We start from the raw sequence: 57,671 nt of genomic DNA on the forward strand, positions 1-57,671 counted from the left end.
CAATTTTAGTTGCATAGTTTGTTCCACAAACAATAACTCACTGGCTGTGGAAGGTGCTCCCATTGTTATAGGATTCTTTTGGAAAAAATCCTGTAATTTCTCAATAAGTATTGCATTCATAACCGTTAATTATTACTTAGTATCCTTGTCGGTAGAGGTCTTCGGCATCGCTCGCTCGTGCATTTTGTAAGGTTGTAAGCAACTGAGGGGTAGGCGTAATAAGCTCTGCAAATACTTCCAAGGCTATGGATTGATAAGGATCCTTAGGATTGTGTTGGCTTACTTGAGTAGTTAGTTCCACATTGGCGTCCAACATATTAGCGATTATTATATTCTCATAAGCAGGAAGATACCCTAGCTTGTATTCTTGGTAATAAACCTCTACGGCAAAAGCATCATATATATTCTCTTTTTCATGCTTTAGAAGCAAAGTATCTCCTTCCTTTAGCAACTCTTTTACTCTACTATACTGGTAATATTGTACGCCACGAATGTAGTTGTCATAGATTTTTACCAAACTTTTCCCTAACAAATTTGTAGGCAAGATAAGCCCCGTAGAAGCTAATCCTAAAGATTTTATAAAGTCAATTCTATTCATAGAGTCTTATTGATAATCAGTTAATTAACAATTTTCTACTTAGCACATGGGCTAATTATGCTTATACACTTCCTCAAAAGGCAATCTAAACCTTTCACCCCAGATACCGCGCTCTTCACGAATTCCACAAGTGACGACCATACTCACCTCTGCTCCACAAGGCAGATGCAAAAGTTTTTTAATACGGCGGCTATCATACCCGCCTAAGGGACAAGTATCATACCCTTCCTCTGCCATTGCCAACATAAAAGTTTGCGCTACAAGCCCACAGCTTTTATGTACTTCCACACGTATATCACCTTCAGAGAGTTCTCGCACCATAGGGCGAAACCAACCGATTACCCCAGAGAGCTTGCGGAAAGCACCTAATAAGCCAAAAAAACGACTATACACAAACGGGATTAGTTTCTGGTAAAGCTTCTCTTTATCTTTAATGCGTTTGGCTTGCCTTTCAGGCGGACTGTTGCGCTGTATATTATCACGCTCAAATTCCAAGATAGCTTTGGCGTGCTGGCGGTGTTTGTCTTGTCGAGTCACGAAAACCACCATCTGTTGTGCCGTGGTTGCTGAAAGCTGCCCTAAGCAGGCTTTTGCTAATTTTTCTAACAAAGCCTTATCAGTAATATGATAGAACTCATACAGTTGCATATTGAAACCGCTAGGTGCTAGTGTAGCGAGCCTAAGGCATTCACGCACCTTTTCCTCACTAATGGACGTAGGAGCGTAATAACGCACCGCCCTGCGGAAGTGTAAAATATCTTTTAACATAGGGTTTATATTTTGTTATTAATAAATAGACGGATATGCTTAATCATCTTTAAAAGAAATGTAATGCCGAGAGGGTAAGTCCTCCTCCACACTGGGGACATTTCTTAGTGAAACCTCTTGTCTGTTCTTTTTTTTTTCACATTCTATATCAAAATGATAGGGGTATATTTGGTGCCCCACAACCAATGCTTTTCCTACAACTTGATTGCAATGAAAACACCATACCTTAGGAGTAAAATAAGCTTTTACAGAGTACTTAAAGTCAGCATCTTCATAAGTATCTGTCCGTACCTTTTCATCTATTTCATCAAGATCAGTAGGCTTAAGCCAATAGAGATAGTCAACCATATAACTCTCACTTTTAACTAATTTAAGTAGAGTAAATACTGGTCGGCATATTTTTAGTAGTTCTTCCTCAGGTATATAATCTCTTACATCACGCCCTCCGCCCAAATGTAAGTTATCACTTAGGGTGTAATCAAAACGATCACAATAAAACATAGGAGATTTTTCAGGAGTAATTAGTTTTTGCATTTTAATATGTTTCAAAAATTAATGATTTTTTATCACCACTCCATCAACGAAAGAGGTGTACATTCAGGCCCCACTCTGGGGCGTTAATGAAAAAACTCCATGCCAAGCCTGCTATCAGAAAGCCGTTATACAACCCCTGATTAGCGGCAAGTCCTTTGGTTTCAGTGAAGAGTTAAAAGCGAATAGTAAAAAATGAACGACAGAGGGCATTTTTCACTCTTCACTCTTCGTTTTTCACTTAATTTGCTCTTCATTTTTCACTTAATTCTTTACTTGCTGCCCTATCCTATTGGCAAGCCAACTCACATAAAAGAGTTGGAAGCTATGGTACAGCATGATAGGGAGCAAATAGAGTACTTTTTGGGTTTCGGGGATCCCTAAGACCATCACAAAAAGACTTCCATGTACCAGCGACTTCTTAGACCCACAAAAGGTGGTAGTGATGGTGTCTTCCCGATTGAATCCCAAGGCATGGGAAAGCCTTTTGAGGACTTCGTACACTATAAAAAACAAAGCTACTGAAGCCCCTGCAATGATTACAAAGACCATAGGAGATACCGAGAGGAATATCTGCTTGACAAAAGCATCAGAAAAGCTCTCATATACAATGAGTAAAATGATAAATCGGTCAAACTGCCCTATCCATTTGCTGTATTTATCTACCCATTTTTTCAAAAGTGGGTTCAAAAGGAGTCCCAGTACGATAGGTAGTAGTACCTTGAGTAATAGCTGCTGGATAATAGCCCCTTGATCCACCTCTGCTGAGGTGTTTTCTAAGAAAAATCCCATCAGCAAGGGGGTTGCTACAATCCCTATGAGTCCCGATATGGAGGCATTGAATATAGCCGAGGTAATATTGCCTTTGGCAATAGAAACCATCACTACCGAGGAGGATACGGTAGAGGGCAAGCTCGCTAAAAAGAAAATAGAGAGCCAGACCAACTGGTAGTCTGTGCCCTTGGCCAATGGGTAGAACAAGGCTACCAAGAGTGGAAAGAGAACAAAAGTGCCCAGCTGTACCAACAGGTGAAGTTTCCAGTTCTTTATATCCCGAAATACTTCTTTAATATTGAGTTTCAGTCCGTAAAGCAAGAAGATGATACAAATTCCCCAATCAATAAAGCGGTTTAGGTTAAAGGTCGAATTGTATTCATCTCGATAAGGGAGGATTCTTGCCAAGAGAATCATGCCCACTAAGACAAAAAGGAAGTTATTTTGTTTGTTAAATATCTTTTTCATTCTGAATATGGTTTATTTTTCTAATTCGGTTCAATAAGATAAATAATAGGGCGTAGCCTATACTTATACTCCCCCATATAAGCAAAGTTCTCAAAGGACGATAGGGAAAATGCTGTAATATTTCTAAAGAAAGTAATCCATAAGGTACAAAGAACAATCCTTTTTTCCATTGGAATAGTGAAAAGGCGAGCAGTAACCCTATAGAGTTAAAATAATAATATACATAATAGACAAACAATCCCCATGAAACTCCATGTATAGTGGTGTAAGTGAAGTATTTTTCATAGAAAACACTCACTAAGGTCTGTATTCCTATAGGTAAGAGCCAACATCCCACTAAGGCTAAAGTATAGAATAGATATTTTTTCATAAGAGGTTATTTCTACGGGACAAAGATAATAAATTTAGATAAAATTCCAGCAAACAAAAAGGCGATACTTTCGCATCACCTCTTTTTCTGGATTCTTATTTACTAAACTAATTAATTATTCAACTATTTTCACCGCAGTGCCATTATCTATATTGATCTGTCCACTGGTGATTACCTGATCGCCTGCTACAAGTCCTTCTAATATTTCTACCTTGTCACCGAAGTTACGACCACTCTTTACTGTAACCAATTCTGCCTTAGGTACAGCCTGTCCTTGGTCATCTTTTCCAGCAACTATCTTAAAGATTTTGTTCTGGCTTACACTCCCTACAAAAGCACTATGAGGCACGACAAGGGCGGTAGTAGCTTCTGTCTGTCCGGCAAACTGGGCACTGGCATACATACCTGCCTTGAGCTTCTTGTCCTTATTCGCTACTAAGATTTCCACAGGGAACTTAAGAGCACCATTGGATTTAGGGGCTATAAAAACAATCTTTCCCTCCACAGTTTCTGAGGAGGTACTGGGCTTTACCTCAATAGTCTGTCCTACTTTGAGCTTGCTTACTTGTGCCTCATCTACAGTGATTTTGAGCTTAAGGTTGTCTATATTCACTACATTGAAAAGAGGCTGTCCTGGATTAACGAGAGTACCTTCTTCTACCTCTTTGCTACTTACAATTCCACTGATTTTACTTCTGACAGAAGTATCGCCAGAGATGATGGCTGCTGAATTGTAATTAGCCTGTGCATTCTTAACTTGTAGTTGAGCTTGCTCCAATTGTCGTGCGGTAACGCCCCCTGTCTGGTAAGCACTTTCGAATCGTTTCAGATCGGACTTAGCGGTCTCAAGCACCGCCCTAGCATTGTCCAGTTGTACATTGGTACGATCTGCCTTAGTGGTAGCAAGTACTTGTCCTGCTTTTACATAATCTCCTTCTTTTACATAAATCTTCACGATCTGCCCCCCTGTCTCAGAAGAGACATTGAGGTCTTGTTCGGCTACAAAAGTCCCATTGGCGGTAAAGAGATCCGATACATTCTCTTGGGTTACCTTGGCGGCACGCACCGCCACTTGAGCTTCCTTCTGGGCTACAATAGCCACTTCTTGTGCATTCTTTTCCTTATTTGCATACAAGCGATATGCCATAAAACCTACTAAGGCAAGGATAATAACTGCGGTAAGTATTTTCTTCATCGTTCTAAATTTTATATTTAAGTGAACTCTTTAAGGATCTTAATTCCTTGTTTCAGGGCGCAAAGGTAAAACAAAAAACTTAATAAACAAAAAAAGTTTCCAACTTTTTTAAGCAGATAATTAAGTGAAAAAATCAAAAGCATAATCTGTGAGTCCTCACAGACCAATATAGGGCGAAAAGTAAAAAAATCTCTTGTCAATTTTCTTTACTTTTTGTACCTTTGCGCTTTAACCACTGACAATTCCCCTACTCCGCAAAGGGAAAGTACAGACAACTAACTCATGAGAATACTTATACCTCTTATCATTACCTTTATCTTTGTAGGCTGTCAAAAGGATAACTCCCCCAAGGTAGCACCTCCGCCTAAGAGTACCAATACTTTGATTGGTTATTGGCAGCGGGAGCACACTGCCTCCTGTGGAGAGGACGAAATTCTACTCTTTACAGAAGCCAGAATAGGTTGGGTTCCTTTGCAGGAGAACACTTGTACCTTAGCTTATCCAAAAATCATAGAATACACCTACACCCCAACAGAGGTTGGAAAACTCTCGGTGGAGGGAATGTCCTCTCCTTGGGAATATTCCTTTAGGAATGGACAACTTTCCTTGAAGAAAACAGCTACAGATGCCGCTTATTCCTACAGACGAATTACCGCCGAGGATTATGAGATATTTATCAAAGCCCACCAAAGAAAACCCTAATCTTTTTGGTATATGATTTCCGTTTATAAGCTAAAACCTAAATTCCAACAATTGTTACACCCTTTGTTGGTATGGCTACACCAAAAGAAAGTAACCGCTAACCTCATTACAGTGGTGGCTATAGTGTTCTCGTTTTGCATTGGAGTACTCTTCTGGGAAGCCTCTACTGTACCATTTTTCTTTTTGGCATTGCCAATAGGACTACTTATCAGGATGATACTCAACGCCCTCGATGGTATGATGGCACGCGAATTTGGGCAAACTTCTCGACTGGGAGAAGTTCTCAATGAACTGGGGGATGTCATCTCCGATGTATTTATTTTCTTCCCTTTGCTAAAATACCACCCCGAAAGTCTTTACTTAATAGTAGTTTTTATTGTACTGAGTGTTCTTAACGAATTTGCGGGTATCATGGGCAAGGTATTAGGTGGCCAAAGGCGTTATGACGGACCTATGGGCAAGAGTGACCGCGCTCTGCTGGTGGGTATCTATGGACTGCTCTCTTACTTTGGAGTAGGGATAACAGCTTATTCTCAGGTGATTTTCTCCATCATCATTGCGCTGTTGCTCCTGAGTACTTTTATCCGCTTAAAAAAAGGACTCTATGCCGATGCCCAATAGTAAATATGCCGATGTACCACTGCGTATCCGCAGCTGGGGGGTCATGATCTGTATCTTTGCCGTGGCTATCTCCCACCTCTATACCATGTACCTCTTTTGCTTATGGATGAGCTTCCAAGGGATGACCGAGCTGGGAAGGCTCTTTAGGTACGAGACTACCTACTGGTGTATAGCTGTCCCCTTATTACAAGGAATACTACTTATAAGCTGTCCAGCTTATCCTGACTATATGATAGGGGCTGGTATCTTTGTCTGTATAGGGCTTATCCTAAGTTGCTCCCTTAGGCAAATTCCCTTAGGACTCCCCATCTCCCTTCTGATTGTTTTAGTTGCTTACCCTCACTTGATTTTCTTGCGTATGGAACCCCAAGGGGTACTGTGGTTGATCTTCTTAGTGGTAGTCACCGAACTGAATGACATCCTCCAATACCTCACAGGCAAGGCCTTTGGCAAGCGGAAGATCCTACCCAAAATAAGCCCCAACAAAACCATAGCAGGATTCTTAGGCGGTCTACTGCTCTCCCCTATACTGAGTATGGCTATAGGCAGCTTGCTTGACCTACCTATATCACTCCTGAGCTTAGCGCTCATAGGATTCTTCCTTAGCTTCTGGGGGTTCTGGGGCGATGTGACCTTCTCCTACCTCAAGCGAAGAGCAGGGGTCAAAGACACAAGCACGCTTATCCCTGGACATGGCGGGCTCTTAGACCGTATAGATAGCCTATTGTTCAACTGTATTTGGTTTTACTTATGGATCCTTCGATAAGCCCCTTCTCCAGCTGTTTGCTCTTCTCAGGGGGTGGTACCCGCTTTGCCCTCTACAATGGTATGTATGCAGCTCTGTGTGAGATAGGCAAAGCACCTGATCTGTTGATTGCTTCTTGTGGAGGTGCCTTTGCTTCCTTGGTAATCAATGCTTTCCCTACCCACGAGGAGCGAAAAGCGTATTTGCAATCTCGGGAATTTTACCACTTTATACTAAGTCTTTCCCTTACCCCCTATAGTAAGTTGCATCGTTTGGGTTTTTTAGCACTGCAAAAGCGCTATGACAAGCGCCCCGCTCCCTTTGTAGAAGATGTATATCAGCGCTATTTAGTAGAAATGGCACAGGATCTTTCTGCCTTACTTCCTTCTTTGTCCAAGGTATCTTTTTCGGCTACCTTACCTACTATCATCATAGGAGCAAAGATGCTCTTCGCTCCCCATGAGTGTGGCTCGTCCCGAGGGAGAAGAAAGCTCTACCAAGAGGTACTCTTTACTGACCCTCAGACCGCCCAGAAGATCCCTCCTTCGGCGCTACAACATACCGAGCCCAACTATATTCATTCGGCAGTAGCTTCTAATATACTACTCAATACCGAAATGCCTATACTTAGAGCAGCTCGTATTTCGATCTCCGATATGTTCTATGTAGCACCTGTGGCTTATCAAGATTCCTATTATGCAGGCGGAGCTATTGACCTTGTCCCTATGGAACTGGCCTATACCCTTTCCGCAGAGGTGATAGCTGAGCGCAAACAGGCCTACTCCCCTACAGAAGAAGCCTTGGTGCGTGCCGTCTTAGGCTTTAGTGGCAATGAGCGGCTCTCTACAGTGGCCTCCTACCCTGCTCTATGGGTAGATACACGTAGAGCTACCTCTGTTCTAAAAGGATTTTATTCAGAGAAATATATAGATTGGAAGCGCCTAAGCATTGGTATTCGTTTTCCCAAGGACTACCCTACTTACTTTCAGCAAATAGAAAAACAATGGGACTATGGCTATCAAACTATTCTTAACACCTTTAGCTCATGAATGTATTTATCATAGGAGGCACCTCCGGCATAGGCCTTGCCTTAGCCTCCTTCTACCAACAAAAAGGCCATCGTGTAGGGGTCTGTGGCAGAGACCTTAGCAAGCTCTCTACAGAATTACCCTTTGAGAAATATGAGGCTGATGTCATAGACAAAGAACTATTAACCAGCGTAATACATCAATTTATCAACTCCTCTGCCCTATCCCTACTGATCAATTGTGCGGGTAGCTACGCCGAAGATGTGGTAGGAGAGATCTCCTATGACCAGGCGGTGGCGATGCTACAAACCAACATTATAGGGGCTATCAACACCTTGGAAATAGGACGAGAACTCATGAGGAATAGCGGCGGACAAATCGTTCTATTAGCCTCTATATCAGGGATTTTGGACTACCCTTCCTCCAGTCTCTATACCAAGACCAAGCGCAGTGTTCTGCAAATAGCCGAGGCCTATAGGCGTGCCCTGCGTCCCTTCGGTATCCATATCACAACCATTGCTCCTGGGTATGTAGCTACCCAAAAACTACACGACCTGAATCAAAACAACCTATCCAAAAAACCTTTTGTGGTAAGTGAGGCACAAGCCGTAGCGGAAATTAGCCATGCTATTGCCCAGAAGAAGCCTATACACCTATTCCCTACGCGTATGAAGTGGCTCATGTGCCTACTCTCTTTTCTACCCAAGCCTCTGCTATCGCTGATTATGTACAGAAAAGCTAAGTGGATGCAAGCTAACAACTAATTTTATCTAAAAATTAGGTGATTAGAAAATATTTATCTATTTTTGTCGCATCAAAATCATTATACCATGAACACAGGTTTTTTCAAAAGTCATGAAGGGGCTGAGATCTTCTTCTATGAGTGGAATTACAAACCAGGACAAAAGACCCTTATCGTAATCCATAGGGGACATGAGTATGGCGAGCGCCTGCAGGAGTTTGCCACACATCCTCTCTTTGCCTCTTACAATATCTTTGCTTTTGATATGCGCGGACACGGACATACCAAAGCCGGTGTATCACCAGTTTTCATGGACTCAGTAAGGGATCTGGACACCTTTGCCAAGTTCCTACAACAATCCTACGCAGTACGTGAGGAAGATATCTTTGTGGTAGCCAATAGTATTGGCGGGGTGATTACATCGGCTTGGGTGCATGATTTCGCCCCACGTATCGCGGGTATGGCGCTATTGGCGCCTGCCTTTGAGATTAATCTTATTGTTCCTCTGGCAAAACAAGCCATCGAACTAATGCTAAAGATCAATCCTAAGCTCATTGTCAAGAGTTATGTAAAGTCTAAGATGCTTACTCGAGACCCAGAGCAACAGCGCGCTTATGATAATGACCGCTTTATCACCCGCTCTATCAATGGAAAACTACTCATCGACCTTGCCAATGCCGGCAAGCGATTGGTCGAAGATGCTGCTGCGATCACTACCCCTACGCTGCTACTTTCTGCAGAAAAAGATTTTGTGGTGATTAACCGACAACAGAAACAGTTCTATGTAAACCTATCCTCCTATCTAAAAGAGTTTATCACCTTAGAAGGCTTCCACCATGGAATTCTCTTTGAGCAAGGCAGAGAGGAAGTGTACAAAATCCTACAACGCTTTATTCAAAAGGCTTTCCAGACACCCCTTGCTCCCCCTACACTGGCTCCAGACCTCTTTACCCAAAAAGAGTTTGAGACTATGCAATATGAGCTGATTCCCAATGGGGAACGATGGAGTTACCGCTTTCAGAAATGGGCATTGAGTAAGTTTGGACACTTGAGCGAAGGTATGACCGTCGGCCTCACTCACGGATTCGATTCTGGTGCTTCTATGGATTATGTATATAAGAATACACCCCAAGGCAAATGGGGTATAGGTCACTGGATGGACAAGAGCTATCTCAATGCCATAGGCTGGCGTGGAGTACGTATCCGCAAGGGACACCTATTAGAACAAGTAGAAAAAGCCATACAAGCACTACAAGCCCAAGGACGAAAGGTGAAAATATTGGACATCGCTGGGGGAGTGGGTAACTACCTCTTTGACATCAAGCAGCGCCACCCTGAGGTGGAGATTGTCATCAACGAATTCCTACCAGCCAACATACAAAAAGGCGAACAAATCATCAAAGAACGTGGCTACCAAGGCATGCGTTTTACCAATTATAACTGTTTTGAGGCTGATACTTACCGCAAACTGGATTATGCGCCCAATATCACCATTATCTCAGGTATTTTTGAGCTTTTTGGTGACAACGCCTTGGCTGCTGAGGCCATCAAAGGGGTAGTTTCTATCTCCGATAATGGCTATATAGTCTATACAGGTCAGCCTTGGCATCCTCAACTCAAAACTATCGCCTTTGTTCTCAAGAGCCACCAAGAGAAAGACTGGGTGATGCGTCGCCGTAGCCAACGAGAATTGGACGGGCTTTTCGCCCTCTATGGGGTAAAGAAAGAAAGCATGCTGATTGATGACTTTGGGATCTTTACCGTTAGCTTAGGGCAAGTGAAGAAATAGTCAGGTGAGAAAATATGAAAATAATTTATGCCTTTATAATAGCACTTATCCTCTCTGTACTCGCCTTTTTTCTTGCTATTAGAATCACTGATAGTGTAGGCGCAGGAATATTTTTACTCGGCATGTTGCCTGTCTCTTTTATTGTCATCATAGGATATACGAAACTATTAGAGACCTTCCATGTAAAAGCGTTTAAGTATGTTGTCTTATATACCTTTATAGCTTGCTATGTAATGGTTTTTATGACTGTTTTCCTTTTAGGATCAGATAGCCAGTGGGGTATTTGGCATGCCCTCAGGGATGCCTTTCATGTAATGACGGATGTATATTTGCTTATTTGCAACATAGCGATTACACTTATTTACAGCACCTTATTTATGCTTTTTAGATCTATTTCAGAGAAAAAAGCAAAGAAGAAAACCATACAAACTAATCAAACCTAATGCTACAGCGATAGAAATAGCGTACAGGCTTTCCCCACTGTTGTGCAGGAATCAGTTTTGGGAACTGCTCCATAGTGCGTTGCACCTCTTTTCTTATATACAGAGAAGAAGTCACACAGCGGACAAGCACTACACTTCCGTCCTTTTCCACACTGAAAAGGACGGTCGCTCCTCCCTCCAATTCCTTATAAGGACTTTTAAGGATACTTTGCTTCAGATACTGAGAGAAGAAATGATAAAAACAGCTATCTCTTTCTCTTACGCTCACGTCCTTACATTGTACAAACATAGGTTTTTGTTCCATTGAAGGGAAACAAGTCGTATTTATAGACTCCTCTTCCTCAATATCCATTGAAGGAATAGTGTCTTTCTCTTGTGTGTATCCTATACAAGGAAATACAATCCATAAGGAGACGAATAAAAAAATATCTATTGAGAATCTGCTACCCATAGAGAACTCTTATAATATTTCTAATAGAAATGTAAATAATAAGAATATTAAATAGAATAAAAAACAAAGATAATATCCTTCTTACTTTACAGATGAAAAATATAAGGAAAGCTACAATAGCTATGGTAGGAATATATATAGACAAAATATAGTACATATAATCATTCATATATTTCTTCAAATAACAAAGATATAAGAATAGAAATAACACAGAAATAATATTTGCTATAACGAGAAATCTATAAATTTTTTACTATATCTTTTTAATTTCATTTTTTACTTATTAGAAGGGTTTGATATTTCTTCAATGATCTATTCCCATACTTTTTCTAAAAAGAATAGGCTTTTATTTTCCTTATTTTCTTGATAGTTTTCAGCACAAAAGTATCACACTCTTCGCAACCAGTAGTTTTACGTATAATCCTATCTTCGATAACCTTTCCTTTTTTAGAGATGAGAAAACATACCACAAAAATGCTTGTGTGTCTCATTCCTACTCAAGTTTTTATACTTAAAATCTTTTCTCCATAAGCACCTCACCCCTATATATTTTTTGGTAACGAATGAGTTTTTCGCCCTGGTAATAACCTATATAGTAGGCGCGTTCTTCTTGGTGTGCCTCAGCTTCCTGCTGACTTATTTCATCATATAGGTAGGTAGAGCGATTCGTCTTTTGTTTGTGCACGTCAGAACAGCTAAGGAAATAACGCAGTACGATATCTCCCTTATACAAATAGAGTTTCTGTCCATTCATAGGGATTTCGGCAAAGACTCTTTCTTGTTCAACGGGGGTAATAGGTATTTTAGGCTCAAAAGAGGGATCAGCGTAAAAAGCATATTGAGGATCAATGTGTATTTCTGAGCTTTTTATTTTGAACACTTTACGCTCCCATTGGTTGCCTAATAAGAAATACTGAAAACCATCCTTTTCCCCACAATATTCATAGGTAAGTAGGGATTGTATCGCAAAGGCTTCTGTGGCTTTACGAACTTCTGTCGCTCTTTTGCAAGAAAACAACGCTAACAAAGAGGCTAATAAGGTCATTTTTTTCATTCTTTTCTACTAAATATATAGGTGTCAGCTTCTTCAAAGTTAGGGTACTGCCCTCCAAAGACTTCTCTTACTACAATTTTACCGAGGTAACTTTCTAAAGGTAAGTAGATATCATTTGCATCTGTACAAACAAACTCTAAATAAGGCATTTTCAGCAAAGGAGAGGCATCTTTTACAGGGTTAAAACATATCTTTAAGTTCCTAAGGGTCTCTATACCTACCAAATCACTAAGGTCTTCTACCTTGTTTTGCTCTAAGTCCAATTCCTCTAAAGGTATATTTCGTAAGGGGGAAAGGTCTTTTACTTCATTGTGATACAAACGCAAGGTGTTGAGCTTCTTGAGGGCTTTCAATGGAGATAAATCGCTGATGTGGTTCCTATCTAACTGCAAATATTCAAGATTGGGCAACCACGCTAAAGGGGATATATCGGTGATTTGATTTCTATCCAACCAAAGTTCGGTAAGGTTTTGTAATTTAGCAATTCCTTTTAAAGAAAAGAGCTTATTACACGATAGTTTTAACTCTTTCAGTTTCGTAAGTTCACAAAAAGGAGTTATATCACTCACGCCACTGTCATAAATCTCTACTTTTTTAAGTTTTTTGTACTTAGCAAGAGGTGTATAATCTGTTGCCTTGACATTCAAATAGAGTTTTTGTAGCTTTTCCAAGGGAGGCAAGGCTTCCAAGTGAGTTATATTGTCTGATAGCAACTGTAATTCCTTTATATTGGGGAACATTTGCAAGTCGGCTAAGTCCTCCGAGTGCAAATCATCGTTATGAATGAGCATTTTGGTAATCAAAGACGCTCCTTCTTCTTTGACCAACACTCTCCTTCCTTCTTTTACAAGAAGGTCTTCGTGTTTCTTTTTCAGATATTGCTTTACTTTCTGCTCTATAAGCTTGCTCTTAAAGGTAATGTAACTCATTTTAATCAGTAACTAATATTTTTTCTAATTCCTTTTTCTTTAATAGATACGTTTTGAGGTCTATATTACGTTCTGTTTTTTGGTCAAAAAGATCTTCTAAAGATGATTGAGTATATGGTAAGTTCTGTTTAACATCTCTTATTCATAATAGCTAATAATTCTTTTTTCTATTTTTGTTCCTATATATTCATTATTTTTATCCCTTTCCACTATTTTTCTAGATATCCAGTTATGTTTTTTATCATATACATAATCCGTAAATGAATACTCCCGTATTAATTCATCATCTAAATAATACATTTTTATTGATAATATATCTCCTTTATCATCTATTTCAAATTTTCTTTTTAATTTAATCCCATGGCGGTAATTTTCAATAACTTCAATAACATTTCCCTTTTCATCATATTTAAATTCTGTAAAACCTCTTACGAAATCCTTAATATAAGGACTTAGTTGCTCCTTCCGGATTATATTTCCTTTTCCATCATATTTATTTACCAGTTTATAAGTTTCCTCTTTAATATAGGTACTATCTTGTCCATTGACTAATATATATTCTAGGAACTCTTCATCTATTATCTCTCCTTTATTATTGTATTTTAAGGTTGTTTTATTTACCTTCCTACCTTCTCCATACATATCAATTTCTACAACATTATCTTTTAGATAATTATAAATAGTTCTACTTTTTGGTCTATTATATATAGAATCAGTCTCTTCCATTAAGAATCCTTTATTATTAAAAATACCAACAGTTAATCTTTCTTGAGATATAAAAGGGGTCCCATCCTCTCTCTTTATAAAATCAGAGTTAGAGAGTCTATATAGTGTTACAATGAGTTTTTTCACTTTTCCGTGAAGATTTTGATCTTTCCAATCCATTTCTCTATGCGATGAAGTTTTACAAGATACTAATAATAGTGATACAAGTAGAAAAATAAATGATCTAAACATAATACATAATTTTAATTTTACAAGGGCAAAGATAAGTTTTTTTTCCAAAAATAAAGCATTTGAATAGAAATATGTCTTGAATTTGATTATTTTTAAGTTTTTGTAAAGCGTTCATTTAGTTGCTTTTTCTAAAAGTGATTCCATAAAACTTGTTATTCCAGAACAATTCTGTTTTCTTTTCAACCACTGATGCTGGAATACATTGTTCTATGGCGTTCAAATCAACCGTTTTGCCTTCAAAATAGGATTTAGAAAAGACGCTTTTCTTGTATTGGGTCTCCACAAAGTCGGCTGTCTCATCGGCGATAAGCAACTTGCTTCCTGGTTTGGCAACTCGGAGCATTTCGCTCATAGCAAGAGCTTTATCGTTGAAAAAATTGATACCTCCGTTGTGAAAAACAATATCAAACATATTATCAGCAAAAGGTAACTCTTCAGCGGGACATTGCACAAGGGTAAGGTTTGTTTTCTTTTGCCACTGTTTCTTACATCTTTTGAGCATTCCCATAGAAATATCAGCTCCTACAAGGTCTATTGTTTTCAGATCAATCCCTTGCGGTAGATAACGCAAGTCTGCCCCTATACCTATGGAAACATAAAGTACCGAAATAGCATTCTTCCATTCCAAGCGGCTCATCAATTCCGTACGCAGGCGGTCAATGCCATTTCCATACTTGAGTTTTCCTATCCATTTTTCTCCAAAATCATAAAAGAAAGACATCCAATCATACATTTTCATATATTTTTGATTATCTCCACTGACAAAATGGTCATTCATACAGCAAAAAATACCATCTTCTATTTTTATATCAGCTTTTAATATTTGGGATATATCCTTCATTGTATTTATATTTTTAAATTATCTTTTCTTAATCAAAATATCTCCTTCACAAAGCCAAAGAGGTTCATTTTCTATCTTTAACTCCTCCCACCATTGTTTTTCTTCTGTTTCAGCATCATCTACTATACGAAAACTAGCAAAATCTGTACGAGGCGGAGGCTATACTATAATCCTCTCTATAGCTACAGGTTCCAAATGATAAGTATCTGACAGTTTTTTGAGAGATAACAGTTGTTCTAACTCCTTTTTATAGCTTACAAGTGCTTGTTTCTCCTCTTGCAAAAGAGAAACTTCTTTAAGCTGATGAATTGTTTTGTGAAGTTCGTCTTCTATAAGTTGTTTTGCTGTTTTCATTATTACAATCCGTATTTAGTCCAGCCCCCATCGTGCCATTGGCAGTCATCTATCTTCCACTCGCCGTCTTTTCTGATGATAAGAAAGCGAAACTGATCATCACGATCATTTTGGGTATAGAGGTATATCTTATTTTTAGTTACTGTCTCGCTATCAATGATTTGATGCGCTCTATAAGTACCGCCTTCATTTAGTGAAAAATGAATTCCTTCAGGACGATAGCCCGCCCTGCGCTTGTCGGTACAATACTTTTGGAAGAGGGCTTTGCATTTTTCTCTTACCAAAAGCTCACCCTCTTCTGTATCATCATTCTTGGCAGCAAAAGCCTCCCACTCAGTCATTGCCGCAAAGAAGTCCAAAAGCAGTTGCTTTACTACGGGCAAATCATCGGTAAGGGTTGCCGCTGGTTTCTTCTTTCCTGCCGTGCGTTGCGCCTGCTCAAAGGCTTTTATCTGCTCGGCAGTGAAAGGTTTATCAAGGTAAAAACTCACCTTGTTGTAATTTGCCACAGCCATAAGTCCTTCAAAAGTAACACGCGTTCTCTTTAGCGAAAGAGACTTCAGGCGTGGTACTTGCAAGACGATTTTTAGCGTCTCATCAGTTACGGGACAACCGTCTAGCGAGATATGGTCAATAGGTTTGTCGGCAAAGTACTTAAAGCCTTCGCCTATAACTTGTTTGTTGTCCTCTAAGAAAAGGAGTTTTAGTTTGGGCAAGGTAGCCAAGTGTTTAATAGCTTCATCGGTAATGTCGGTATTGATAAAGCCCATATTGACCAAAGACTTTACTTGTACGATCTGTGCCACCATCTCGTCGGTTAGGGTGACATCCTTGTAATGATTTCCCTTGCAAAAGCGCTCTTCGGTTACTTCCTTGAGCGCGGCTTCTAAGGTAATAGGGTATTTGTATGCAGCCATATCTTTATGTGTTTAGAGGTTCTTATAAGGGTCTATTTACTTCGTACAAAGCCTCTGCTTCACTAAGGGGCTTACCATATTCATAATATTGGTTTTTATCCTTACCATAAGGCAGCTTATATCCCTCTGGCGAAGTTAGCAGCACCACCTCAAAAGTATCGTAATCCACCTCTTTGAGGAGCTTGTTTTGATAATAAATACGTTTATCATCTTTGGTATAAAAATGCGAAATCTTTCGCCAAGTCGCCGGATTTGCCTTAGGCAAAGACGACTTCCCATAGTAAACACTCCTATCATCTTTCGCAAAATCGCCATCGTTCATCGAGATGAAAGTCGCTGGATTGGCCTTAGCAAGTATTTTTATCTTGCCGTGATAATCCTCATAATACACCTGTTGGCTATCTTTGGCATAGCCATACGGAATCTCTACACGCACCACACGCCTAATCCCATCACTGAACTCCCACGAAGTCTCTCTATCTCTATCCGTTCTGTGAATACCCTCATCACACACCTCAAAAGTACTAATATCAGCTGGTTCAAAGCGCCCACCCGATGTCCAAACACTTTGGTAATCGGTAGCATAACACTCGTTGAGCATTTCGAAAGTTTTAGGATTAGCCCCTTTGAGAGGGCGCCCCACAATATAACAATGCTTATCATCTTTAGCAAAAAAGCCATTAAAATAGACAAAAGTCTCAAGGTTTGCCTTCTCTATAGGCGAATAGCGGTAGTATATTCGCTTGCCGTCTGTCCAATAACAGGGCGTTTCTTGTGTGTCCGCCATATAAAAACGAGGGTCTTTATCAATATCTGCTACGGTATGGATATCGATATCAAAAAAAGGAGGTTTTTTAGCCAAAGGTTTATTGATTTTCATTCTGTTTCTTATTTTATTTCTATACCTAATTTATTAATCTCAAATTGTTTGTTCCCTATCTGTACCCACGCTTTACCATTCTCAAAGAGAGCGCCATCGTCATAAATAAAAGGGAAGACGGTTTCGTTTTTGTCATTGATATAGCCATATTTAGCGCCTTTCTTTACCAAGGCAAGTCCTTCTGTAAAATAAGAGGCATCGTCATAGAGAAAAGGAATGATTTGTTCGCCTTTTTGGTTGATAAAGCCCCATTTGCCGTCTTTCTTTACAGCTACATAATCTTTATGAAAGTAGGTAGTATCTTCATAGATGAACGGAATCACCTCTTCTCCTTTCTCATTGATAAAGCCCCATTTGCCATTCAACAGAGCAGCAGCAGGGCGGTGGTTATAAAAGTCGTTGTCATCTATAAGGTCGTATTTTACGGGAGTAATCTCCTTGCCAGAGGTATCTATCAATCCGTATTGCGCACCTATTCTCACCATTGCTACACCTTGAAAAAAGTCATAGACAAAATCGTATTTTATAGGGGTAATAAGGGTTCCGTTCTCATTGATGTAGCCCCATTTGTCTCCTTGCCTTACACAAGCAAAGCCCTTGTGAAAATCGGTTATTTCATCATATTTCTCTTGCTTGTTTGTGTTCATCATTTTAACTGCTTTTTATGTGCCGAAATCTGTCCTTCAAAGTCTATTTCTTTTCCCAAAAGATGTCTATAATAGCTTGTGAGTATCATAGCCGACATATCATCGGGGTGCTTAACGCCTTGGTCTAAAAAGAACTTCACAAGCTCAGGGTTCCCACTGCGAATCCACTCATTGCGAATGCCCATTCCTAAAGTAAAATGGCTTTCCATAAAGAATTCTTCTTCGGTAAGTGTTTTTATATACTCTTTATCCTGCTTTTTGAGATTCTTATCCAGCATTTGGATACATTCTGTTAGGTTTTTAGGTTTTTCTTTTTTCATATCGATGTTTTTTATTTGTCCAAAAGCTATAAAACTAATGATACACATACAAAAAGTAACGAGGTATTTCATATAATTATTAAACATTCAGACCATATTTTTTAGCGAGCCCTTCTAAGGTTGGCTCAGCCAGAGGATTTACTTTTTGTAAAAGCTGGTTATATACTGTTTGGACTTTCTCCTTCTGTCCATGCTCGGCATAGAAAATAAGGAGGTCAAAGGTAATACCTAAGAGATTTGAATCCTTTTCTAATGCTGAAAGGATTTTTTCTACAGAATCAAGTTGGTCAAAGAAAGGGAGAATATATTGTTGTATATCTTCTTGTATTTCTTTGATGAGTTTTTGTTCATCAGTATAGTTGTGTATCTCGTACCATAGGTCTTTTCTTCCTCGTAAATCGTTAATAGTTTTACGGATAAGACAGACAGGTTCTGTAGGGTAATCAGGGACTTGTCCTGTATGTTTAAAATCATAAATAACTAACCAAACTTTGGGTTCAAAAATCCCTATATTGATGCGAAATTTAATATGATTTCTATGGCTATATCTGTCTTTCTGAATATTGATGATATGTCCCACTTCGGAAAGCTGGCGATAATAGTTCAAGGCCTTCTTTTTAAAAGAAAGAGGCTTTAACAAAGGTGTAAAACCTTCTTTTATAATCGTATCGAATTTAATTTGTGTATCTGTTTTCATCTGTTGGGTACTTTATTGATATTTTGCTTTTATTTGATCCTCATTGATTGTCTTTCCTGTGTTCAAATCGGTATAAAAATAAGAATCATGAGGCGAAAAGTAGCCATCGGCTTGTATATGGGCATTTTTTAGCGCATTTTCCCACCTTTGTTGAAACCATTTAGAGAAAATAGCATTCTTTTCTTGGTCATATTTTTCTAAACAGCTATCTATTTCATCTTCTTCCAAGCCTTCTTCATACAAATTATCTTCAAAATGGATATCCTCATCAACAAAAGCATCGGAAGGAAAGTATTTTTCCATTTTTTGTGAGGGAATATCGGTACACTTACTTATATATTCGCCTTTTGCACTCATTGCCCAAGCGGAAATTATAAACCATTCGTAATCATATTCTAATAGGTAATACGCCCCTTTGTTCTGTAGGAGTTCTATAATGTCTTTTTCCACAAGTTGATTATACTTTTCCAAATTTGAAACGAACAATTCTAATATTTCTGTTATATTTTTCATCTTTTTATATATTATTGTTTACTATTAGTTATCTCCTTTTTTTAATCAGTTTCTGAAGCTATAATACCTATATACCAATCCCTACAAGGGTTGTATACCGTCCAAAAGAAACTTCCCCACCAGTCTTTGCCCTCATCAAAGTAATTAGAGCTATCCGTACTCCACTTATAGACTTCTATTTGCGAAATATCAGTAAAAAGCAACCTACAAAAATCTAAAAAGAAGTTGCCCTTTTCAAAATTGCTTTTTGTAATCATAAAAGAGTACGGGGGCTGAAAGAAAGCGTAAGCAAAAACTTCCTTTTTCAGGTCTTCCTCAGTCATCGCCACTGCTTTTTCAGGCACTTCTTTATCATCATAGTAAAAATACCAATTACGCAATTTCCCACCACTAAGAATTATCCTCCCGCTCACCTCCTCATATTGCCAGCCCATAAAGTCTTGTAGAGAAATCTCCTTATCCGAATCTTTAAGGACACCAAAATCGTAGTCCATCGTAAAAAGTTTCTTACGATTTATTTTAGATTTAGCCGCTATACGGTCAAGACGCGTATTTACTTCTTCCGCTACCGAAATAAGAGTCTGCTGGGCTACTGCCAAATGCTTCTGATAAGGCGTATCCTCCTGCTCCGTATCCAACTGAAAGATACGAAAGTCTATCATACCGCCTTCTCGTTCGTAGGCTTTATACTTTTCTATAAACTTAGGTATTTCTATAGTTGTCATTTGTTGATATTTAATTCTTATCCGCAAAAGGCGCTAACAGTTGTTTTATCTCTTCCTTTATGGTTGTATTATCTGCATTAGCAGCTTGTTCTTCTATAGGCTTAAAGTAGTAAAGGTCGTTTAGAATCCCATATATAGCTATAGCACGCAGACTGCTGGGTTCAGAGTTTTGGTACAATTGCACCAAAAAAGCAATTGCCCACTTATATGCCACACAATACACGCCACTATGGTTATTACCTATAGCATTTATAAAAGCCTCTGCAAGAGCATTCCCTTCTTGCGAATTAATATTAATAATTTGCTCTAACAGATTAATAACTTGGGGGTCTCCCTCCAATGTATACTTCTCACAGAACGACATTTGCATTTTCAGCACTCTTTTAAGGCGTGTTTCTTCCTTTTTAGCCTCATTAATATAGTTCACCCACTCTTTTTGATGAGAAATAGGCAAGGTAATGAAGTGCTTTTTTACATTTTCACTTAACAAAGGCGTTATATCTACCATACTTTATGTTGTTTAGAATGCTTTTTGATGTTCTATTTCCCCCAATCAACAGGCGCCCATTGGGTAAGATGCCAAGGGAAATCATTAAGGTCTATTCCGTTGTATTTTTCATAGATATCCCCACCTTTTTCCCAAGGATTAGGTTTGCCTTGTACCATCTCGTTTATAGGGTGTTCAGCAGTAAAAGTATGGCAAAAAAGATTCTTATCGGCTGCATAACCTCCATATTTCTGTACCGCTTTGGCTACCAAAAGGGTAAAAGGACGAAGTTTTAACTTGTTAAGGTCTATGTTAGGATCTATGCGAAACCATTGTCCTTCCAACGGAGCATTAGGGTTTGTTGACGTGCCATCTCCTTGTTTTGCTGGATAAGAAAAACCTTTCCCTGCATTGGCAATAGTAAAGGATAGCGCGTGGCATATCTCACCTTTTCGCGCCTCTGCAATGCCTATTTGAGAGAGTGGATTGAGCATACACACTACTGCCGACCCTCCTGTGGTGTGTTGCATCGCAAAGTTATCCTTACCCAAATCTTTGAAATTTGGTTTTGCTTTAAAATATCCTGAAGCAGCAAAACGCCAAGTACCTTTCTCATCTTTAACAGCGTAAAAATATTCTCGCATCATTCCTGTTGCTTTGTCATAAACAGCAAAAGCTCTATCCCCTCCGCCTGCTGGTTGTGCATATTTAGGCAAAGGAATACGCCCCGTAGTATACTTAATAAGATCTTGTCTGTAAATAACTCTATTATCTTTAGATTCAAAATAAGCATATTCCTGATGAGGGTCATTAGAATCTACCACATAAATAGGAATGTTATAAGATGTTGTACTCAGTGTTGTTAGCACCGTTTTTTTAAATCTTTCAGGCAGATATTCAGCGGGCATTTTGGGCATATAAGCAGCTATGGCAGCCGAGTTCGTTGCCAAAGGCATATTTTTAACTTCTCTTGTGAAAATAGACCCCTGAGCTATATAAGGCTCAAAGAGACTTCCCGTATAATAATACCCTTTTTGTTGTTCTTCTCCTGATTGTTTGCTACAAGCAGATAATATAAGTAGAAAGAAAAAGTAAATAAGTGTTTTGTTATATGTCATTTTAAATATTTTTATTGATTTCATTTCTTGCCTTGTTTAGAGAGAGCTTAAGTAAGTTGAGGAAATTGTTCTTTTATTTATACATCAAAATAACTAAACACAAACTTAGGGGAATGTTCAAATAAAGGATAATCACCTACGATAAGCCCTATACATTCATTTTTATCATCATATACACAAGCCTCTACCACAAGTTTGTTCATTTTTTTGTCTTTATAGAGAGTGAGTTCGCGTAGTTTATTCACTTCTTTATCTATATCTTCTATAGGAAAGAGGTGTAATACGCTTTTATCCTCTACAAAATCAAGTGTCTCATTGATTTCTTCTAAAAACGCTCCCGAAACACCAAACTTTTCAGCTAATACTTGGGTATTTTGCGATTTATAAGCATTTAAAAAATCGGTCAGGGCGTGGTAAATTTCTGTTTTAAGGGATTGTGTGATTTCCATATAGTCTTATTTAATCTTTGCTATGTCGTTTTTATAACTTGCAAAAGTATAGCGACGCAAAAGCAATTTCGAGACTTTTCAGATAGCCTCAACGGGTGTATTAACAACTAAAGTAGTGAAATACAAACTTAGGAAATTGGTCACTAAGGTTGTAATATCCTTTGATGATGGCAAAATATTCTTGATCATCCCACAAATGGGCTTCTATTCCTACAGCGGTATCATCATTGTTGAAGTTATACACCTCTAAATTCACTCCTCCACCTTCTTCTTTGTCCATTTCTTCTATAGGAAAGAGGTGCAATACGCTTTTATCTTCTACAAAGTCAAGCATTTCATAGATTTCTTCTAAAAATTCTCCTGAAATATCAAATTTTTCAGCTAATACTTGGGTATCTTCGGCTTTATAGGCTTCTAAAAAGTCCGCAAGAGTGTGATATATTTCTGTTTTAAGGGCTTGTGTGATTTCCATATAGTGTTATTTTATCTTTGCTATGTCGTTTTTATAACTCGCCAAACTGATATTTCCTTCTAAAACCAACTCGCAAAGTGCTGTTGGGTCATAATCTTTAAAAGAATGAAGGGTATAATGGCAATGCTTGTCATCGCGCTCTAAGTGAAGTACATAACCATCGGGTTCATCTTGAAAAACAACGGTTGCTTCTTTGTACTTTTCTAAGGTTGCTACTGAGTGTATCAAATCCTGCCTACTATCGTGCAAGTGAGAGGCTACAAAAGCTATTTCGGCACTGTCATTGCTGATTATGACTTCTGCCCAGCCCTTTTCTTTGGAAGTGTAATCAATCATTGCAAATTAATAAAGTTTCATTAGTAAATTGGCAAAAGAAGTAGCAATAGGGTTTGGTTCTACGTCCTGAATATTGTGATTGAAGAGATAGATTTGCTGGTCTTCTGCTAATAGGAGCGTATCGCCCGCAGGAGTGCGCGCAATCGGTATTCCTTGTTTCTGAAAGTCAGGATACAAGTCTATCAGCGAATGAAACTTATAAGCCGACCTAAAAGCTAAAAAGCGATCTATCACTACCTTACTATCTTTCACCTTGTTTTTAGAGGGGATACCCCCGTTGTGTTCCAACAGAAAATGAGTATATGTCTCATCAAGAGGATAGCTCAATTGTGTTTGCAAGTCAGTGAGTTCAGTTTCGGTTATCTTGTCCGTTTCGTAGGCTTGGGTAAGCGCTTTTAGCGTTTGTTTATCAGGCAAGATTTTATAAGCTCTAAGCTGTTCTACTTTCTCAGGACTCAAGCCATATTTCTCAAAACTAAGTTTTTTCATAGGTTTATTATCCGCTAATCGTTTCTAAATGAAGACGGTAGTTATCATCAAGCCTGATATTCACCAGATGCCCTAAAAAGTAATCAGGGTCGGTATCCACATCAAAAGTGCAGACGAGGTCGTCACCTACTTCACAATACAAATCATAGAAATACACGGCTTCGCAAAATTGCTCTTCAGTAATTTCTTCTTCAAGGTCTTCTTGGGCTACTTCAAAGAGTTCTCTTACCTCTTCATTTTTGAGGAGAAACTGCAGAACAGCTTCCTTGTTGCCCTCCAACCATTGTACTTTGGTTGCTACTTGTCGAAATACTTCTTGCTTTTCTTCTTCTGTAAAGTGGCGTTTGGCATCAAAACAGACCACAACCTCAACCTCTTCGTCACCCCAAAAGGTAAAGAGGGCTTGATACTCGGTTTGGTTTTCGGTAATAAAATTCATATTAGTTTAGTCATTAGTAAGTGACAAAATATAGTGCCTAAGTACAAGCCACACAGACAAATATGTGGTAGCAGGCTAATTTCTATTTCCACTTGGTAAATTCTAAATTGTTTTGTACCTTTGTAGTCTCATTAAATTTATTATTTTATGTTCAAACATCTATTAAACACCCTATTAGTAGCCGTAGGTCTCCTCATAGCCTGCTACACCACTGCTTGTTCTTCTAATTTAGAAAAAAAGGTTGCTCTTACAAACATCAAGAAAGAGGTGGAAACCATCAGTAAAAAATTGCCTACTATGGTTGCCTCAGGAGTACAGATGGACAAAATAGAGATGAAAGGCGAAGAAGCCTTGTCCTACTATTTTACCCTGTTAGACTTCGATAGCGACAATAACTCTTTTGAAACAGAATCTGCCAAAGCCTCTATTATAAAAGAGTTGAAAGCAGATCAAGAAACTGTGAAAGACTTTTTAACAAGCCAGTTACAAATACACTATTACTATTATGACATGAACCACAAGCTCATAAGTGAAATCAAAATAACCCCTAAAGATATTCAATAATGAAAAATTATTATCACTATGGATCCCCTCCTATTCTTCCTTGTGGTAATCATCTTCAGAAAGGGTAATCTTTCCGAAATAAGGTAATTTGTATGTAGCCATAGTGCTTAATTTTAGGCTACAAAAATAACAATTAATCAACAGATATACAAACGTATCAAAAATTTCTTTCTATCATAGATAAAAAAACAAATTCTTTTGGCACAGATAGTTGTACCAAAAGAATTTATAGTTTTTGCTTAAAAGACCGTTATTCAATAGGTGTTGTAGGAAGTTTCACTTCTCCTGGGTCTTTCCAAAGTCCGTCCTTGATAGCGCGTTTCTTAGCAGCTTCTGCACGCTTCTCACTATCAGGATGTGAACTCATCATCTTTTGGAAACGACTTTGAGTCTCCCCGCCTGAGAGTAGGGCTAACTTCTTAAAGGCTGTATATACCCCTACTACATTATAGCCATGTTTCTTCATGAAGTTGTAGGAATATTCATCAGCTTGGGATTCTTGTTTTTTACTGTGCTTGGCATCGAGCATGGCTTCAGCCATTTCACCTATTTGGCTTTCACTCAGGGCCTTTACGGTACTGGAAGCTGCAGATCCTGCTTCCTGCAAGGCGGCTCGGGTGTAAGCTGCTTTGATCGCATCCTTAGTATCCTCATTCTTCACATGGCCTATTTCGTGACCAATAATTGCCAAAAGCTCATCATCAGTCATCAGGTCCATAAGGGAAGAGAATACACGTACACTCCCATCAGCACAGGCAAAAGCATTGATGTCGGTTACCAAATATACCTTGTAGTTAAGGGTCATACCGTCTTCGTTTTTGTGTTTGCCAAAAAGTCGGTTAAGGCGCTTAGTATAGGGACTATTTGCATCTGCCACTTGATTGTGAGTATCCATCCAGTCCACGGATTCTTTAGATAGCTTTTGAGCATCAGCATTGCTAAAAGAAAGGGCTTGTACACCTTTGGAAGCAGCACCTGCCATTTTTCCTAAATTGATCTGTGCTTGTGCTGTAGCCATAGCCACTAAGCTCAAAGCTGTTAACATGATTTTTTTCATAAAAACTCTTTTAGTAATTATCGCGCAAATATAAGGATTTTTATTTAATTATCGTTGGTTAATGGTTAATTATTAATGAAAAATGAACAATGACTCTCCCTTTAGGGCATTAGTCATTGTTCATTATTCATTGATCACTGATCATTATATCTCGTGTTCGCCCTTGATTTCTTTATGTTCGTAGTCTGCAATCATCAGGCGATCATAGTCTACCTTGGTACCCTTGCCAAAACGCTTACCAATATTGTCAAAGATAAGGTATACCAATGGTACCACAATTAGGGTCAAGAACAGTGAGGAGAGCAGCCCCCCGATGATTACAATCGCTAAGGCATTATTGACCTCTGCTCCTGCACCAGAAGCTACTGCCAGTGGCACCATCCCTGCTACCATCGCAATAGTAGTCATCAGGATCGGGCGGAAACGAGCATGGTTGGCTTGTATCAAGGCAGTTACGGTATCTTCTCCTTCTTCTTTTCTATGGTTGGCAAAATCCACAATCATAATCGCATTCTTAGCCACCAACCCGATGAGCATGATGATCCCCAAGAGGGTGAAGATATTGAGCGACATATTGGCCAATGCCAAAGCCACCAAAGCCCCAATGAAGGAAAGTGGAATAGAGAACAAAACCACAAACGGACGAGAAAAACTGTTATAGAGCACTACCATTACCATGTACACCAATAAGATTGCGGCAAAAAGGGATACAAATATTGTTCCGAACCCTTCGTCCTGCATCTCTTGATCTCCAGAGAAGACGAACTGTACATTGGCGGGTTTCTGCAAGGTTTCTAACTTGGTTTTCCACTCAGAAACAATAGTACCTGTAGGACGTCCTACGGATTGGGCTTGTACGGTTACTGAAGGCGACTTGTCATAACGCTCTAACTGGGTAGGCCCTGAGGCATAGAATACATCGGCAAATTGGGAGAGCTTGACTTGTTGTCCTGCATTGTTGATAAAAATCATATTCTCTATATTTTCTATAGACTGGCGGTTGCCTTCCTCAAATAGGATATTGATATCATATTCGGAGTCTCCTGTGCGGAACTTATTATCATCATTTCCGTTGAAGGCTACACGCATAGTCGTTCCTACCGTAGCAATATTAAGCCCCAGCATGGCCATCTTATCACGATCTAACTGTACATTGATCTCAGGATTCCCTGCCTCTGAAGAAAGCTTTATTTCAGTAGCTCCTGGTATCGTCTTGAGTAGTTCAGCGGTTTTCACGGCATATTCTTGAGCCACCTTAACATCGTCGGAGGTAACTACTAAGGCAATTGGTGCCTGCTTTGCCCCCATCATGCCAACAGGTACAGTCTTTACTTTGGCATCAACCAAGTATTGACTCAATTCTCGCTTGAGCTTAGCGGCAATTACCGTAGTGGATTCGCTACGTTCTTTCTTATCCACAAGAGTAATCTGTATTTCAGACTTATACGCAGTAGCCTGAGAGGAACCCATACCACTGGTGGACTGTCCTACTGTGGTAATCATACGCTCTACCAAAGGCTTATTGGTGCCTGATACCTTGAGGTTACGCAGATAATTCTCTGCCTTTTGGGTAATAAAGTTGGTCTGCTCCAAAGAAGCATCTTTGTTAAGCTCAAACTGTATTAGGAACTTACCCCTATCCATATTAGGCATAAAGTCTTTTCCTATATAGCCTGTAGGAATGAGCGAACAAGAACCTGCAAAGAGGAAGAATACCAAAATGAAAGTTTTCCATTTGTGCTTGAACGACCATACCAATAGGTCAGAGAAAAGGTGGGTCATACGCTTGATAAAGCCTTCAAAACCAATAGAGATCTTGCCCATAAGTGATTTAGGATCTGGGTGCTCCAACTTTCCAAAACGAGAGTAAAGCCAAGGTACTACTGTAAAGGACATTAGTAAGGAGAGCGCTGTGGCAATCGCTACAGTCATACAGAACTCTTTTACGATATTGACCACTATACTATTTCCTATAGAAATCGGTACGAATACCACCACAATCACCATGGTAATAGCCATAACGGTAAGGACAATCTCCTTAGACCCATCATAGGCAGCACGTACCTTGTTTTTCCCCATTTCCATATGGCGGTGTATGTTCTCTAAGACCACAATGGCGTCATCCACCAAGATACCAACCACCAGAGAGAGTGCCACCAAGCTCATCAGGTTCAGTGTAAAGCCAAAGAAATACATACCGATAAAGGCCGCAATAAGAGAGGTCGGGATAGAGACCATGACAATGAGTGCGTTGCGCAAGCTGTGGAGGAAGAAGAACATCACCACGGCTACCAATACAATCGCCAATACAAGGTCAAACATCACCGAATTAGCCGCATGTAGGGTAAATTCACTGGTATCCTCTGCCAACTGTAGTTTTACATTTTCATTCTTATATGTTTTTTCTATCTGTGCCATCTTCTTACGTACCTGCTCACTTACCGATACGGCATTAGCATCAGTTTGTTTAAGCACTTGCAACAAGAGTGTGTTTTCTTGGTTGATACGTGCGATTTTCTCAGCATCCTCTTCGGTATCTTGTACATCAGCCACATCGGAAAGGCGAATTTCTATACCATTTTGGGAAACTAATGGAAGGTTACGCAACTGTTCTACATCCTGAATCTTACCCAAGACACGGATGGAGGTACTATTCTCACGCGTTTTGAGCTTACCGGCAGGGATTTCTATATTGGAAGCTGCAATAAGTTGTTGTACCTGAGCGATCGTAAGGCCATAGCCTTCGAGCTTTTGAGCATCCACATTCACACGAATTTCCCTCTTACGTCCGCCAATGATATTGATCTGTGCCACCCCTGGTACACGAGAGAGTTCAGGCTGTATTTTTTTATCCACTAGGTCGTAAAGCTCCTGTGAGGAAAGATTGGAGGTAACCCCAAGGGAGATGATCGGCAAGTCCGAAAGGGAAAACTTGGAAAGAGAAGGTTCTTTAACATCAGTTGGGAGTTTAGAACGAACGGCATTGATCTTACGCTGGGCCTCATTAAGAGTATTATCTACATTGGCATCATTGGTTAGCTGCACCACTACCACAGAAAGACTCTCATAAGAATAGGACTGTATCTTCTTGATATTCTCCAAAGAAGAAACCGCATCCTCTATCTTTTTGGTCACGGTGCTCTCTATCTCAGAAGGAGAAGCTCCTGCATATATAGTGGAGATAGTTACCACATTGACCTCGAACTTAGGAATAAGCTCATAGTTGAGAAGCTTATAGGAATAAAAGCCCCCTAATAATAATATGGAAAGCATCACTATAAGGATGCTAGGGCGCTTGATCGAAAGTTTGATAATATCCATTGTTATATTTTCTAAAACGGGGCAAAGGTAAGGTAAAAAAACTAAATAAACAAAAAAAGTTTCCAACTTTTTCGATATTCTTATTCCATCCTTTACTTAGTATATTATACATTGTTTATCAGTATCTTAAGCATTACAAAGACGCGCTGTCATCTATTAAAAATGCTAAAATATTTTGTCTTTCAAAAGAAAAAACCTAATTTTACCATGCTAAAACAAAGATATTTTTTATCTTACCAAAAACTAATGACATGAAAAAAGTAACAATGTCTCCTCAAGAGCAAGCGCTCTATCCTTCTGAATGTACTACTATCATTGTAGGAAAGAAAATGACTCAGGATGGATCCATGATCGTAGCCCGTTCTGATGACTGGAATGCGGTCAATGCCAAAAAATTCAAAGTGCACCCTCCTCAAAAACAAGGCCCAGAAGAATTCGTCTCCTTCAACAACGGATTCCGCTGTAAGCTCCCCAAAGAGGCTTTAGGCTATATGGGCATGCCTCCCTACCAATATCCTGACCAGTGGGAGAGTGCTGGCTTCAATACTGCTGGGGTAGGCCTAAGTGCTACTGAGAGTATTTTCAGTAGCAAAAAAGCGCTGGAGGCTGACCCTTTAGTCCCCTCTGGATTGGGAGAAATCTCCATTACCAGTATTGTACTCCCTTATATCCATACGGCAAGGGAAGGGGTAATACGCTTGGGAAAACTCATTGAAGAACACGGAGTCATGGAAGGATTCGGTGTAGGATTTGTAGATCAAAATGAGATATGGTACCTCGAGACTGCCTGTGGTCACCGATGGATGGCCGCACGTATTCCGAGCCATACCTATTTTGTTACTGCCAACCAAAGTCGCCTTCGCGAATATGACCCCAAGGACGATCATCACTTCCTCGGTAGTGAAGACTTGATAGAATTTGCCATCGCCCATCAGCTATATGATCCTACACAAGGCCCCTTTGACTTCCATAAGGCTTATATCCGTGATGAAAAGTTGGATACTACTTATAATTATCCTCGTGTGTGGGCGCTACAAGCTTTTTTCAGCCCTGAAATACAAAACGATGTAACCAAAAATGACTTCCCTGTATTCGTAAAAGGAGAAAAACTCATCTCCTTAGCCGATGTACGCCGTGCTTACTATCACCACTATCAAGGCACCGAACATGATCCTTACTTCCACAAAAACCCCAAAGAAGTATACCGCCCTGTAGCTATTTTTCGTGCTACCAACACCCACATCCTACAGGTAAGACCAGAGCTACCAAAGGCTATAGGTGAAATCAACTATGTGGCTTTGGGTATGGCTGCCTTGGGTATCTTTATCCCTCTCTACCAAGGGGTTACCTCTTATCCTGAAGCGTATAGCAAGGGCGACCATCATTGTAGTGAGGATTCCGCTTACTGGATCCTAAGAAAGGTACAATCCTTGGGAATGGTCAATTATAACAAATATGCTCCTGTAATCCGCGATGTATATGACCGTTTCGAAGAAGAGATGCACCAGCGACAAGAAGAAATGGAAAAGGACTACTTAGCCCTCTACCCTACACACCCTATAGCGGCTCAAGAACTCTTACAGAACTTCTCCGATAAGCTCTTGGAGGATGTCCTACAAGTGAGTCGAGACCTGCTCAATGACCTATTCACCCGCCTTACCATCGATGTACAAGCAGAATACCGCTTCGCAGGTGCATAATAAGTTAAGAATACTAAAAAAGCTGTCCTTTCGGACAGCTTTTTATTATGCAATGCTTTTATTTACTTAGACTTATGAAGAAATTTCTATCCTTAACACTCGTCAGTTGATAATAATAACTATCAAAAGAGTCTGAAATTTCATAAGGAGCATTATTAACAACTTCTTCCAAAATAGGCGATAGATATGGGAAATATTGCCACCATCCATTTGCAAAATTAGGATCTTTTAGAAAGATCTGTAATTGGTTGGGATGCCCTGGTACAGGTACAAAATCTGCCTCATAGTCTACTACATAATTAATCCTATTTCCTGTTCGAGGGTTTATATTGGCCACTGACAGCGTAATAGCGGTAGCGGTAGGCTGATCGTTTCCTTTTTGTATTACCCTAAATTGCAAATAATTATTAAGAGAATAATTTCTCCACTTCCCATTTTCTATTTGGTGCTTAAGCTGATTATAGATATCTATATATGTCTGTGAAGCATAATAGTCTTGAAGCATTACCCAGCGAGAATTTGTTGTAATCTTAATAGGAGAAGACACCAAAGTGGTAGAAATCGCTCCATCAGGAGTTGCTAAAGCAGACTTATCTTCATTGAAATAGAGTTCCTCTATTTTTACCCCATTAATCTCAGCAGGCTCATAGAACTTAATTCCTTTTTCTGTAATAGTGAAGGGACGTTGTACTATATTCCCTCCATAGCTGAAGACCAATTGGCGATAGCTTGGGAATAAAGTAAGATCCACTTGAGTACCTTGTACAGTAATAGGATTAAGTCCCTTACTATTAAGCGCTTGAGTATTCTCACGGAGCTTATTCAGAAGTGCTTCTCTGTCTCCTGTGAGCTTAGTAAGGGTCATCAGGTTATTGGAAGTACGTCCCCTAAGGGTAACAACCCCATTCTCTTCCTTAAGGAAGATAAACTCAATATCCCCGCCACGAGCATTGGTGAAGACTGCCGAAACAAAACGGAAGTGATCCAATATGCTATTATAGGTATCAAAGCTAATAGTAGGCCCCTCAGTGATAGAGTAGGTGTAGTAGGACTCCTCTTCTGCATTGGTATTGCTTATCTCCGAAGAGGCCGTAACCTTTCCATCCTTGAACTTCACCACAAAGGTATACCCTCCTAGGCTACGAGGTGCCGCAGGGAATCCTCCGAAACTGCGGGTTACCCCTGGATAATACGAAAGTACCCAATACCCATCGTGCCCCTCTAAGATATTCTTATAGGATTCTATCACGGAGGTGGTACGGTTACTGGCTTTCTGCTCAAAGGTGTTGTCTTCCTTATAGCTACAGGAGGTAAGGAAGGAGAAAGCGATCAATAAAGTAATATATTTTTTCATCTCTTTTTAGTTATTAGTTAAGTCAGAAAAATCTTTCTGTGGCACGGCCTGCCCACTGAGGGTACGGCCTGCTACATAAGGGTAGCGCACACGGATCTTTTTGCGTAGGGCATCCAAGTCTATATTCCAATTCTCTGTAAGGTACTTGCGGATAACAGCCATTTTCTGTTGTAGTTTTTCCTTACCTGTATACTGTTCTGTAGGACGAATTTTGTCATCTGCCAAGGCCAACTGTTCTTCCCATACACGAGCCGATTCATAAGACGTTACTGAGGCTCCGTTATTGTAATTGCTAAAGCTACGCTTCCAAGCGGTATAGAGAGCATCATCAAACCCATCTCCATCAGTATCCAAAGTAGTATCTGTTGTAGCACAATCACAATCCTCTTTCGCATTGAAATAAACGATATAGCGAGAGATCATCTCTACAAAATCCTCATCGGAGTTGCTACTTCCATAGGCACTGATAAAGCCTGCTTTGAGATAGTCCGTACCTGACCAAGCCGCTGACCAGCTATTACTCTTATAGTCGGTTCCTGAGATTCGCTTGTAATCGGTAGGATAGTCGATAGACTGATGCCAAGTATGTGCTGTCTCATGGTAGAGCGTATGCAAGGCATTGTCATTGAGGTAATAGATGTTGTTAGGTCTTATATTATTGATATTCATCATGTGAATCTTTACCCCATTGGTAGCCAACCCTCTCATCGGGATACGAGTGGCATGGTAAGCATTTTCCCCTATGAGAATCAGTGTATTGAAGGAATGTTCCTTCATAAATTGCTTAGAGGTTGCCTCCACATAAGGCTCCATAAAGAGGTAGTTGAACATGGTGGCAAACTGTACCGCTTTTTCATACTTAGTAGGGGTAAGCACCCAGCTACGAGTAGTCTCACGCTCCAAGAAGCGATAGAGCATTCGGATATTATAGGGATTGGTAAAATGATTCTCTATATAAGTATCCAAGGCATTGGGCGGATTAAGGGTTTTTTCTTCCTGTGAAGGGGTGTTACCTCCTAAGATTACACTATCCGAGGAGAGATCATTATCGGCAGAACAGCTACCAAAAGCGGCTGCCAAGCATATGTATATGAGCTTTTTCATAGGTCTAAGTGTTTTTATCGTGGATTAGGTTGCATTCCCGCGCCTATAGCAGTTCCGGGAAGCTGTATGGCACGTCTTACATCGGTAGGAGCTAATACCCCCTGTATGGTGGAGATATTTCTCTCTTCTTTAGTATGCTGATAGCGGGCTACTTCTATACCATAGCGCTTAATATCCTGCCAGCGAAGTCCCTCATGTAGGGTAAGGATACGGCGACACTGGAGTACATAGTGGATCAGAGGTTCCTGCTCAGCTGAGAGCGTGAATGACGGATTCAGTCTTTTCTTCTGAGTGGCACCACTGGGGGTGCTTTGGCTATAAGCAAGATTGTTATAGAAAGCAATAATCTGTGCTTTAGTAAAGGTATTTCCATTAGGATTGCTATTGACTGTCCCTCGTACATACTTTGAGGTCCATATATTAAGGTCAGTCACCGCGCTATCCAACTGATTGAGCATGATTTTAGCTTCGGCTCGTACCAAAAGAGTTTCATCGGTAGTGAAAGGCACCAAGATAGTACGAGTATAGGAACCATCCTTGAAGGTAGGGAACTTAGATTGCAATACTATATCTCTAAGGTCAGCACGCGAGGTAAAGGGCATAAACCAGTAGAACTCATAGCCATTATTCTTTGATGCTGCGTTGGCATCCCAAAGATTGGTTGTCGAGAGTGTTTCCTGTTCGGATACCCTATAGGCATGCGAAAAGCGCTGGTTGGTCTCTATAAAATAATTGGTAGAGAGTTGCGAATACACGGGCTGTAGCATGAGGTTTGCCACTTCACTTTCTCGAGCATAGGCCTGTGCATAGGCGGTTATAGAGCGGGTTCCTGTCTTCTGGGCATCCCTGAAGTCCAACCATTCACGGACAAGGTTCTTAGTGGTAGCATCATTGGTAGTAAGCACTACATTGGCTGCATCCAAGGCCTTCTGCCACTGTTGATAATAGAGATAAAAACGAGCTGCAAAAGCATAAGCTGCTTTCTTATTGAAGTGGTACTTAGGCATCTGGTAGTAGCTATCATCTATCAGTGGGAGCCCTTTTTCCAAATCGGCTGCAATTTGTTGGTATACTTGTGCCACAGTCCCTCTTTGGCGCTGTGGATTCATTTCCTCTTCAGGGCGTGTGATATAAGGAATTCCTAAGTCCGAACTACTCGTATTAGGATTGTAGGCCTGAGAGAAAAGATTGACCAAACAGAAGTGAGCATAAGCACGAGCTACCAAAGCCTCGCCCTTGGCGGGATTCAGAGAAGCATCATTGTGTAGGGTCGTTTCGATGGCGTCCAAGGCGGCATTGGCCTGACCTATGGCCTTGTAGTGATAGTCCCAGATATTCTGAAGACCATCTACATTGTTATACTCCAAGATAGGTTGCCAATAAGCCGTTTCCCTTGTCAGAAAGTTGGAGTAGATATTATCCGCCCCTATATCATCTATGTTGTCTGAAGAGAACTCATTGATAAGGGTGGTAGCTATCTGAGGATAGGCATTGGTTAAGGCCTGTTGCACCTTCTCTGGAGAATCGATAACCAATCGGTTATCAGGCATCCTATCCAGAAGGTCGTTACATGAGGTAAGCGACAAGGTCAAAGCGGTTAGGGTATAATATATTTTTCTCATTGTTTTCTTTGTTAAAGTCCGACACGTAAAGTAAATATCAATCGCTTGGGAGAGATAGGGGTGTATCCATTGGCCAAGTAATCAGGATCATCGCCATTGAGCCTTTTATCAGCATAGAGTAGAGCTACATTCGTTGCTTGTAACTTCAGACTAAGCTGGCGGATACGAGTCTCACGCAAGAAATCTTTGTCAAAAGTATAACCTAAAGAAATTTCTTTTAGGCGGATATTGTCTCCCTTAGCGATACGAATATCGGAATAATCATAGGTGTTGTAGGCCTGAGTGATTTCAGAATAGCCGTAGCTGTTCTGCATATAGGTAGTATATACCACAGGGATATTGGTCTTGTTCTCATCGCCTATATACTGCCAACGGTTGTTAAGCTCACGAGGGATATTACCATAATCGGTATAGATATTGCTAAGCTTTCTTAGGCGCACCACATTTCCATAAGAATAGGTAAAGACCACTCCAAAAGAAAGCCCTTTGTAATTAATCGTATTACTAAGACTTCCTCTATCGGTAGGAATGAGGGTACCAGAGTACTTAAGGAAGTCTACATTGCGACTATCAAAACGGATTCCACTGATGGTAGAGGCGTTGTTTTCATCCAAAAAAGTAGGAAGTCCTCGGTCATTAAGCCCATCGAATGGCACCGAAAAGAGTGATTTTAGAGGATAGCCTGCACGGGAGAAGCCCCCTTGGGAAGTGGCACTGGTAGAGTAACCTATCATATCACGAATGGTAGGAGTGGTAAGGAGCTTAGTAATCTCATTCTTTGCTCTTGAATAGATGAAAGAAGTCTTCCAAGAGAAATCAGGAGTTTTGATATTGGTTGTTTCCAGACCTACTTCTATCCCGCGAATGCGCATCTCGGCCATATTCCCTTTTTTAGTGGTGAAACCTCCTGTCCCTTGGGTTACGATATCCCCAATAAGGTCATAGCTTCTACGGTTGAACCATTCTACAGAGAGGTTGATCTTATCCTTAAGAAGTCCCAATTCTGTACCGAGGTTCAGCTCCTGATTCTTTTCATAAGTAAGATCATGGTTGGCTATATTCTGAATCTCAAGCCCTAATTCACGCTGAGAAGAGTTGCGCCAAGGATTATTAATGTATAGCTGAGCTAAAGAGTTGCTCACCGAAGGAGCCACTGCGGTCACCCCAAAAGAAGCCTTGAAGCTCAAGTGAGAAAGAGGCTTGAGGTGGTTAAAGAACGCTTCCTGAGTAACATCCCACTTCACCCCGGCATTCCAAGTAGGCATCCAGCGAATATAGCGAGAAGGCCCAAAAGCATTGGAAGCATCATAGCGCAAAGTACCATTGGCAGTATAGCGCCCTTTGTAGGTATAGGAGGCATTCCCGAAGAAAGCTTGGTTATTGTTCTCGGTATCGGCAATAGTATAGTAGTTTCTGAACTCTTCCTGCAATTTTTTGAACATCAGGTGAGAAAAAGAAGCATAATTCCCTGAGTTATAGAGCACCCCATAGTTTCTATTCAAGTCATTGGTATTCTTAGCGTTGTCCATCTCGAATCCTCCGAACAAGGATATAGCATGTAAGCCATTATCGAAAGAATCATTATAGCGGAGTGTCGCTCTAAAGTTGTTCGCACTGGAGGTTCTATCCCTCTTCTCGCGAATCCCTCCCTTAGGAAGCACCACCACTGGTAGGGCAAAGGGGTCATTAGGATCCTTGTAGAGGTTGGTATTGTTGTCTCTTACGGTAGAATTGGGCATCGCACGGTAGGAAAGTACCCAGTTGGCATTCTCCTTATACTCTGTCTTCTGAGTATTATTTTGGTAGCGAATAGCACCCATTACTGCGGCTTCCACCTTAGGGGTAATCTTCCAAGAGAGCTGTGCTTGTAGGCGGAGCGTTGCTATATCTGTATCTATATAAGCATTGTCCTTCTCATTGAAAATATTATAAGGCGCATAGTTCATTGTATAATACTGCTTAGCATCTAGGACACGAGAGCGAGTAAGAGCATAATTATACATATCCTGAATAGGAGTAGTCTGGTCTCGGTAGGAAAGGTCTGTGATGACATTCAGGCGCACCTTGGACGAAAGGTTATAGTTGGCATTGAGGTTTCCTGAATACTGATTAAGAGAGTTTCCCTTCTGCCAACCTGGGTCAGTGAGTACACTTAGGGAAGCATAGTAGGTAGACTTTTGGCTTCCTGAAGAGAAAGAAAGTGTATGATTCTGCATGACACTGGTTTGGAAAAGCTCCTTAAACCAATTGGTATTTCTTCTCTCAGCGGCCTGTAGGTAAGCACGACGACCTGCCTCGGTATTGAGTACCTGAGAGTTACCATTTTGATCAAGCTCATAGAAGAGTTCGTACATCTTCCCTACCACTCCTTTGTTCTTCTGAGTAACTACTGTCTGAAATTCATAGTGACCGCCCTGCATAAGCTCTTGTATGACGGACATTTGGTCTTGAGAGTTCATGATGTTGTACTGTCCGTAGGTAGGAATAAAGCGGAAAGTGGACTCATTGGTATAAGTAATAGAGCTGCTTCCTGCAGTACCTTTTTTGGTAGTTACCACCACGACCCCCGCGATGGCACGAGGTCCATAGAGCGCTGTTGCAGAAGCATCCTTCAGTACCCTAAAGCTATCAATACTTTCGGCAGTAAGCCCTGGTATGGCAGCCGCAATAAGCATTTTAGCATCGTCAGAGACGAGATCTTCTGGCTTGAGATCTATCTCATCCTGAAGGATCACTCCATTGAGTACCCAGAGCGGCTTGGTCTCTCCAGAGATAGAGGTCTGCCCACGGGTATTGGTGTTCATGGGAGTAGCCGCCTCTTTCTTAGCATTTTTGTCTTCCTGAGGAAGGAGTACCACATCCACCGTAGCGGAAGTAGGCATAAGCTCTTGTGTCTGTAATCCCTGTAGGGAGAAGACCAAGGTCTGTCCTTTGGTAAGAGTGAGGGTATACATTCCCTCAAAATCAGTGTGTGTACTAGAGGAAGTGCCCTTGACACTTACCAGTACCCCTGCCAGTGGCTTTGACTTTGCGTCCTTGACCACCCCAGAGACTTTCAGCTCCTCTTGAGCGAAGGAGGTGTAACACACCCCTAAGAAGAGCAGTAGCATGCATAGCGTTTTCAATCTCAGTGTATTCATGTTCTTATTATATTTCTGTACTTTTTATAGAAAAACCCACTCTTTCTCAATGATAGTAAGTTTTCCCAAAAACGGACACAAAAATACAAAAAAAATCGGAATTATAATACATTTTAACACTCACAAATCTTTGAAATAAAAAAATACAGATGTTCCCACAACCAACTGATTACAAAGGTTTTAAAAGAAAAATTTCTATAAAAAGAAAATAACAAAAAGAGAGACCGCTTTTAAGCGACCTCTCTTTGTTTTTAATTAAGGAAACTTTGATTATTTACTAAGGAGAAACCACAAATTAGGATCCTTGGTACTAGTAAGTAAATAATAAGAATTGTACTGAGTAGCATCCACTGCATAAGGACCTTTTTCAGCTATTCTTCTATAAAGTCTCACTAATGGAGAGAAATATTGTATATTGTTTTGGTAATCTCCTTGACTATAAGCGACATTATTAGAAGGACCTTTTAGAACCATTTGCACTTGGTCTGAATGCTGAGGAACTCCCTGAAAATCCACTTCATAGAATGTCCATACCCCTCCATCATAAGGTGATACATAGGAGATATATTTAGCGAATCCTGCAGTTGATTCACTATCACTTCCTTTTATATTCTTCACATAGAGATATGAATCCCTTAGCAAGTCATACCAAGTCTGTTGGCGGGCAATTTCCGCTTTTGCTTCCTCATACATAGCAAAGATACCATCAGAGACATAACCATATTCTTTATTAAAATATATTTCCTTCGTATTATCATTAATCTCTATAGGAGAAGATACAAAGTTTGCCGCAATAGCTCCATCAGGAGTGGTAAGAGCTGTCTTAGTATCATTGATATAGAATTCATCTATAGAAACCCCTCCTATAACCACAGGTTCATAGAGCTTAATCCCTTTTTCTGTATAGATATAGGCTCGCTGTACTTTCTGATCATCATATGAAAAAAGCAATTGTCGATAGCCTGGAGAAAGATTTAGATTCACCGTTTTCCCTCCTATTGTGATAGGATTAAGTGCCTTTCCTACAAATAGCTGTATATGCTCACGTATCTTGTTCAGATAAGCTTCTCGGTTACCTGAGAATCGGCTCAGAGTCATAAGGTTTCTCGAAGTTCTTCCCTGTAGAGTATAGGTATCCCCTTCCTTTTTTATGATATCATAGAAAATATCTCCTCCACGTGCATTGGGATGTTGTGCTGAAGTTGTCCTAAAATGATGAAGTACCTCATTGTATGTATCAAAACTGATAGAAAGATTTTCAGCTAACTGATAAGAATAAAAAGACTGCTGTTCTTCATTGGTTGTCATAAATTCAGAGGAAGCAACGACCTTTCCATCATTGAGTTTTAGTAGAATATTATATCCACCTATCCCTCTGTGTACATAATCAGTTGTTTCCAAACCTTGTCTATACACCTCTGGATAACAAGACAACAACCAATATCCATCATATTCTAATACTTTTTTATTCTCATTAAGCTTGTCGGCAGTACGTTCTGCTGGAGTCTTATCGAATACATCTTCTTGTCTATACTCACAAGAAGACAATAAGAAAGCTCCCAAAAGAAATGTAATATATTTTTTCATATCTTATTAATTATTAGGTAAAACAGAGAAATCTTTTCTTAGCACTTGATCACCATCGAAATTTTTTCCTACTACAGAAGGATAACGACTACGTATTTCTGCTCTCAATTCATCCAAATTAATATTCCATTCATTGGTGAGGTAGCTTTTGATAATAGCTATTTTTTGTTCTATCTTCTGCTTTCCTGTATAAGCCTCTGTAGAACGGATCTTAGCATCAGCCGCTTTAAGCTCTTCTTCCCATACTTTGGTAGAGAAATAGTTTCGATAGTTATTGGGATTTTGTAGTGCCCCATAATTGACAAATTTGGCTTTCCAAGCCTGATACAATGTATCATTAAAGCCATCAGAATCACTATCTGTTCCGGGATGAGAGGCTATATCGCAACCACAATCCAAAGAAGCATTGTAATACACTATATAGCGTGCAATCATTTCTACAAAATCTTCATCCTTGTCAAAGGAAGAATAAGCTGTGATAAATCCTGCCTTAAGGTAATCATCTCCTGCCCATACAGACCAGTTATCCCTCTTGTAATCTGAAGCTGAAACTCGCTCATAGTCCGATGTAAAGAGCTTAGACTGATGCCATGTATGTGCATTCTCGTGATAGAGTGTTGCCAGTACATTCTCATTAAGATAATAGATATTATCTGTCTTGATATGATTCATTTCCAGAAGATGAATCTTAACTCCTGCTACAGCAAATCCAACATATTTATTCCCATTAGGAGCAAAAGCAGGTTCTCCTATAAGAATTACTGTATTGAAAGAATGCTCCTTCATAAATTGTTTAGAGGTAATCTTAACATAGGGCTCTATAAAAAGATAATTGAAGACATTGGAGAATACAATGGCTTTTTCATACTTAGTAGGGGTAAAAGTATACCCTCTATTAATTTCACGCTCTAAGAAACGATAGATAATACGAATCCCATAAGGTTTTGCAAAATCTTTTTCTAAACGATCATCCAAGGGAGTATGTGTATCCATCACTTCTGTTCCTTCTTCTCCTCCAAGCTTGCTGTCAGAAGAGACTTTATCATTACTACAACCAAAAGTAAAAGGGAGTAAGAAAAGTATATATAATATTTTTTTCATAAGTACAAGGTATTATTATCTAGGATTGGGTTGCATTCCAGCTTTGATAGAAGAAGCTGGTAATTGAATAGCTCTGCGCTGGTCTGTTGCAGGAAGAGTTGCCTTGAGTTCATTCAAGTGTCGATCCACATTATCTGTCTGAAAACGAGGCACTTCTATATTGTATCGCTTAACATCTTGCCAGCGCAATCCTTCTCCAAGAGTTAGGATACGACGGCACTGTAGAAGGTAGTGTAAAAGAGGTTCCTGTACACCATCATTAACGATAGTAAAGGAAGGATTCAGATGTTTCTTTTGAGTAAGACCATCCTGCGTGTTTTGTGAGTAAGCCATGGCATTATAGAATTCTTTCACTTGATCCAAAGTTACTTCATTGCGAGAAGAATATCCTAAAATGGTCTTCTGCTGAATAAACTTAGAGGTCCAAAGATTCAAATCCTTTAAGGCGGCTTGGTAATCCCCTAAATGTATTTCAGCCTCTGCACGTACCAGAAGAGTCTCATCGGTAGTGAATGGAACAATCACTGTTCGAGAGCTACTTCCTGTAGAAAAGATAGGGAATTTATCAAAAAAGACAGTACTATTACGACCATTATCCACTTTGATTGGAGTAAACCAATAAAATTCATAACCATAATTATTCTTTCCAGACAATCCATTAGGATCCCATACATTCTTTGCCTCAATTGTTTGCGTCTCAGCGATAAATACATTATGAGTATAACGCCTTTCTGACCCTTGTGTATAATAGGCTGTAGGTAGTTGTGACTGAATAGAAAGGAGCAATAGATTAGCCACTATATCCTCACGCGTATAGTACAAGGCTCTACTTCCTTGATTGGTACTTCCTGCCTTATTGACATCACGGAAATCCTCCCAATTCCTGAGCAAAGATTTAGTAGTAACATCATTGGTAGTTAGCACTACATTGGCAGCATCCAAAGCCTTTTGCCATTGTTGGTAATATAGGTAGAAACGAGCCGCAAAAGCATAAGCAGCCTTTTTGTTGAAGTGGTACTTAGGCATTTGATAGTAACTATCATCTATCAAGGGAAGACCTGCTTCTATATCCGCAGCTATATTCTGATATACTTGAGCTACAGTACTTCTACCATATTGGGGATTAAGTTTTGTCTCTGAAGTGAGGGCATAGGGAATCCCTAAATCTGTACTACTTGTAGTAGGATTATATGCCTTACAGAAAGTATTTACTAATTCAAAATGACCATAAGCTCTGGCCAATAACGCTTCTCCCTTAGCAGGGTTCAGACTACTCCCATTCCCCAATTTAGCGATGGCTTCTAAGGCTTCATTTGCATGACTGATGGCACTATAATTATATGCCCATACGTATTCTAACCCTTCGTAGTTACCATATTCATTGATAGTCTTCCAATAAGCTACCTCATCGGTAAGATAGTTGAAATTGGTTACAATAGTTCCATTATCAGCTATATTGTCACTGGAATACTCATCGAGCATCATAGCACTTGCTCCAGGATATGCATTGACCAATACGCGTTTTATTCGTTCAGGAGAATTAACAGGAACTTGGCTATCAGGAAGTTCATCTAACAAATCATTACAAGAAGTCAGTAAGGAAACTCCTATTATAAAGTATATTATTTTTTTCATTATTGTCTAATTTTGATGATAATTAAAGTCCAACACGTAAAGTAAAGATAAGTCGCTTAGGAGGTATAGGAGCGTATCCATTAGCCAAATAATCAGGGTCATCTCCGTTGAGCTTTTTATCTGCATAGAGCAAGGCTATATTGGTAGCTTGTAGCTTGAGACTAAGCTGACGAATACGGGTCTCACGCAAGAAATCCTTATCAAAGGTATATCCTAAAGAGATTTCTTTGAGTCGAATATTATCTCCTTTAGCGATACGGACATCGGAATAATCATAAGTAAGATAAGCTTGATTCATTTCCTTCCATCCATTGAAAAGTCTTTGATACATATAAGTGGTATAGAGTACTGGAACATCTGTCTTATTCTCATCTCCTGCATATTGCCAACGATTATTAAGTTCTCGTGGTACTGCTGAATAGTCATTATATACATTTCTCATACCTCTGAGTCGTACTACATTTCCATAAGAATAGGTTAGCACCACTCCCAAAGAAATCCCTTTATAATGGAATGTATTGCTAAGACTACCCTTGTCAGTAGGAATAAGTGTTCCTGAATATTTTAAGAAATCTACATTCTGACTATCAAAACGTATTCCATTGATAGTTGTTTCTCCATTTTGATCTCTGAAAGTAGGAAGTCCTGATCCATTCAATCCATTGAAAGGAACTGAGAAAAGAGACTTAAGAGGATAGCCTTCTTTGGCAAAACCTCCTTGCGAAGTAGCATTTTGAGAATTATAGCCCACCATATCCTGAATAGTAGGATTCGTAAGAAGCTTAGTAACTTCATTAGTGGCGCGAGAATATACAAAAGAAGTCCTCCAAAAGAAATCAGCTGTTTTGATATTTGTGGTTTCCAGTCCTATTTCCAACCCACGAATACGCATCTCAGCCATATTTCCTTTCTTAATGATAGTACCACTAACCCCTTGTGTGGTAATTCCTCCTATAAGATCATAACTCTTACGATTGAACCATGCTACTGATAGGTTAATACGATCATTAAAGAGCCCGAATTCTGTGGCAAGGTTCAACTCTTGATTCTTCTCATAAGTAAGATCATGGTTGGCTGTATTGGAAATGCTTAGCCCCAATTCTCTCTGAGAAGAGTTTCGCCAAGGATCGTTAGTATATATTTGTGACAATGAATTGCTTACAGAAGGAGCCACTGCTGTCACCCCAAAAGAAGCACTAAAGCTTAAGTGAGAAAGAGGCTTGAGGTGTTCGAAGAATTTCTCCTGAGTTACATTCCAGCTGAGCCCTGTATTCCAAGTAGGCATCCAACGAATATAGGGTGATGGTCCAAACTGATTAGAAGCATCATAACGCAAAGTACCATTAAAAGTATAGCGATTCTTGAATGTATAAGTAGCGTTCCCAAAGAAAGCTTGGTAGTTGGTAATAGTATTACCTATACTATAATAAGTATAGCCCTGTTCCTGCCAAAACTGGAACCATTTGTAGGAATAAGTACCATAATTTCCAGAATTATACAATACTCCGAAATGGTCTGTCACATCATTAGTATACTTAGCATTATCCATCTCAAAGCCTCCAAAAAGAGCTAATGTATGAAGGCCATTAGCGAAGGAATCATTATAATTAATTGTGGCTCTGAAAGTATTGGCTGTAGTAGTACTCTCTGTCTTTCTACGAATACCTCCTTCTGGAAGAACAGATATAGGTAAAGCGAAAGGATCATTAGGGTCTTTGTAAAGATACTTATTATATGTTCTTATCAAAGCATTTGGCATATATCTGAATGAGTTTGCATAGTTCGAATTCTCATTCTGTTCTCTATTGGCTATATTGGATTGGTAACGAATAGCCCCCATTAGAGTTGCCTTTATTTTAGGTGTAATCTTGTATGTGAGCTGAGCTTGGAGGCGCAATGTTGCTACATTGGTATCTGTATAAGAATTGTTCATTTCCTCCAAGGCATTAAAAGGAGTATATCGGTACTTATAGTGTTCCTTAGGATCCAAAAAGCGAGGACGAGTAAGAGCATAATTATAAAGAGTTGTTCCCGCTATAGTTGGTGTAGATTGTGAACGATAAGAAAGGTCTGTGATTACGTTCAAAGCAAACTTGGAAGAGAGGTTGTAGTTTGCATTGAGATTTCCTGAATATTGAGAATAGGTAGTATTCTTTTGCCATCCTGGGTCAGAGAGTAAGCTCAAAGAAGCGTAATAAGAAGATTTCTGGCTTCCTGAAGAGAAAGAAAGTGTATGGTTCTGCATAATGCTTGTCTGGAAAAGTTCCTTAAACCAGTTGGTATTTCTCTTTTCTGCAGCTTGCATATAGGCCAGACGTCCTTCAGGAGTATTGGGCACTGTGAAATTCCCATTATTATCCAAAACATTATGTAGTTCATACATTCTTGCTATCAGTCCTTTTCGCTCCCAAATAGAAGTAAAGTCTGGAGTAAGATGCCCTCCTCGTATGAGTTCTTGTATGACAGACATTTGGTCTTGAGAGTTCATAATGTTGTATTCGCCATAAGTAGGGATAAAGCGGAAAGTAGATTCGTTAGTATAGGTAATACTACTGGAACCGGCTGTACCTTTCTTGGTTACTACCTCCACAACCCCTGCAATAGCACGAGGCCCATAGACAGCTGTGGCTGAAGCATCCTTCAGTACTTTGAAGCTCTCAATACTCTCAGCAGTAAGACCTGGAATGGCTGAAGCAATAAGCATCTTAGCATCGTCAGAGACGAGTTCTTCTGGTTTTAGATCTATATTATCTTGGAGAATTACCCCATTGAGCACCCAGAGAGGTTTTGCCTCCTTAGCGATAGAGGTTTGTCCACGAGTATTGGTATTCATAGGAGTACCTGCTTCTTTTTTAGCATTTTGGTCTACCAAAGAGAGAAGAATAACATCTACTGTGGTAGAAGTAGGTGTAAGCTCCTGGGTCTGCATCCCTTGTAGGGAGAAAACCAAAGTTTGTCCCTTGGTAATAGTCAAGGTATATAACCCTTCAAAATCGGTGTGTGTGCTCTGTGAAGTGCCTTTGACACTTACCTGCACCCCTGCGAGTGGCTTGGACTTGGTATCCCTGACCACTCCAGAGATTTTCAGCTCCTCTTGCCCAAAGGAAGTATAACATACCCCACAGAAGAGCAGTAGCATAAATAACATTTTCAGTCTCAGTGTATTCATATGTGTTTTTTTGTATTTGCAACTGTAAAAGGACTTTTTCTTAAAAAATTTTAAGAAAAAAACCCAAAAAAATAAATCCTTTCAAAAAGCAGACAAAAGTACGAAAAAAAATGGGAATATTATACATTTTAACACACAAAAAACCTTATAACAAAGGACTTTTAGGTGTTTTTTAAAATCATTGATTTAGAAAATATTATAAAAAAAGACCTCTCTATAAGAGAGATCTTTTCTCAAGGTTTATTATATTTTTCTTTATTTTTTTACTAAGAACCACACATTAGCATCACCAACCGAAATAAGGCGGTAATATTCACTCGAATGATTTTCAACTGTATAAGGTGCACTCCTTACAAGAATTTCTGCAAGCCATATAGCTGGATCCTTAAAGAAGTATAAATAATTCTCTTTAGAATCCTGAGGGCCTTTACTCAAGAATTTGACTTGAGTAGGAGCACCTGCTACTCCTACGAAATCTACCAGATAATAACCAGACCAACCGCTACCATCTTCTGTTGTTTCTACTATTTCTATTCCTGTAGCATTTTCTCCCTCATTCCCTGCCATAGGGGCAAGTTTTACTTTCTTCGACAGAGTTCCCCAACTAAAGATATTTTCTGCCCAACCCTTAGCTGCTTCATATTTTTCTATAAGATAAGGAGAAGCCTTAGAATCCTCAAAACTTATAACTGTAGAATTAGTTATAGTCAAAGGAGAAGGCACTAAGGCTGATGAGAAATTTCCATCTGGAGATACTAAGGCTGTTTTATCTTCATTGAAATAAAGTTCAGAGAGGGTAACATTATTAATACTTACTGGCTCATAGAACTTAATCCCTTTTTCTGTAACGATAAAGGCTTGTTGCTGATACTTAGTATCATTTTCATAGAGAAAAGCTATCTGACGTGTAGTTGGGAAGAGTTCCAGTTTTACTTGAGTTCCTCCTATACTAATAGGAGAAAGTCCCTTACCCAAGAGTTTGTCACGATTTTCTCGAATCTTATTTAGGAAAGTCTCTCTATCGGTAGTGAGTTTTGAAAGGGTCATGATATTTCCATTCCTTTTCCCTCTAAGGGTAAAAGTCTCCTTTTCCACCTTATCAATAAAGAAGTCTACTTCTCCTCCTCTAGCATCATGATAATTGGTTGTAGAACTAAAGAAGTGGTGAATGATATCTCCTTTGGTATTGAAACTTAAAATAGGGAATTCAGATATGGTATAAGAATAATAAGTTGTTTCCTCTCTATTGGTAGGTACTACTTCTGAGGAAGCCGTTACTTTACCTTCAGAGAACTTCAAGATAAAATTATATCCTCCTAAGGAGCGGTGATACTTAGGAAAATTAATTGTTGAAGGGAAGAGGGTATTCAGATAAGGATATACCCAAAAACCTTCTTGATACTCTTCAGGATAGTAAGTAAGCAACCAATAACCATCATGTCCTTCTAATAATTTTCTAGTATTTTGAAGGCTAGAGAGTATGCGCTCTTTGGGATTTTGGTCAAAGACAGGATCTTCCTTATATTCACAAGCTGTAAGGAAGAGCAAAGCAAGAGATGCTATTATATATTTTTTCATATTACAATCAATTATTATTAAGACGTGTAAAATCTTTTTTATCTACTTCATTTCCTTCAAAATCTTTACCTACCACATATTTGTATCGGCTACGGATTTCAGCACGAAGGGCATCGAGATCAATATTCCAAGTAGTAGAGAGATAATTCTTCATAATTGCTATTTTTTGTTCTAACTTCTCTTTTCCTGTATATTGTTCTGTATCACGGATTTTTTCATCGGCGGTTTTTAGCACTTCTTGCCATATCTTTGCTGATTCATTATTCATTTCATCCCATTTTTCACTATCCACATAATTATAACGCTTATTTCTCCAAGTATTATAAGCTTCTGCATCGTAGCCATCAGGGAAATTATTGTAATCGAGATTAGTAGAATTTTTTCCCCATTTGGACTGATCGGTAGTAGCACAATTACAACCATCCAAATCAGCATTAAAATATACAATATAGCGAGCCAAAAGCTCTACAAAGTCCTCATCCTTATTAAAACTTGAATAAGTTGTAATAAAGCCTGCCTTAAGGTAATCTGTTGTTCCATAGCTTCCCCAAGCAGATACCCAGTTTCCTCCTTTGTAGTCATTGGCTGAGACTTGTTCGTAAGCGGGAGAAAAGCGGATAGCTTGGTGCCATGTATGTGCATTTTCATGATAAAGGGTCACTAAGAAGTTGTCATTTAACCAATAGATACTATTGGGCTGTATATTATCAATCTCAGTAAGGTGGATCTTTACCCCTGCCGACGCTAATCCCACATTCTTAGAGCCATCGGCATTGAAAGCAGGATCTCCCAATAACAACAAGATATTAAAGGAATGCTCCTTAAGAAATCTCTTAGAGGTAACCTTGATATAAGGTTCTATAAATAGATAATTAAAAATATTGACAAACTCTATAGATTTATCATATTTTGCGGGGGTATAAGTATAGCTACGAAAGGTTTCCTCATCCGTAAAACGATAGAGGATACGGATATTATAAGGCTTCTCTATGTTTTCATAGAGATAATTATCCAATTCGCTCTGATGATTTATATTTTTATCATGCAGTACAGAAGGTGTAAGTGCACTTTCATCAGGAATTTTATCATCTGCAGTACAGCTTATGAGGCCTACTGCCAAAAGAGAATATAGTATTTTTTTCATAAGTTCAATATTTATCTTGGATTGGGTTCCATTCCTGCTCCTAATACCTCGTCAGGAAGTTGGAAAGTGTTTCTATTATCTCCAGAGGTAAGGATATCTGGCACTTGGTAAGCACCACTATTTCCATATTTTTGGTAACGAGGTACTTCTATATTATAGCGCCTAACATCCTGCCAACGAAGACCTTCGCCCAAGGTAAGGACACGACGACATTGTAATATATATTGTATCATAGCTTCCTGATCTGAGCCTTCTACAAGGGTGAAAGACGGATGCAAATGCTTTTTCTGAGTAACTCCCTCAGGAGTATTAGTAGCATAATCTATAGAATCATAGAAGTCCTTTACATTTTGTATGGTGAAGCCTGTATTTATATGAGCGGTACGTACCCCATTTTGTTCCTTATAATCGGTAATATAAGCCTTCGTCCATAAGTTAAGATCATCCATTGCTCCTTGTAGGTCAGAAAGCATTACCTTGGCTTCAGCTCTCACTAAGAGGGTTTCATCGGTGGTGAAAGGTACAATAATCGTACCATAGTTGGAGCTTGATCTCCTAAAGCGTGGAAACTTACCTACATTGACTATATCAATATATTTTCCCCCTGTAGTATTCACAAAAGGGGTAAACCAATAAAGCGGATATCCATTATTTGCATTAAAGGCATCTTGATCCCAAAGATTCTTCGTTCCCAAAGTTTGGTTATTAGCCACAAAAGTATTGTGGGTAAAGCGAGCATCGTACAATTCATCCAAGTAATAAGCCTCTAACATATTAGTAAAGGTAGGTTGTAGCATAAGGTTAGCCTCAATACTTTCCTTAGTATAATACATAGCAAAGTTATTCTTTGTAGAAGAACCTACATTGGCTCCATCTCTAAAAGCTTTCCAATTTCTAAGAAGTTCACTTACATCTCCACTTAGCACTACATCGGCAGCATCTAAGGCTTTCTGCCATTTTTGATAATAGAGATAGAAACGTGCTGCAAAAGCATAAGCCGCTTTCTTATTGAAGTGATACTTAGGTAATTGGTAATAACGATCCTCAATAAGAGGAAGTCCTGTTTCCAAGTCACTTTCTATCTGTTGATATACCTGAGCGACAGTGCCACGGGGATATTTTACGATTAGGTTTTCTTCAATAGTCTTGGCATAAGGAATCCCTAAATCAGTATTACTGGTATGAGGGTTATACATTTTAGAAAAGGTAGTTACCAAGCAAAAATGAGCATAAGCCCTTATAAGTAGAGCCTCCCCTTTGGCAGGTTGTAATTCCTGTGTATTTCCTAACTTTTCGATCGCTTGTAAGGCTTCATTGGCCAAGGAGACAGATTCATAATGATATTGCCAAAAATTATGAAGTCCATCAGTATCCCAATATTCCTTAATAGGTTTCCAATAAGCGGCTTCTATGGCAAAGAAAGGAATCCCAGGCACATTTGCTCCATTATCAGCTATATTATCGGAAGCCAACTCGGTGATATAAGTATTGGTAGTTTTAGGATAGGCACTAGTAAGTATATTTTTTATTTTTTCAGGAGTATCTATTTGTTCTACCCTATTATCAGAGAGTTCGTCTAATTTATTACAGGATGTCAAGCCTATGGCTATCATCCCTATGAGTAAAAGTATCTTTTTCATGTTGGAGTAATATTTTAATTATAAACCAAGACGCAAGGTGAAAATAATTCGCTTAGGGGCTACATAAATTCCTGTAGCACGAAAGTCAGGATCATCTCCATTGAGTCGCTTATCGGCATAGAGCAAGGCAACATTAGTTGCTTGTAACTTGACACTGAGTTGGCGAATACGTGTTTCCTGCAAGAAATTCTTATCAAAAGTGTATCCTACAGAGATTTCTTTCAAGCGTATATTATCTCCCTTGGCGATACGTACATCGGAATAATCGTACGCACGATAAGCATGTTCTGTAAGATTTTTATAATCATAATTGTATTCTTGAGCAGAGGTATAGATAGCAGGGATATTTGTTTTCTTCTCATCTCCTGCAAATTGCCAACGATTCTTTAGTTCATTAGGTAAGGTAGTAACGTCCGAATAAAGACCACTATAGATACTGCTTACATCCCTTAGGCGTACCACATTACCCCAAGAATAGGTAAATACTATCCCAAAAGAAAGTCCTTTATAGTTGAAGGTATTGGAAAAACTACCTTTGTCTGTAGGAATAAGAGTTCCTGAATATTTTAAGAAATCTACATTTCTTTCTTTCATATCTACCCCAAAATGAGTAGGATTTCCATCAGGCCCTATGAAGGTAGGTAACCCTTCACTATCCAAACCATTGAAGGGTACTGAGAAGAGTGAACCCTGAGGATACCCTTCGCGAGCAAAACCTCCTGAACCACTGTACCCCACCATATCTCCTACAGTTGGAGCTGTATTCAGTTTGGTAATTTTATTGATTGCTCGAGAATAGACTAAGGAAGTTTTCCAAGAGAAATCTTCGGTTTTTATATTGATAGTTTCTAATCCTGCTTCTAAACCTTGTGTCTGCATCTCGGCTATATTCCCATATTTGGAAATCTGTCCTCCTACTCCTTGAGTAATTACAGATCCTATCAAGTCATAACTCCTACGCTTGAACCATTCTAAAGATACATTCAAGCGATAATTCAGAAGACCAAACTGAGTTCCTACATTGATTTCTTGTGTCTTTTCATAGGTAAGATCACGATTTGCTAAATTAGAACGATAGATTCCTTTTTCTCTAACAGAAGAATTTCTCCAAGGGAGATCGTAATAAAGCTGAGTGTAAGAATTAGTAGCATAAGGCGAAACAGCGGTCAGCCCCAGAGAAGTATATATATTGAGATAGGAAAATACTGGAGTAAGATGCGTAAAGAATTTTTCCTGTGAGACATCCCAAGTAAGTCCTACATTCCAAGTAGGCATCCATCGGATCAGACGCGAGGGTGCAAACTGATTAGAGGCATCGTAACGTAAAGTACCATTGAGTGTATAACGGTTGCCATATGTATAGGAAGCATTCCCAAAGAAGGCTTGATTATTATTGACTGTATTAGAAATATTATAATAGCCCTCCGAACGTTCTTGTAAATATTTTAAGAACAAATAAGAATACGCTTCTAAGTGACCAGAATTAAAAAGTACCCCATAATTATGATTCTATCGTTAGAGTTTTTAGCATTATCCATATCAAACCCTCCATAAAGATTCAATAGATGAAGGCCATCTGAGAAAGAGTCGTTATAGTTAAGAGTAGCACGGAGGTTATTCCCATTAAAAGTAGTAACCTGCTTAGTACGTTTTCCTCCTTGAGGCATCACTATCTCAGGGATTGCAAAAGGATTGTTAGGATCTTTGTAAAGATAATCATTATTTTCTCTTATACTTTCATTGATAGCACGATAACTCTGAGCTATATTAGAGTTTTCTGTTATATCTGTATTATAGACCCCTGATTCATAGCGGATAGCTCCCATGAGAGTAGCCTCTACCTTAGGAGAAATCTTATAACTGAGTTGCGCTTGTAAGCGCAAGGTTGCCAAATCAGTCGTCATAAAGTTATTTTCTCTTTCTCTATGAATATTGAAGGGGGCGTAGTAGTACGCATAATCATCCTTAGGATCCATAGTACGTGGTGTTCCTAAGGCATATTCATACATATTCTTACCATTACTTCTTTTTTCCTGATAAGAAATATCTGTAATCACATTGAGACTAAGTTTGGAAGAAAAATTATAAGTAGCATTAAGATTACCTGCATATTGGGTAAGTTCTTCTCCTTTTTGCCAACCTGGATCACTAAGCACACTCAAGGAGGTGTAATAAGCAGATTTTTCTCCTCCTGAAGAAAAAGACAGCGTATGGTTCTGCATTACACTGCTCTGGAAGAGCTCTTTGAACCAGTTGGTATTCCTATGTTCGGCTACTCTCATATAAGCCAAGCGACCTTCTTCGGTATTGGCCACTCTTGGATTTCCATTGGCATCCAAAATATTATAGAGTTCATACATCCTCCCGACTGCTCCCTTGAGGGTATAGGTTTTATAGCTTTCGGTAGGCATCATCCCTTTTCTCATCATCTCTTGTACAAAAGACATCTGATCCTGAGAATTCATGATATTATACTGTTTGTAGGAAGGGATAAGTCGGTAAGTGGATTCGTTAGAATAAGTAAAACTACTGGAGCCTGCGGTACCTTTTTTGGTAACAACTTCCACGACTCCTGCAATAGCACGTGGTCCATAATAAGCAGTAGCAGAAGCATCATTGATCACTCTAAAGCTTTCAATACTCTCAGCTGTAAGTCCCGGAATAGCAGAAGCTATCAGTGACTTAGCATCGTCGGAGACCAAATCCTCTGGTTTGAGGTCTATATCTCCTTGAAGAATCACTCCATTGAGCACCCAAAGAGGCTTTACTGTTTGAACAATAGAAGTCTGTCCACGGGTATTGGTATTCATAGGAGTCCCCGCTTTTTTCTTAGTTCCCTCTTCTCCCTGAGCTAAAAGGGTAACATCCACTGTAGCGGAAGAAGGTGTAACTTCTTGTGATTGCATACCCTGTAGAGAGAAAACCAAGGTCTGTCCCTTGGTAAGAGTAATCGTATACAATCCTTCGAAATCGGTGTGTGTGCTCTGCGAAGTGCCTTTGATACTTACTTGCACCCCTGCCAGTGGCTTGGACTTGGTATCCTTAACCACCCCAGAGACAGCCAGCTCTTCTTGCGCAAAGGAAGTATAACATACCCCACAGAAAAGCAATAGCATAAACAATGTTTTCAGTCTCGATGTATTCATATGTTCTTCTGTATTTTTTCTTAATGAAACACTTATTTTCATCGTTTTACAAGTAAAACTATAAAAATAATTCTTCTTTAAAAACAGACAAAAGTACAAAAAAAAACTACACTGCCTATACCTTTAATAAAAAATTAAACTTTTCACAAAGGACTCTACCATTTTGTTATATACATTTAACATATTTATAGCTTCAAATCAAATAATCTCAAGAAAACTGTCATACAAATTAAAAAAATACAATCATACCCTTTTTTGGTGATTTGTATATTTTTTCGTATCTTGCACCCAACTATGGGGAACTACCTTATCATAGATAAAAGGACGAATTGCCTCTTATACAAGGGCGAATTGCAATTCGCCCCTACTTTGGTGACGCTTATTTTCGTAAGCCCCTCTATTTAATCATGATAAAATGAGAAAAAATAAGATTTTATATTTTGCTATATTGCCTATTATCTTCTTTCTTGTTTGTGGATGCACTTCACAAGAAAAGAAAAATAGTTATGAAGACAGTCCAATAGTAAATTTTGACCGAGACTCTGTCTTTTATCGGTTGAATATAAAAGAGGATGGGGAATGGTATGTTTTCTCAACAGAGGAATTGAAAATAGATTATACAAAAAAACTTAGTTATTGTATAGATTCTTTTTCGTGTATTCCTGCCAAGTATTACAACACTGAAGAAACCATGTATGATAATTGCTTAGATTGTGATAACAATTAGGATATTTGCCCTCTTAAATTCTTTGAGTAGCATACACAACAGCATGTATCCAAAGCCTTATACAAGTCGAAACATTTTTCCAAGAAAAGCACTTACTTTGTGCAACCAACCCTTATCCTTGACATTCCCTAAGAACCATTGTTCGAACTTAGGGTACTGATATCCCTGCGCTACACACACCTCTACTATAAGCTCATATTTCCGATCACAGCTCAGGCGATAAAAAAAGTCTATACTCTCATCAAAGAACTGTACCGCATGTAGGGAGATATGCTTCTCCAAACATTCCTCAGAGACAAGAGGTTTATTCTTGGTCTGATTATAAGCATTGAAGCGCAATAACTCCTCCTTTGCTAAATATTTTCGTGCCTTCAGATCCAACTGGGAAAGATAAGGCAACAAATGATTGGCAGCCTCCAAAAGCTGCTCCAAACTATAATGAAGCTTATCCAAGAGGATATCCACCCGACGCCCCTTATAGACAAGACCAATCTCATAGGAATCCTGGACTATCTTCCTCTCTTTTAAGTCATTAATTTCCAATAATTTCATGTGTTTTTTATTTTAGATATTCTATATACCTCTTTTCAGAAATTTTTCTTATGCAAAAATACGAATCTAAAACGAATTTATCTATAGTAATTTTTATAATTTTATCTTATTTAATGAGTTAAATATTTATAAAAGAAATAAGATTCTCTTATTACACTATTTATTAAAAGTTAAATAAAAAATATTACATCCTCTATTTGAGAAATATTTATATATTTGCTGCGAATATCTAACAGAAATAAATATTATAAATTATGGAAAGTAAATTCGTCCGTATTCTTAGTATTGCCGCTACAATCACCGCTGTGTGTATGTATGTAGCCTATATAGACCAAATCCAAAAAACATGGGGCGATGCTACCGGTCCATGGTTACAACCATTGGTAGCAGGTATCAACTGCACTTTGTGGGTAGCTTATGGTTTCTTAAAACGAGACAGAGACTACCCTATCGTATTCGCCAACCTTCCTGGTATCATACTTGGATTCCTTGCCGCTTACTCTGCAGCGTTCTAAGATAGATAATAACAGGAATCAATAGTTAAAATATGATTCGCTAACTTCCTAAGATGCAACTTATTGTGTCTTACGGAACAACTTATTGTATCTTAACGAATTGAGCCTCACAATCATTTCCTACTTAAGCCCTAAAAGTTTCTTTTTCCTTTTGAAGGGCTTGTACAGCCGTTTCTGGAGTGAGATGTCCCGATTTGTCTGTAACAAATGAGTTTCAACTGTAGTAGGAATTGTTGTAACTTCTGTTGCTGCAACAGTGATCTTTTCCTCTTGAGCCGCAACCTCATAAGGGACAGCATCAGGAGTCACATCCTCACCTGTTGTAAATTCCTGTTCTCTCTGAAGAGAAGTTTCTCCCACAATAGTAGTATCAGCAGTTGCTTCAAGAGGTATTTGCTCTGGAGCAACTGCTTTTTTCTTAGTCTCTTTACGATCCCAACCTTGTAAGGTCATGATAGCCTTAATAGCTGCAAGCTGTTCACGTACAGCAGGATAGACTGTTTTTTCGCCTTGCGCTATTGCTTCTCCTGAGGCGATACGTAGCAAAATCTGTAATATCTGTTCTTTCATCTCGATTATATTTTTACTTTTGAAAACGATGCAAAATTACAACATTTTAGATATAAAATCAATACAACAAAAAGTTAAATATCGAAATTTATCTTTCACCCTTACTTTGGCTCATCATTCACTTTCTCATTATTGTTTATTATAGTTTTTGTTTATAGTGATTTAGTTTTGCTATCAATAAAAACTATATTCATATAAATAAAAAATATAGCAAAAGGCTTGCTTTCTATGGATAAAGTTGTACCTTTGTCCTGTGAAATTTAAAAATTTATAATCATGAGTTTTAATAGTTTAGGGCTTAAAAAAGCCGAAGTAGAGAAAGAAATACATGCTTTGAACATTCTTCTTTCTAATTATCAAACCTATTACCAGAACTTGCGCGGTGTACATTGGAATATAAAGGGAAAACGTTTCTTTGAACTACATATCAAGTTCGAAGAGTTATACAATGCCGCTCAGGAGCAGGTAGATGAAATTGCTGAACGTATTCTTACCCTCGGTGGAGTACCTTTCAACACCTTGGCAAGCTATGTAAAGCATGCTACAATTCCTGTAGGAGAGAATGTTTTTGACGATGACAAAGCGGTTCGCCTTGTGATAGACAGCCTTGTAGCCTTACTTCCTTTGGAGAGAGAACTCCTCGAACTTTCTGACAAGGCAAATGATGCAGGTACCAACACTCTTATCAATGATTTCGTAGTAGAACAGGAGAAAAATCTCTGGATGCTTAAGTCCTACCTGAATGAAGCTATCTAATTAAAACGAATTACGTAAGATAGGTTACCAAAATTCAGACACGACAAACTCATATATTGGGTTTGTTGTGTCTTTTTTTTTGCCGAGAATAAAAAATAATGGGAAGAAATCTACCCTTAATCCGAGATAATCTCCTCATAAGGAAAGTTGATCAGATATACCTTCTTCTTAGCTCGGGTCAGGGCTGTATAGAGCCAACGAAAATAAGCCACACTCTGTCCTTCTGGCAAAAAAGGTTTTTCTACAAAGACACGTTCCCATTGACCTCCTTGACTCTTATGACAAGTAATTGTATAGGCATACTTCACCTGTAGAGCATTGTAATAAGGATGTAGCTTCATATTCAGTGGAGCCACTTGCCCAGTCTGCTTGTTGTATTCCTGCATAATAGCATAATATAGATTCTCTTGCTCTTCGCTTGAGAGGGCGGGCAACGGGCTTTCTAAAGTATCTAAGAAAAGTATCGTTTCCAAAGGTTCTAACTCTGGGTAGTCTAATAGACGGATAAGGACATGAGCAAAAGTAAAGCCATAGCATCTCTCTACATGATTGATTTCAAGCACTTCTATCGTATCCCCATTAGCGATAAAGCCTGCCTGAGAGGCATTATCGAGCCAATAATAATTATTTTTGACCACCATAAGTAAGTCTCCCACACATAAGGATTCCTCATAGTCAAAAACTACCTTCCTAATTTGCTGATTATACTCTACCGCCCGCTTATTGGAACGAACAATAAAGCAGGTCTCCTCTACCCCACTCTCTGCATAAGCATCCATCAAGGCTTCTTCCAAATCATAGGAAGTCTGTAAAGGAATAACATCGGTGAAGGGTGAGGTACGGATACGAAAATTATCTTTAAAATTCTCAATACGCTTTCTCAGCCGTGTTGCATTATATAGAATACCCGATTTTTTGCCTTGTCTGACCACATCTGTAAGGATTCCCTCACTTACCTTTTTGCAATAATAGGAAGAAAGCCGCTCGTAATCAAGAGCAGGGCTCATTGAGGTATGTACAGGAGGGAGCTGAGCAGAATCTCCTATAAGCATAAGGTAGCAATGATCCCCTGTATAGACAAACTCAATCAGATCAGAGAGTAGTGAGCGCCCTGCGAAACTGGCTTCCTCCCCTATCATAGAGGCCTCATCTACTATAAACAAGGCATGAGAAGCCTTATTATCCCTAAGAGTAAAAGAGAAATCTCCCCCTTCTCCCATTGGGCGATAGATACATTTGTGTACAGTAAAAGCTTTCTGACCCGCATAGGAGGCTATCACCTTGGCTGCACGCCCAGTAGGAGCCAGTAGCACCACCCGAACAGAAAGCTCTTTGAGGGTTTTGACCAGAGTATTGACCAGAGTTGTCTTTCCTGTACCCGCAAAACCCCTGAGGAGAAAGAGCTTTTGTTCCTCTTCCTCCTGAGAAAAAAACTCTGCAAGCTCCTCTAATACAACCTCCTGTGATTCGGTGGGCTCCCATGAAAAATGACTTAAAAGTAGATCGTAAATATCCGATGCATCCATAGGCTAATAAATGATTTCAAAGATAGTAAAAAAAATCTTTTGCAAAAAAACTTTTTTATTAAAAATTTTATTGTATCTTTGCTCTTTGCGAACTTAATACAAAATACATAATTATATGAGAAGAGGTATTCAATTTGGATTGCTGATAATCAGCGCTATAGGGTTCTTTTTAATATACAAATCTATACAAGCACCCATCGAGTTTGAGAAAGAAAGCAAAGCGCGTTATGCAGAAGTAATTGCCAAACTTAAGGATATTCGTAAGAGTGAAGAAGCCTATGAATCCATTCATAAGACCTATACCAACAATTTCG

General features: G+C 39.2%; 57 protein-coding genes and 2 pseudogenes (2 of these 59 cut by a window edge). 13 read left to right on the plus strand and 46 right to left on the minus strand.

The genetic code is table 11. From position 1 onward, the window contains the following. The 8 genes and pseudogenes from CAPGI0001_RS08580 to CAPGI0001_RS08610 form a co-directional block, all read right to left on the minus strand. Positions 1-120, minus strand: the 5' end (the start) of a protein-coding gene (locus CAPGI0001_RS08580; protein ID WP_002669128.1) for an SMI1/KNR4 family protein. It extends 309 nt beyond the left edge of the window; only the first 120 of its 429 coding nucleotides appear in the window; its start codon is at positions 118-120; its stop codon lies off the left edge, out of view. A 16-nt stretch (positions 121-136) separates the two neighbouring features. After that, entirely contained in the window at positions 137-598 is a 462-nt protein-coding gene (locus CAPGI0001_RS08585; RefSeq protein WP_002669064.1) for an HIRAN domain-containing protein, read from the minus strand. A gap of 51 nt (positions 599-649) precedes the next feature. Further along, positions 650-1,366 carry a nitroreductase family protein gene (locus CAPGI0001_RS08590; protein WP_002669082.1) on the minus strand — a complete coding sequence of 239 codons (717 nt, stop codon included), beginning with the start codon at positions 1,364-1,366 and terminating at the stop codon, positions 650-652. Positions 1,367-1,405: 39 nt separating this feature from the next. Further along, positions 1,406-1,900: a hypothetical protein gene (locus CAPGI0001_RS08595; RefSeq protein WP_002669017.1), complete on the minus strand. Its 495-nt coding sequence runs from the start codon at positions 1,898-1,900 to the stop codon at positions 1,406-1,408. 49 nt (positions 1,901-1,949) lie between these two features. Then, positions 1,950-2,072: pseudogene (locus CAPGI0001_RS12790) on the minus strand (DUF1304 family protein); the annotation flags it as partial. 89 nt (positions 2,073-2,161) lie between these two features. After that, the gene (locus CAPGI0001_RS08600; RefSeq protein ID WP_002668802.1) at positions 2,162-3,139 is read right to left on the minus strand and encodes a bile acid:sodium symporter family protein; all 978 of its coding nucleotides are present in this window, start codon (positions 3,137-3,139) and stop codon (positions 2,162-2,164) included. Beyond that, positions 3,123-3,509: a hypothetical protein gene (locus tag CAPGI0001_RS08605; protein WP_002669028.1), complete on the minus strand. Its 387-nt coding sequence runs from the start codon at positions 3,507-3,509 to the stop codon at positions 3,123-3,125. The genes CAPGI0001_RS08600 and CAPGI0001_RS08605 overlap by 17 nt, the downstream gene beginning before the upstream one ends. 115 nt (positions 3,510-3,624) lie before the next feature. Then, entirely contained in the window at positions 3,625-4,704 is a 1,080-nt protein-coding gene (locus CAPGI0001_RS08610; protein WP_002668823.1) for an efflux RND transporter periplasmic adaptor subunit, read from the minus strand. Between the two features lie 282 nt (positions 4,705-4,986). Here CAPGI0001_RS08610 and CAPGI0001_RS08615 point away from each other — a divergent pair, with 282 nt between their 5' ends. From CAPGI0001_RS08615 to CAPGI0001_RS08645, 7 genes are all read left to right on the plus strand, one after another. Then, positions 4,987-5,406 carry a hypothetical protein gene (locus CAPGI0001_RS08615; RefSeq protein WP_002668918.1) on the plus strand — a complete coding sequence of 140 codons (420 nt, stop codon included), beginning with the start codon at positions 4,987-4,989 and terminating at the stop codon, positions 5,404-5,406. A gap of 12 nt (positions 5,407-5,418) precedes the next feature. Further along, the gene (locus CAPGI0001_RS08620) at positions 5,419-6,027 is read left to right on the plus strand and encodes a CDP-alcohol phosphatidyltransferase family protein (protein ID WP_002669010.1); all 609 of its coding nucleotides are present in this window, start codon (positions 5,419-5,421) and stop codon (positions 6,025-6,027) included. Next, positions 6,011-6,793 (plus strand): phosphatidate cytidylyltransferase, encoded by a 783-nt coding sequence (locus CAPGI0001_RS08625; RefSeq protein WP_002668931.1) that lies wholly within the window; start codon positions 6,011-6,013, stop codon positions 6,791-6,793. Before CAPGI0001_RS08620 ends, CAPGI0001_RS08625 begins: the two co-directional genes overlap by 17 nt. Next, positions 6,778-7,821 carry a patatin-like phospholipase family protein gene (locus tag CAPGI0001_RS08630; protein WP_002668888.1) on the plus strand — a complete coding sequence of 348 codons (1,044 nt, stop codon included), beginning with the start codon at positions 6,778-6,780 and terminating at the stop codon, positions 7,819-7,821. The genes CAPGI0001_RS08625 and CAPGI0001_RS08630 overlap by 16 nt, the downstream gene beginning before the upstream one ends. Then, positions 7,818-8,564: an SDR family NAD(P)-dependent oxidoreductase gene (locus CAPGI0001_RS08635; RefSeq protein ID WP_002668828.1), complete on the plus strand. Its 747-nt coding sequence runs from the start codon at positions 7,818-7,820 to the stop codon at positions 8,562-8,564. The genes CAPGI0001_RS08630 and CAPGI0001_RS08635 overlap by 4 nt, the downstream gene beginning before the upstream one ends. A 66-nt stretch (positions 8,565-8,630) precedes the next feature. Continuing rightward, on the plus strand, positions 8,631-10,331 hold the full coding sequence (locus CAPGI0001_RS08640) for a bifunctional alpha/beta hydrolase/class I SAM-dependent methyltransferase (RefSeq protein WP_002669036.1): 1,701 nt from the start codon (positions 8,631-8,633) through the stop codon (positions 10,329-10,331). 14 nt (positions 10,332-10,345) lie between these two features. Next, entirely contained in the window at positions 10,346-10,774 is a 429-nt protein-coding gene (locus CAPGI0001_RS08645) for a hypothetical protein (RefSeq protein ID WP_002669096.1), read from the plus strand. On the opposite strand, the gene CAPGI0001_RS08650 is transcribed toward CAPGI0001_RS08645, so the two are convergent. The 21 genes from CAPGI0001_RS08650 to CAPGI0001_RS08750 all read right to left on the minus strand — a co-directional run bounded on the left by CAPGI0001_RS08650 (position 10,761) and on the right by CAPGI0001_RS08750 (position 23,849). Next, complete coding sequence (locus CAPGI0001_RS08650; RefSeq protein WP_248601311.1) at positions 10,761-11,225, minus strand: energy transducer TonB; 465 nt, start codon at positions 11,223-11,225, stop codon at positions 10,761-10,763. The genes CAPGI0001_RS08645 and CAPGI0001_RS08650 overlap by 14 nt on opposite strands. A gap of 329 nt (positions 11,226-11,554) precedes the next feature. Next, a complete protein-coding gene (locus CAPGI0001_RS13095; RefSeq protein ID WP_002668847.1) occupies positions 11,555-11,716 on the minus strand; it encodes a hypothetical protein in 162 nt (53 codons plus the stop codon). A gap of 20 nt (positions 11,717-11,736) precedes the next feature. Then, positions 11,737-12,270 (minus strand): hypothetical protein, encoded by a 534-nt coding sequence (locus tag CAPGI0001_RS08655; RefSeq protein WP_248601312.1) that lies wholly within the window; start codon positions 12,268-12,270, stop codon positions 11,737-11,739. A gap of 5 nt (positions 12,271-12,275) precedes the next feature. Continuing rightward, on the minus strand, positions 12,276-13,208 hold the full coding sequence (locus CAPGI0001_RS08660; protein WP_002668883.1) for a leucine-rich repeat domain-containing protein: 933 nt from the start codon (positions 13,206-13,208) through the stop codon (positions 12,276-12,278). A 138-nt stretch (positions 13,209-13,346) separates the two neighbouring features. Further along, positions 13,347-14,093 (minus strand): hypothetical protein, encoded by a 747-nt coding sequence (locus CAPGI0001_RS08665; protein WP_248601313.1) that lies wholly within the window; start codon positions 14,091-14,093, stop codon positions 13,347-13,349. Between the two features lie 187 nt (positions 14,094-14,280). After that, positions 14,281-15,006, minus strand: coding sequence for a class I SAM-dependent methyltransferase (locus tag CAPGI0001_RS08670; RefSeq protein ID WP_002669041.1), 726 nt, complete (start codon positions 15,004-15,006; stop codon positions 14,281-14,283). A 159-nt stretch (positions 15,007-15,165) separates the two neighbouring features. Next, positions 15,166-15,360, minus strand: a complete 195-nt coding sequence (locus CAPGI0001_RS13375) for a hypothetical protein (RefSeq protein ID WP_002669140.1) — start codon at positions 15,358-15,360, stop codon at positions 15,166-15,168. Positions 15,361-15,362: 2 nt separating this feature from the next. After that, positions 15,363-16,277 (minus strand): NTF2 fold immunity protein, encoded by a 915-nt coding sequence (locus CAPGI0001_RS08680; RefSeq protein ID WP_002669004.1) that lies wholly within the window; start codon positions 16,275-16,277, stop codon positions 15,363-15,365. A 22-nt stretch (positions 16,278-16,299) separates the two neighbouring features. Beyond that, on the minus strand, positions 16,300-17,157 hold the full coding sequence (locus tag CAPGI0001_RS08685) for a DKNYY domain-containing protein (protein ID WP_002669095.1): 858 nt from the start codon (positions 17,155-17,157) through the stop codon (positions 16,300-16,302). 8 nt (positions 17,158-17,165) lie between these two features. After that, positions 17,166-17,807 (minus strand): WG repeat-containing protein, encoded by a 642-nt coding sequence (locus tag CAPGI0001_RS08690; protein ID WP_002668877.1) that lies wholly within the window; start codon positions 17,805-17,807, stop codon positions 17,166-17,168. Beyond that, positions 17,804-18,124 carry a DUF6794 domain-containing protein gene (locus CAPGI0001_RS08695; RefSeq protein ID WP_040360106.1) on the minus strand — a complete coding sequence of 107 codons (321 nt, stop codon included), beginning with the start codon at positions 18,122-18,124 and terminating at the stop codon, positions 17,804-17,806. The genes CAPGI0001_RS08690 and CAPGI0001_RS08695 overlap by 4 nt, the downstream gene beginning before the upstream one ends. A 79-nt stretch (positions 18,125-18,203) precedes the next feature. Then, complete coding sequence (locus CAPGI0001_RS08700; RefSeq protein WP_002668910.1) at positions 18,204-18,821, minus strand: DUF4304 domain-containing protein; 618 nt, start codon at positions 18,819-18,821, stop codon at positions 18,204-18,206. 12 nt (positions 18,822-18,833) lie between these two features. Then, positions 18,834-19,334: a hypothetical protein gene (locus CAPGI0001_RS08705; RefSeq protein WP_002668886.1), complete on the minus strand. Its 501-nt coding sequence runs from the start codon at positions 19,332-19,334 to the stop codon at positions 18,834-18,836. 41 nt (positions 19,335-19,375) lie between these two features. Further along, positions 19,376-20,059 (minus strand): hypothetical protein, encoded by a 684-nt coding sequence (locus CAPGI0001_RS08710; protein ID WP_002669089.1) that lies wholly within the window; start codon positions 20,057-20,059, stop codon positions 19,376-19,378. A gap of 10 nt (positions 20,060-20,069) precedes the next feature. Beyond that, complete coding sequence (locus CAPGI0001_RS08715) at positions 20,070-20,567, minus strand: YdeI/OmpD-associated family protein (protein ID WP_002668925.1); 498 nt, start codon at positions 20,565-20,567, stop codon at positions 20,070-20,072. A gap of 32 nt (positions 20,568-20,599) precedes the next feature. After that, positions 20,600-21,664 carry a hypothetical protein gene (locus CAPGI0001_RS13165; protein WP_002668892.1) on the minus strand — a complete coding sequence of 355 codons (1,065 nt, stop codon included), beginning with the start codon at positions 21,662-21,664 and terminating at the stop codon, positions 20,600-20,602. Positions 21,665-21,741: 77 nt separating this feature from the next. Further along, a complete protein-coding gene (locus CAPGI0001_RS08730) occupies positions 21,742-22,113 on the minus strand; it encodes a hypothetical protein (RefSeq protein ID WP_002669073.1) in 372 nt (123 codons plus the stop codon). A gap of 100 nt (positions 22,114-22,213) precedes the next feature. After that, complete coding sequence (locus tag CAPGI0001_RS08735) at positions 22,214-22,585, minus strand: hypothetical protein (RefSeq protein WP_002668882.1); 372 nt, start codon at positions 22,583-22,585, stop codon at positions 22,214-22,216. A gap of 6 nt (positions 22,586-22,591) precedes the next feature. Then, positions 22,592-22,921: a hypothetical protein gene (locus tag CAPGI0001_RS08740; RefSeq protein WP_002668854.1), complete on the minus strand. Its 330-nt coding sequence runs from the start codon at positions 22,919-22,921 to the stop codon at positions 22,592-22,594. 6 nt (positions 22,922-22,927) lie between these two features. Further along, the gene (locus CAPGI0001_RS08745) at positions 22,928-23,410 is read right to left on the minus strand and encodes an SMI1/KNR4 family protein (protein WP_002668815.1); all 483 of its coding nucleotides are present in this window, start codon (positions 23,408-23,410) and stop codon (positions 22,928-22,930) included. Between the two features lie 7 nt (positions 23,411-23,417). Then, entirely contained in the window at positions 23,418-23,849 is a 432-nt protein-coding gene (locus CAPGI0001_RS08750) for a DUF2262 domain-containing protein (protein ID WP_002668995.1), read from the minus strand. 147 nt (positions 23,850-23,996) lie between these two features. On the opposite strand from CAPGI0001_RS08750, the gene CAPGI0001_RS08755 reads away from it, so the two are divergent. Beyond that, positions 23,997-24,413: a hypothetical protein gene (locus CAPGI0001_RS08755; RefSeq protein ID WP_002668834.1), complete on the plus strand. Its 417-nt coding sequence runs from the start codon at positions 23,997-23,999 to the stop codon at positions 24,411-24,413. A gap of 250 nt (positions 24,414-24,663) precedes the next feature. On the opposite strand, the gene CAPGI0001_RS08760 is transcribed toward CAPGI0001_RS08755, so the two are convergent. Together CAPGI0001_RS08760 and CAPGI0001_RS08765 are read right to left on the minus strand one after the other, a co-directional pair. Next, complete coding sequence (locus tag CAPGI0001_RS08760; RefSeq protein ID WP_040360094.1) at positions 24,664-25,470, minus strand: M48 family metallopeptidase; 807 nt, start codon at positions 25,468-25,470, stop codon at positions 24,664-24,666. 144 nt (positions 25,471-25,614) lie between these two features. Then, on the minus strand, positions 25,615-28,791 hold the full coding sequence (locus CAPGI0001_RS08765) for an efflux RND transporter permease subunit (protein ID WP_002669075.1): 3,177 nt from the start codon (positions 28,789-28,791) through the stop codon (positions 25,615-25,617). Positions 28,792-29,042: 251 nt separating this feature from the next. Here CAPGI0001_RS08765 and CAPGI0001_RS08770 point away from each other — a divergent pair, with 251 nt between their 5' ends. Continuing rightward, positions 29,043-30,491 carry a C69 family dipeptidase gene (locus CAPGI0001_RS08770; RefSeq protein WP_002668901.1) on the plus strand — a complete coding sequence of 483 codons (1,449 nt, stop codon included), beginning with the start codon at positions 29,043-29,045 and terminating at the stop codon, positions 30,489-30,491. A gap of 58 nt (positions 30,492-30,549) precedes the next feature. Here the strand turns inward: CAPGI0001_RS08770 and CAPGI0001_RS08775 are convergent, their stop codons facing one another. From CAPGI0001_RS08775 to CAPGI0001_RS08830, 12 genes and pseudogenes are all read right to left on the minus strand, one after another. Then, positions 30,550-31,845, minus strand: coding sequence for a DUF4302 domain-containing protein (locus CAPGI0001_RS08775; RefSeq protein ID WP_002669080.1), 1,296 nt, complete (start codon positions 31,843-31,845; stop codon positions 30,550-30,552). 6 nt (positions 31,846-31,851) lie between these two features. After that, the gene (locus CAPGI0001_RS08780; protein WP_002669119.1) at positions 31,852-32,949 is read right to left on the minus strand and encodes a substrate import-associated zinc metallohydrolase lipoprotein; all 1,098 of its coding nucleotides are present in this window, start codon (positions 32,947-32,949) and stop codon (positions 31,852-31,854) included. A gap of 14 nt (positions 32,950-32,963) precedes the next feature. Further along, positions 32,964-34,571: a RagB/SusD family nutrient uptake outer membrane protein gene (locus CAPGI0001_RS08785; RefSeq protein WP_002668900.1), complete on the minus strand. Its 1,608-nt coding sequence runs from the start codon at positions 34,569-34,571 to the stop codon at positions 32,964-32,966. Between the two features lie 11 nt (positions 34,572-34,582). Next, positions 34,583-37,711, minus strand: coding sequence for a SusC/RagA family TonB-linked outer membrane protein (locus tag CAPGI0001_RS08790; protein ID WP_248601314.1), 3,129 nt, complete (start codon positions 37,709-37,711; stop codon positions 34,583-34,585). Between the two features lie 270 nt (positions 37,712-37,981). Beyond that, complete coding sequence (locus CAPGI0001_RS08795; RefSeq protein WP_002668914.1) at positions 37,982-39,298, minus strand: DUF4302 domain-containing protein; 1,317 nt, start codon at positions 39,296-39,298, stop codon at positions 37,982-37,984. Positions 39,299-39,304: 6 nt separating this feature from the next. Then, a complete protein-coding gene (locus tag CAPGI0001_RS08800) occupies positions 39,305-40,399 on the minus strand; it encodes a substrate import-associated zinc metallohydrolase lipoprotein (protein ID WP_002668991.1) in 1,095 nt (364 codons plus the stop codon). Between the two features lie 15 nt (positions 40,400-40,414). Next, on the minus strand, positions 40,415-42,034 hold the full coding sequence (locus CAPGI0001_RS08805) for a RagB/SusD family nutrient uptake outer membrane protein (protein ID WP_002668804.1): 1,620 nt from the start codon (positions 42,032-42,034) through the stop codon (positions 40,415-40,417). 22 nt (positions 42,035-42,056) lie between these two features. Next, complete coding sequence (locus tag CAPGI0001_RS08810) at positions 42,057-45,203, minus strand: SusC/RagA family TonB-linked outer membrane protein (RefSeq protein WP_155813465.1); 3,147 nt, start codon at positions 45,201-45,203, stop codon at positions 42,057-42,059. Positions 45,204-45,458: 255 nt separating this feature from the next. Further along, a complete protein-coding gene (locus CAPGI0001_RS08815) occupies positions 45,459-46,781 on the minus strand; it encodes a DUF4302 domain-containing protein (protein WP_002668801.1) in 1,323 nt (440 codons plus the stop codon). Positions 46,782-46,788: 7 nt separating this feature from the next. Beyond that, entirely contained in the window at positions 46,789-47,925 is a 1,137-nt protein-coding gene (locus CAPGI0001_RS08820) for a substrate import-associated zinc metallohydrolase lipoprotein (protein ID WP_002669006.1), read from the minus strand. 11 nt (positions 47,926-47,936) lie between these two features. Continuing rightward, the gene (locus CAPGI0001_RS08825; RefSeq protein WP_002668988.1) at positions 47,937-49,565 is read right to left on the minus strand and encodes a RagB/SusD family nutrient uptake outer membrane protein; all 1,629 of its coding nucleotides are present in this window, start codon (positions 49,563-49,565) and stop codon (positions 47,937-47,939) included. Positions 49,566-49,583: 18 nt separating this feature from the next. Further along, positions 49,584-52,681: pseudogene (locus CAPGI0001_RS08830) on the minus strand (carboxypeptidase-like regulatory domain-containing protein). A 445-nt stretch (positions 52,682-53,126) separates the two neighbouring features. Here CAPGI0001_RS08830 and CAPGI0001_RS08835 point away from each other — a divergent pair. Further along, on the plus strand, positions 53,127-53,438 hold the full coding sequence (locus CAPGI0001_RS08835; protein ID WP_002669113.1) for a hypothetical protein: 312 nt from the start codon (positions 53,127-53,129) through the stop codon (positions 53,436-53,438). Between the two features lie 57 nt (positions 53,439-53,495). On the opposite strand, the gene CAPGI0001_RS08840 is transcribed toward CAPGI0001_RS08835, so the two are convergent. Further along, the gene (locus CAPGI0001_RS08840; protein WP_002668898.1) at positions 53,496-53,990 is read right to left on the minus strand and encodes a hypothetical protein; all 495 of its coding nucleotides are present in this window, start codon (positions 53,988-53,990) and stop codon (positions 53,496-53,498) included. A 254-nt stretch (positions 53,991-54,244) separates the two neighbouring features. Between CAPGI0001_RS08840 and CAPGI0001_RS08845 the strand changes: the two genes are divergently transcribed. Then, a complete protein-coding gene (locus CAPGI0001_RS08845; protein WP_002669103.1) occupies positions 54,245-54,505 on the plus strand; it encodes a SemiSWEET family transporter in 261 nt (86 codons plus the stop codon). A gap of 120 nt (positions 54,506-54,625) precedes the next feature. Here CAPGI0001_RS08845 and CAPGI0001_RS12615 read toward each other — a convergent pair whose 3' ends face one another. After that, positions 54,626-55,075 carry a hypothetical protein gene (locus CAPGI0001_RS12615; protein WP_002668870.1) on the minus strand — a complete coding sequence of 150 codons (450 nt, stop codon included), beginning with the start codon at positions 55,073-55,075 and terminating at the stop codon, positions 54,626-54,628. A gap of 276 nt (positions 55,076-55,351) precedes the next feature. On the opposite strand from CAPGI0001_RS12615, the gene CAPGI0001_RS08855 reads away from it, so the two are divergent. Continuing rightward, positions 55,352-55,831: a Dps family protein gene (locus CAPGI0001_RS08855; RefSeq protein WP_002668826.1), complete on the plus strand. Its 480-nt coding sequence runs from the start codon at positions 55,352-55,354 to the stop codon at positions 55,829-55,831. A gap of 116 nt (positions 55,832-55,947) precedes the next feature. On the opposite strand, the gene CAPGI0001_RS08860 is transcribed toward CAPGI0001_RS08855, so the two are convergent. Then, positions 55,948-57,357 (minus strand): ATP-dependent DNA helicase, encoded by a 1,410-nt coding sequence (locus CAPGI0001_RS08860; protein ID WP_002669117.1) that lies wholly within the window; start codon positions 57,355-57,357, stop codon positions 55,948-55,950. A gap of 115 nt (positions 57,358-57,472) precedes the next feature. Between CAPGI0001_RS08860 and CAPGI0001_RS08865 the strand changes: the two genes are divergently transcribed. Continuing rightward, positions 57,473-57,671, plus strand: partial view of a hypothetical protein gene (locus CAPGI0001_RS08865; RefSeq protein ID WP_002668938.1) — the 5' end (the start) only. The gene runs 473 nt beyond the window's last position; only the first 199 of its 672 coding nucleotides appear in the window; it begins with the start codon at positions 57,473-57,475; its stop codon lies beyond the right edge, outside the window.

The sequence above is a fragment of the Capnocytophaga gingivalis ATCC 33624 genome (assembly GCF_000174755.1).
In the GTDB taxonomy this organism is placed as follows: Bacteria; Bacteroidota; Bacteroidia; order Flavobacteriales; family Flavobacteriaceae; genus Capnocytophaga; species Capnocytophaga gingivalis.

Excerpts from the sequence above, each read along its gene's own strand:
- CAPGI0001_RS08750 (WP_002668995.1), bottom strand. The coding sequence starts at position 23,849 with ATGAATTTTATTACCGAAAACCAAACCGAGTATCAAGCCCTCTTTACC.
- CAPGI0001_RS08810 (WP_155813465.1), bottom strand. The coding sequence starts at position 45,203 with ATGAATACACTGAGACTGAAAATGTTATTTATGCTACTGCTCTTCTGT.
- CAPGI0001_RS08760 (WP_040360094.1), bottom strand. The coding sequence starts at position 25,470 with ATGAAAAAAATCATGTTAACAGCTTTGAGCTTAGTGGCTATGGCTACA.
- CAPGI0001_RS08610 (WP_002668823.1), bottom strand. The coding sequence starts at position 4,704 with ATGAAGAAAATACTTACCGCAGTTATTATCCTTGCCTTAGTAGGTTTT.
- CAPGI0001_RS08800 (WP_002668991.1), bottom strand. The coding sequence starts at position 40,399 with ATGAAAAAAATATTATATATACTTTTCTTACTCCCTTTTACTTTTGGT.
- CAPGI0001_RS08780 (WP_002669119.1), bottom strand. The coding sequence starts at position 32,949 with ATGAAAAAGCTCATATACATATGCTTGGCAGCCGCTTTTGGTAGCTGT.
- CAPGI0001_RS08650 (WP_248601311.1), bottom strand. The coding sequence starts at position 11,225 with ATGGGTAGCAGATTCTCAATAGATATTTTTTTATTCGTCTCCTTATGG.
- CAPGI0001_RS13095 (WP_002668847.1), bottom strand. The coding sequence starts at position 11,716 with ATGAGACACACAAGCATTTTTGTGGTATGTTTTCTCATCTCTAAAAAA.
- CAPGI0001_RS08680 (WP_002669004.1), bottom strand. The coding sequence starts at position 16,277 with ATGGCTGCATACAAATACCCTATTACCTTAGAAGCCGCGCTCAAGGAA.
- CAPGI0001_RS08840 (WP_002668898.1), bottom strand. The coding sequence starts at position 53,990 with ATGAAATTATTGGAAATTAATGACTTAAAAGAGAGGAAGATAGTCCAG.
- CAPGI0001_RS08770 (WP_002668901.1), top strand. The coding sequence starts at position 29,043 with ATGAAAAAAGTAACAATGTCTCCTCAAGAGCAAGCGCTCTATCCTTCT.
- CAPGI0001_RS08835 (WP_002669113.1), top strand. The coding sequence starts at position 53,127 with ATGAGAAAAAATAAGATTTTATATTTTGCTATATTGCCTATTATCTTC.
- CAPGI0001_RS08620 (WP_002669010.1), top strand. The coding sequence starts at position 5,419 with ATGATTTCCGTTTATAAGCTAAAACCTAAATTCCAACAATTGTTACAC.
- CAPGI0001_RS08645 (WP_002669096.1), top strand. The coding sequence starts at position 10,346 with ATGAAAATAATTTATGCCTTTATAATAGCACTTATCCTCTCTGTACTC.
- CAPGI0001_RS08640 (WP_002669036.1), top strand. The coding sequence starts at position 8,631 with ATGAACACAGGTTTTTTCAAAAGTCATGAAGGGGCTGAGATCTTCTTC.
- CAPGI0001_RS08625 (WP_002668931.1), top strand. The coding sequence starts at position 6,011 with ATGCCGATGCCCAATAGTAAATATGCCGATGTACCACTGCGTATCCGC.
- CAPGI0001_RS12615 (WP_002668870.1), bottom strand. The coding sequence starts at position 55,075 with ATGAAAGAACAGATATTACAGATTTTGCTACGTATCGCCTCAGGAGAA.
- CAPGI0001_RS08765 (WP_002669075.1), bottom strand. The coding sequence starts at position 28,791 with ATGGATATTATCAAACTTTCGATCAAGCGCCCTAGCATCCTTATAGTG.
- CAPGI0001_RS08585 (WP_002669064.1), bottom strand. The coding sequence starts at position 598 with ATGAATAGAATTGACTTTATAAAATCTTTAGGATTAGCTTCTACGGGG.
- CAPGI0001_RS08705 (WP_002668886.1), bottom strand. The coding sequence starts at position 19,334 with ATGAAAAATATAACAGAAATATTAGAATTGTTCGTTTCAAATTTGGAA.
- CAPGI0001_RS08615 (WP_002668918.1), top strand. The coding sequence starts at position 4,987 with ATGAGAATACTTATACCTCTTATCATTACCTTTATCTTTGTAGGCTGT.
- CAPGI0001_RS13375 (WP_002669140.1), bottom strand. The coding sequence starts at position 15,360 with ATGAAAACAGCAAAACAACTTATAGAAGACGAACTTCACAAAACAATT.
- CAPGI0001_RS08735 (WP_002668882.1), bottom strand. The coding sequence starts at position 22,585 with ATGGAAATCACACAAGCCCTTAAAACAGAAATATATCACACTCTTGCG.
- CAPGI0001_RS08855 (WP_002668826.1), top strand. The coding sequence starts at position 55,352 with ATGAGTTTTAATAGTTTAGGGCTTAAAAAAGCCGAAGTAGAGAAAGAA.
- CAPGI0001_RS08775 (WP_002669080.1), bottom strand. The coding sequence starts at position 31,845 with ATGAAAAAATATATTACTTTATTGATCGCTTTCTCCTTCCTTACCTCC.
- CAPGI0001_RS08860 (WP_002669117.1), bottom strand. The coding sequence starts at position 57,357 with ATGGATGCATCGGATATTTACGATCTACTTTTAAGTCATTTTTCATGG.
- CAPGI0001_RS08635 (WP_002668828.1), top strand. The coding sequence starts at position 7,818 with ATGAATGTATTTATCATAGGAGGCACCTCCGGCATAGGCCTTGCCTTA.
- CAPGI0001_RS08805 (WP_002668804.1), bottom strand. The coding sequence starts at position 42,034 with ATGAAAAAAATAATATACTTTATAATAGGAGTTTCCTTACTGACTTCT.
- CAPGI0001_RS08795 (WP_002668914.1), bottom strand. The coding sequence starts at position 39,298 with ATGAAAAAATATATTACATTTCTTTTGGGAGCTTTCTTATTGTCTTCT.
- CAPGI0001_RS08755 (WP_002668834.1), top strand. The coding sequence starts at position 23,997 with ATGTTCAAACATCTATTAAACACCCTATTAGTAGCCGTAGGTCTCCTC.
- CAPGI0001_RS08685 (WP_002669095.1), bottom strand. The coding sequence starts at position 17,157 with ATGAAAATCAATAAACCTTTGGCTAAAAAACCTCCTTTTTTTGATATC.
- CAPGI0001_RS08730 (WP_002669073.1), bottom strand. The coding sequence starts at position 22,113 with ATGGAAATCACACAATCCCTTAAAACAGAAATTTACCACGCCCTGACC.
- CAPGI0001_RS08590 (WP_002669082.1), bottom strand. The coding sequence starts at position 1,366 with ATGTTAAAAGATATTTTACACTTCCGCAGGGCGGTGCGTTATTACGCT.
- CAPGI0001_RS08815 (WP_002668801.1), bottom strand. The coding sequence starts at position 46,781 with ATGAAAAAATATATAATAGCATCTCTTGCTTTGCTCTTCCTTACAGCT.
- CAPGI0001_RS08710 (WP_002669089.1), bottom strand. The coding sequence starts at position 20,059 with ATGACAACTATAGAAATACCTAAGTTTATAGAAAAGTATAAAGCCTAC.
- CAPGI0001_RS08700 (WP_002668910.1), bottom strand. The coding sequence starts at position 18,821 with ATGAAAACAGATACACAAATTAAATTCGATACGATTATAAAAGAAGGT.
- CAPGI0001_RS08655 (WP_248601312.1), bottom strand. The coding sequence starts at position 12,270 with ATGACCTTATTAGCCTCTTTGTTAGCGTTGTTTTCTTGCAAAAGAGCG.
- CAPGI0001_RS08820 (WP_002669006.1), bottom strand. The coding sequence starts at position 47,925 with ATGAAAAAAATACTATATTCTCTTTTGGCAGTAGGCCTCATAAGCTGT.
- CAPGI0001_RS08690 (WP_002668877.1), bottom strand. The coding sequence starts at position 17,807 with ATGATGAACACAAACAAGCAAGAGAAATATGATGAAATAACCGATTTT.
- CAPGI0001_RS08660 (WP_002668883.1), bottom strand. The coding sequence starts at position 13,208 with ATGAGTTACATTACCTTTAAGAGCAAGCTTATAGAGCAGAAAGTAAAG.
- CAPGI0001_RS08695 (WP_040360106.1), bottom strand. The coding sequence starts at position 18,124 with ATGAAAAAAGAAAAACCTAAAAACCTAACAGAATGTATCCAAATGCTG.
- CAPGI0001_RS08595 (WP_002669017.1), bottom strand. The coding sequence starts at position 1,900 with ATGCAAAAACTAATTACTCCTGAAAAATCTCCTATGTTTTATTGTGAT.
- CAPGI0001_RS08715 (WP_002668925.1), bottom strand. The coding sequence starts at position 20,567 with ATGGTAGATATAACGCCTTTGTTAAGTGAAAATGTAAAAAAGCACTTC.
- CAPGI0001_RS08825 (WP_002668988.1), bottom strand. The coding sequence starts at position 49,565 with ATGAAAAAGATACTTTTACTCATAGGGATGATAGCCATAGGCTTGACA.
- CAPGI0001_RS08665 (WP_248601313.1), bottom strand. The coding sequence starts at position 14,093 with ATGGATTGGAAAGATCAAAATCTTCACGGAAAAGTGAAAAAACTCATT.
- CAPGI0001_RS08630 (WP_002668888.1), top strand. The coding sequence starts at position 6,778 with ATGGATCCTTCGATAAGCCCCTTCTCCAGCTGTTTGCTCTTCTCAGGG.
- CAPGI0001_RS08740 (WP_002668854.1), bottom strand. The coding sequence starts at position 22,921 with ATGATTGATTACACTTCCAAAGAAAAGGGCTGGGCAGAAGTCATAATC.
- CAPGI0001_RS08605 (WP_002669028.1), bottom strand. The coding sequence starts at position 3,509 with ATGAAAAAATATCTATTCTATACTTTAGCCTTAGTGGGATGTTGGCTC.
- CAPGI0001_RS08845 (WP_002669103.1), top strand. The coding sequence starts at position 54,245 with ATGGAAAGTAAATTCGTCCGTATTCTTAGTATTGCCGCTACAATCACC.
- CAPGI0001_RS08600 (WP_002668802.1), bottom strand. The coding sequence starts at position 3,139 with ATGAAAAAGATATTTAACAAACAAAATAACTTCCTTTTTGTCTTAGTG.
- CAPGI0001_RS08790 (WP_248601314.1), bottom strand. The coding sequence starts at position 37,711 with ATGAATACACTGAGATTGAAAACGCTATGCATGCTACTGCTCTTCTTA.
- CAPGI0001_RS13165 (WP_002668892.1), bottom strand. The coding sequence starts at position 21,664 with ATGACATATAACAAAACACTTATTTACTTTTTCTTTCTACTTATATTA.
- CAPGI0001_RS08670 (WP_002669041.1), bottom strand. The coding sequence starts at position 15,006 with ATGAAGGATATATCCCAAATATTAAAAGCTGATATAAAAATAGAAGAT.
- CAPGI0001_RS08745 (WP_002668815.1), bottom strand. The coding sequence starts at position 23,410 with ATGAAAAAACTTAGTTTTGAGAAATATGGCTTGAGTCCTGAGAAAGTA.
- CAPGI0001_RS08785 (WP_002668900.1), bottom strand. The coding sequence starts at position 34,571 with ATGAGAAAAATATATTATACCCTAACCGCTTTGACCTTGTCGCTTACC.